Below are 57,671 nucleotides of genomic sequence, written 5' to 3'. Positions count from 1 at the left end.
TGGCGAGCGTTTCGAAGCCGGGGCTCGTTCCGGAGTGCGAGACGGTTCCGTTGTCCGAGTCCACGAACCAGCCCAGGCCGTAGAAGGGCGATGCTGCGCTGGCCTGCCGCATCATGGCCGACTTGCCTTCTGCGCTCAGCACGTCGTCGTGGCCGTTCATCATCGTCTGCAGGTAGCGGACCAGGTCGTTGGCGCTCGCGACGATCCCCCCTTGCGGGGCCGTGCCTCGGTACGTCCTGTTCTCAGCGAACGGCCTCTTGGTCCCGAACCATGGTCTGTGGCCGGTCGCCATGGAGGGATGGACCTCGCCGTCGGCGACGAAGCTGTTCCTCATGCCGATCGGTTCGAGGATGTGCTCGGCGACGTAGGACTGGTAGTCCTGCCCGCTCACGACCTCGACCACGCGGCCCAGGATCTGGTAGTTCGTGTTGGAGTACTCCCACTCTCCGACTGCGTGAGCAGGAGCCGCCGATGCGAGCTGGTCGACGCGCCGGGCGAGCTCATCCGTCCCGCCGGACCTGTCGGTGTGGGACACGTTCCCCTGGAGCGTGGAGTAGCCGCTGGTGTGGCTGAGCAGCTGACGGACGGTGATGTCCTGCGCGGCACCGGACGAGAAGTCGCCGAGATGCTGGGAGAACGGGTCGTCCGGGTGGATCTCGCCCGCCTCGACCAGCTGCATGACGGACAGTGCCGTGAAGCTCTTGGAGATCGAGCCCGTCAGGAACGGCGTCTCCGGCGTGACGGCGGTCTCGCCGCCGAGCCTGACCACCCCCCGCGCGCCGACCGACGTGATCTCCCCGTCGACCACCGCGGCATAGGCGAGCCCGGGTACGCCGGACGAAGACATCTCCCGGTCGATCACGTCGTCGATCGCACCGCTGGGCACGCTCATCGGCACGGCACTGCTCAGCCCGAGCGCGACCATCACCGCGAGGGTCTTCGCCAAGATCATCGGGTCGCGGACCGACTCTGTGTCCAGTCGGTCGTCCGCTCGACGGGTGCCCCCGGTGCTGCCCGGCGGCCGGTGGCCAGGAGCAGCAGCCAGACTGCGAAGCTCATCTCACCGATCACCGACGGAATGCCCACCACAGCGAGGAACAGATCGGCGGAGGCCTCGTAGTCGGCCAGGAGCAGGTGCGCGACGGTGTCGAGGACGTAGGCCGCTCCGGCAACCAGCAGCAACCACGCGATCCACCGAGGGCCACGCGCCTTGAGCATGAGCACGCCCAGCACGACGAGGTGGACGCCGAAGGCGGCCAGGCCGGCTACCCAGGTGAAGTCGAAGGTCTGCAGCGCCAGCAGGACGGCGTCATCGTTGGCCTCGCCGAGGGCACCGGGGGCAGAGGTCAGCCAGAGCGCGGCGTACAGGAAGCCGAGCGCGGCCCCCAGCACGACGGTGTAGGCCAAGCGGAACCAGGCCGCGAGCAGTGACAGGTCGCGGTGGACCGGGCGGAACAGCACCCAGAGCGCCCAGGCGACGACGACGTCGATGATGAAGATGCCGAGGAAGGCCACGGCACCGAGGCGGAACGAGGTCTCGGACTCCTGCAGCGAGGCAGCGGTGGCGGCGGCGTCGCCCGGCTGGAGCACCGGGCTGAGCGCGAGGAAGTTGGCGAAGATGGCGAGCACGAAGATGGCCACGTAGCCACCCGCTGCCCAGACGGCGGCGGTGCGAGAAGCAGTGTTGGTGGTGCTGGTGCTGGTGGTGGGGGTGACAGTCATGGGGGTGACTCCTCCTGTCGGGGTCGGGGGTCGGGGGTCGGGTCAGGGCGTGAGAGCGACCTTGCCCCGGGCGTGTCCGCTCGCGACATGGTCGATCGCCTTGGCTGCCTCGTGCAGCGCATAGGTGCGTTCGAGGGCCGGCCGCACGGCACCGTCGTCGACCAGCCGGCCCAAGACGTCGAGGTCGTCGCCCTTCTCCTTGCTCAGCAGTGCGGTGAGGCGCTGGCTCACGAACCGTGAGAGCGCCAGTGCGGCGAGCTGGCGGTGGGTGCCACCCAGCCAGCGGTCACCGCCCTCGCCGCCGACGATGACGAGGGTGCCGGTCTCGGTCAGGAGTCGGCGCAGCTGACGGATCGGACGGAGGCCCGCGATGTCGAGCACGGCGTCGTAGCGGGTGCCGTCGTCGAGGTCTTCGCGGGTGTAGTCGATGACGCGGGTGGCGCCGAGGGCAAGGACCAGGTCGGCCTTGGGGCCGCTGGCCACGCCGGTGACCTCGGCGCCGTACGCCTTCGCGATCTGGACTGCGTAGGACCCGACGCCGCCGGAGGCGCCGATGACCAGGACCCGGTCCCCGGGGCCGATCCGGGCGGCGTCTCGGACCGCCTGGAGGGCGGTGAGCCCGGAGACGGGCAGGGTGGCGGCCTCCTCGAAGGAGAGGCCGGCTGGCTTGCGTGCCATGCGGCTCTCCGGCACCACGGCCAGCTCGGCGAAGGAGCCGTCGGCGGTGCCGATCACCTCCTCTCCGACGGCCACGGTGGTGACCAGGGACCCGACCTCGGCGACGACGCCGGACACGTCGCGGCCCGGAACGGGGTGCTTGGGGCGGCGCAGTCCGAAGGCGAGACGGACGGCGTAGGGGTGTCCGGCCATCAGGTGCCAGGTGCCGCGGTCCACGCCGGCTGCGCGGACGCGGACCACGACGTCGTTGGGACCGGGGGTCGGGTCCGGTACTTCGGTGAGGGACAGCTGCTCGCTGCCGCCGTATCGGTGCTGGTGGATGGCTCGCATGCCGGAATCCTTTGTGTACGGTGTAGGTTATTGAGACCACCGTAAAAGTACGGTGTATGTTTTGTCAACAAGCCGGCGCGTGCTGGCCTCGGAAGGAAACGCGAATGACAGGCAGACCACGCTCGGGCGCGGAGCGGCTCACCCGTGGGGGAATCGTTGCGGCGGCGGTCGAGCTGGCCGACACTGAGGGGCTCGGGGCGCTCTCCATGCGTTCGGTGGCACAGCAGCTCAGCGTGACGCCGATGTCGCTGTACAACCACGTCGCGAACAAGGAGGAACTGCTCGATGGAATGGTCGACGCGGTGTTCGCCGAGTTCTACGCCCCCGCGCCCGGAGCCGAGTGGCACAGCGAGCTGCGGCGACGCGCACTAACCGCCCGCGAAGCCCTCAAGCGCCACCCGTGGGCCGTGGGACTGATGGACTCGCGACGCAACGCCGGCTACGAAACGCTGCTGCACCACGACGCCGTGATCGGCTGCCTGCGCGAGGCAGGGTTCTCGCTGGCCCTGACCGGGCACGCCTTCGCCGTCCTCGACGCGCACCTGTACGGCTTTCTGATCCAGGAAGTGAGCATGCCCTTCGAACCCGGCCAGGACCTCGCCGAGCTCGGCCACCAGATCATGGCTGCACTGCCGGAAGGTCAGTTGCCGTACTTCCGTGAGTTCACCCTCGAGCACGCGCTCCAGCCCGGCTACGACTTCGGCGACGAGTTCGAGGTCGGACTCGAACTCATCCTCGACGGCCTCGCCCAACGACTGGCTTCAACCGACCGCGAACGTGCGTCCTGATCGGCGCAAGTCGAAGGAGACCCGAACCTGACGTCGGAGTCCACAGCAAACTGACCGGGAAGCACCTCGGGAATCACGCGTCCTGTACCCGGATGACCTGGAGTCGCATCGGCTCGTCGTGTCACCGCCACCAGAGCCGGCGGGCGTTGTCACTCTCCACGAGCGCACTCGCAGCAGGCGTCAGGCGGTCGGTGAGCGCCGACCAGCGTTCGAGCGACGCATGGTGCCCCGCGAGATCGCCGAACGCGTCACTGCCGATCATGAAGCGATCGGGATGGCGCGCCACGAGCTCGACCCAACCGGGATGCGCCATACCTGCCTCCACCACCTCGTCGAACAGCACCCAGGAGAGGTCGATGTGCAGGTTGGTGTGCTTCTCGACCAGCTGGGTCACGAGATCCACGTGGTCATCGGGACGCACCCGGCGCGAACACCCGGCGTGTGCCCAGACCTGCGGCACGTGCGGGTGAGAGGCGAGCATGCGGGTCATCTCGTCGACGTACTCGCGGCCGCCGCTGCGACCCGCCGAACTCGCGTCCTGGTGGAAGGTGAACGCCCACCCCTGGGCCGCGCCGATGTCGAGCACCGGGTGGAGCGCGAGGTGGCCAGCCCTAAGCGTTTTCCCCATGGTGGAGTCGGGGCCGTGATCGCTTGGATCGAGGGGTCCCACTCCCGAGCATGAACGAGTGTCCCCATGAAGTCTCGAACCGCAGCCCTGATCGGCGCTGCCCTTCCCCTGACCACGCTGGCCTTCGTCGCCCCGAGCGCCCAGGCAGCAGTCCCCTGGACCGTCCTGCCGACCGGCACCACCGATCTGATCACGGCCGTCGACTACAAGGGCGACACCGTCGCCTTCGGCACCGTCACCGGAGACGTGTACGTCGGCACCGCGACCGGAGGATTCGCCCCCGCGATCAACGTGCCCGGCGAGGTCGTCAGCGACATCTCGCTGAGTCCTGACGGGACGAAGGGGGTGGCCCTCGCGGGCAACGACGCCTACGTGTACGACGGCGCGTCCTGGACCGCGGCCGACTGGACCGACGTCACCTATGACCTCGCCGCTCCCGGCGCCACCTATCCCAACGGGTTCTGCCCCAGCACGCCCGGATCCCCTGGCGACTTCCCGGCAGCGAGCCTCGACCCGACCGTCGACCTCGCCGACGTCGAGTGGCTCGACAACCAGACCGCACTGATCTCCGTCGACGACGTCGAGTCGAGCGTGCTCAAGACCACCGACGGCGGCGCCACCTGGGCCGAGAGTGCGCGCGACAGCGCGGGCAGCTGCCTCCTCGAGGACATCAAGGGCCCCGACCTCACCGTGACGGGCCCGACGGTCTGGGTGATGAGTCGGACCGCCATCATGCGCAGCCTCGACGCCTTCGCCACGGTGCAGCCCTTCGGGGTGGGCGCCGACCACGAGAAGCTCGCCGTGGACCCGTCGAACCCCTTGCGCCAGCTCCAGTCGAAGGACTCGGCCCACTACACGCACCTGGCCCTCACCGAGAATGCTTGGGAGGACTACGCCTGGATCAGGAGCTCGGACGACACCAAGAAGGTCAACGACATCGTCTCCGCGCCCGGACGCTTCTACGCCGTCGGCTCCGGCGGGCTCCTCGAGCGGGTCGGTGGGTCGGGACTCGCCGAGCAGCTCACCGTGCCCGGTCACGCCTCGACCGAGTGGCGAGCCGCAGCGCTCAACAGCCCCACCGAGCTGATCGTGGCCGGCGCCGGCGGGACCCTGGCCCTGGCCACCAACCCGAAGGCCCCCACCGGCGGTGGAGGCGGTGGAGGCGACAACGCCCTCCCGCCGACCAGCAACCCTCCCGTCGCCGGCGGCACGGCGTCCGTCAAGGGCGGCAAGGTCAGGTTCAAGGTGCGCGGCAAGCTGGCCCGACCGGACGGCACCTCCAAGGCGCAGGCCTGCCAGGGCAAGATCAAAGTGACCGTCAAGGCGAGTCCCAAGAAGAAGTCCACACCCAGGACGGTCAAGAAGACCAAGGTCAAGGTCAAGAAGAGCTGCAAGTACGTGAAGAAGATCGCGATCAAGCGCTCCAAGATCGGCAAGGCCAAGAAGCTGCGGCTGATCCTGCGCTTCACCGGCAACGATGTCATCGGCAAGTCCACCGGGAAGTACGCCGTGCGCGTCAGGCGCTGACCGGCCTCCGGGCCACCCGGGGCCCGCTGGACGGCCCCCGGCCGCGGCCGCCGATCCGGATAGCCTGGATCGGTGGCCGTGGCATCCCGATCCGCGCTGCTGTCCGCCCTGCACGAGGTGATCGACGCGTCGCGCACGGACGGCGGACGGGTCGTGCTCCTGGTGGGCGAGGCCGGGATCGGCAAGACCACGCTGCTGGGTGGACTCCTCGCCGAACGAGAGGAGCGGGTCCTCCGAGGCACGTGCGAGCCCCTCGCGACCGCGCGTCCGCTGCTCCCGCTCCACGACTGGTCGCGCCACCTCGACGTCTCGCCGGCGTGGACCGACGATGCCCGCCGCCACGAGTTCTTCGAGGCCTGGCTGGACGTCGTGACCGCCGAGCCGACCGTGGCCGTCGTCGACGACCTGCAGTGGGCCGACGACGCCACCGCCGACCTGCTGACCTTCCTGGCCCGGCGGCTGGCCGACTCCCCCACCACCCTGGTGCTCGCCGGCCGACGACCGAGCGGGCGGATCGGCGAGGTCGTCGCACACCTGGGCCGGATGCCCATCACGACGTCGTACGACGTGCCGCCGCTGGCCATCGAGGAGATCGCACCACTGACGGCCGGCACCGACTACTCCCCCTCCGACGTGCTCGCCCTGACCGGTGGCAACGCCTTCTACGCGACCGAGCTGCTCAGGTCGGGCACCGGCGCGACGGTCTCGTCGTCGTTGAGCTCGGTGGTCCTCGAGCGGCTTCACCTGATGACCGACGCTGCGGTGGCCGTGGTGGAGATGGTCTCGGTCGTCCCTGGCCGGACCGAGCTCTCCCTGCTGCTCGCACACCACGACGCCGCCGCCGTCGACGCGGCCGTGGCGTCGGACTTCCTCCAGGTGAGCGACGAGACCGTCGCCTTCGGGCACGAGCTCGCTCGTGGGGCCGTGGCCGACACGTTGGGGCCGGGCCGCGCCCGGGCGCTGCACCGGCAGGTCCTCGCCGCCCTGGTGGCTCAGCCGACGCAGGACACCGCCGCCATCGCCTTTCACGCCGATGCTGCGGGAGACCACGACCGCGCGGTCACGTTCGGCGTGCGCGCGGCTGCCGCCGCCACCCGGGCGGGTGCGCACGGCGATGCCGCAAGCCAGCTGGAGCGCGTGCTCACGCACCGCCGGCACGTGCCTCCGGCCCGATCAGCCGAAACGTTGATCCAGGGCGCCGACGCCCTTGCCCGTGTCGGCCGCGGCGAGGACGCCCTCGCTCTCCAGATCGAGGCAGTCGACCTGCTCACCGACCTGGGGAATCACGACCTGCTCGCCGAGACCCTTGCGAACCAACACCGCAGTCTCCTCACGGCCGCCCGGCACGAGGAGGCCGAGGCGGTCCTCGTGCAGGCGGAGCGTACGGCGTCACGCGCGCCGGGCGGCATGGGCGAGCTGCACGCGAAGGTCCGCCGCGCCTACCTCGAGATGCTGTCGGGGCACGACGCCGCTGCCCGCGAACGAGGCCGCGAGGCCATCGCCGCGGCCGACCGCCTCGACTGCCCCGAGCTGGGCGCGGTCGCGCACAACGTCGTCGGCAGCTCCTCGTGGACCTCCGACCCCGCTGAGGCCGAGCGCTTGCTGCGCGCCGGGCTGCAGCTGGCCATGTCGATCGGCGACGACACCCATGCGGCGACGATCATGGTCAACCTCGGCTCCGGTGCCGCCTCGATCCGATCGCACAGCCTGGCGCGGCACTGGCTGGAGCGCTGCCTGCGCTGGTGCGAGGAGCGAGACATCCCCTCCACCGACCACTACGCGATGGCCTGGCTCGCTCGGGTGGACCTTCAGGCCGGCGACTGGCGCTCGGCCACGACCCGTGCCCAACGGTGTCGCGACAGCTCGTTCGCTGCCGCCAGCGCTGTGGCCGGCGGCGTCCTCGCCACGCTGGCCGTACGCCGTGGCGACGCCGACGCCGGTGCGCTGGTCACCGACTCCTGGTCGCGAGCCGTCCTCACCGGCCAGCTGCAGCACACCTGGCCTGCCATGGCCACCTGGCTGGAGCACGCCCACGCCACCGGCGCCGCCGTGCCGGAGGAGGCGGTCGCGGTCTTCGCCGAGGCCGTGGCCTGCGACCAGCCCTGGGCGGCCGGCGAGCTCGCCTGGCGTCTGCGCCGGGCCGGAGCCCTCTCCCCCGAAGACTCTCGCCTCGTCGCCATCGACGTCGCCGGGCCGTGGGCAGCGATGCTCGCCGGCGACTGGTCGAGCGCCGGACGCCAGTGGAACCAGATCGGGTGTCCCCTCGAGGCCGCACTGGCGCGCGCTGCCAGCGAGGACCTCGATGCTGTTCGAGCAGCGGTCAGCAGCCTCGACGACCTCGGCGCGGCCCCGGAGGCCGAGGCAGCGGCGGAGAAGTTCGTCCGGCTGGGAGGCCGCGGACTGGCGCGTGTCACCACGTCGCCGCTCGCAGCACTCACCGCACGCGAGCACGAGACACTCGACCTGCTCCGCGGTGGCCGCAGCAACCGTCAGATCGCTCGCGCCCTCGGGATCAGCGAGAAGACCGCCTCGGTGCACGTCTCCAACGTGATCCGCAAGCTCGGCGTCTCCTCACGCACCGAGGCCGCGCTCCTCGTCGATGGCGGCGACCGCGGCTGACGCCGGCCGGTGACCGTCGTCGCGGCGTCGGTCGAGGTGGACCCCCGCGATCATGCAACGCACCGAGCCGCCCGCCAGCTCGATGGTGGGGATGTCGACGTCGATGATCTCGCAGGACTCCTCGATCACCGCGACCTGGTCGTCGCGAAGGCTGCGCCGGGCCCGCGACGACATGGCCATGACGTAGCGGCGCCGGCCGTTCGACGTACGGCCGCAGAGCTCGACCGCGTTGCCGGCGAACTCCCGCACCTGCATCTCGGTGAGCTCGACGACCCGGCGTCCGTTGACGGTGAGCCGCTCGCGGACCGCTGCCCGCCGGGCGTGGTCCGGGATCATGTCCAGCGCCACCAGGGCCACGTCCGTGCCGATGCAGGCCATCACGTTGGTGTGGTAGACGGGCACCCCGGAGGAGTCGACGGCGTCGAAGGCCATCGGCTCGTAGCCGAAGTCGGTGCAGAAGCGCTCCAGCACGTGGGTGTCGGCACGGTAGCTCACGGCCGCGTAGGCGACGCGCGAGACGTGGTCGAGCACCATGGCACCGGTGCCCTCGAGGAAGATGCCGTCCGGCTCGAGGCCGGAGTAGTCGATGATCGTCTGCACCCGGTAGGACGACTTGAGCATCTCCAGGACGTCGGCGCGCCGCTCGTGGCGTCGGTTGGAGGCGTACATCGGGTAGACCGCGACGCTGCCCCCTGCGTGGGTCGAGAGCCAGTTGTTCGGGAAGACGCTGTCGGGACGGGTGTGGTCGGAGTCCGCGAACACGTGCACGCGTACGCCGGCCTCGCGCAACGCACGCGCGACGGCATCCATCTCGGCCAGCGCCAGGGCCGAGATCTCCTCGTCGGAGCGGCCGGCCGGAGGCGCTGCCTGGAAGGCGTTGTCGGCAGCCGTCGCCTGGTTCGGCACGAAGCGCTCGGCACGGACCAGGACGACGGAGGAAGGGGCTTGGGCACTCACGATTCGGACCCTAGACGACGACCGAGGGACTAGCCGTTCCGGGCGGTCGCCGGAGCGTTCAGCCGTCTCGGGTGTGACTGAGGGGGAGGCGAACGGTGAATGTGCTGCCCTCGCCAGGTGCAGAGGTGACCCGGATCGACCCGCCGTGCCGTTGCACGATGCGGCGAACGATGCTGAGACCGAGCCCCGTGCCCGGCAAGGCCAGCGCGGACGGGTTCGTGGAGCGGAAGAATTCCCCGAAGAGCTCCTCCTGGTCGTCGGCGCTGATCCCCATACCCGAGTCAGCGACCACCAAGCGGACGAATCGGGCACTGCGCTCCAGGGCCACCTCGACGAGGCCTCCGGCCGGGGTGTACTTGATGGCGTTGTCGACGAGATTGAGCACGACACGTTCGAGCTCGCCACCATTGCCCGTGATGAGAACCGGCCCTCCGTGAGGGGCGAGTCGGAGCGAGACACCTTGTGCCTTCGCCTGTGGTTGGAGCGAGGACACGACGTCGCGGGCGACGAGCCGCAGGTCGAGGATTCCGGGCTCCGAGCCCACCGCCGCATCGATCCGCTTGAGCATCAGGAGCTCATCGGTGAGCCTCAGGACTCGCTGAAGGTTGCGGTGCACCACCTCGAAGGCGTCGCTGCCCACCACGGCACCAGCCGTCATCGCATCCTCGATCAGCTCGAGGTGGCCGACCACGGAGGTGAGCGGCGTTCGCAGCTCGTGGGACACCGTGGAGACCAGGTCGTTCTTGTACCCGTCCAGCGCCTTCAGCTGCTGCACCAGCACCCGCTCCCGCTCCAGAAGGCGTACCGACAGCACCGCCTGTCCGAGGTGCCGGCCCAGCCGAGCCGCGGCCTCGAGCTCCTCGGCGGACCAGCCCGACTCGTTGTCGCGACAGGCCACGAAGTATCCGAAGCAGTCGGGACCCACCCCGACCGGACACATCAGCAGCCTGCTCACCCCGATCGACTCGAGGAACTCGGTCAGATCCGTTTGCTCGTCCGCAACCGGGTTCGACTCGCTGGTGGAACGTCGCACCCAGCCCGCACGCCCTTCGACGACCCGGATCCGTTCTTGGGTCTCGTTCCACGGCGACGTGCTGGAGACCCAGCGCCCGTGGCGGAGGAACGCCGTGGCCACCACCCCGGCGTCCCAGGCCGCACGGGCATCGGCGGCCGCGTGGGCCAGGATCTCTGCAGTCGCAGCCGGCACTGTGCCCGTCGGCACGCCCGCCATCTCGCCCGGGTGCCCGGGATTCTGCTGGTCGATGATGCGGACCCAGAACGTGCTGGCCTGCAGCACCGAGGAGAACGACGGTGCACAGGCAGCGACAAGACTCCCCAGATCGTGGTCGGCCTCGGTGCTGAGAAGGGCTGCCTGAACAGCGCTGGAGAGCCGGACCCGCTCCTCCAGTGCGGTCGCGCGGCGCGCCTGGTTGAGCGCGAGTCCGGCCAAGTCGGCGTACATCTCCAAGAGCTCGCGCCGAGGAGCCGCGGGCCGCATGCCGTCGTCGGGAAGATCGACGGAGAGCACGCCCAGCAACTCGCCCTCCGGCGAGCTGAGCAGGCACCTCAGCGTGTCCTCGCCCTCCCACTGCCCCGGCCCTCGTGTGACGTCCGACAGATCTGGGATCCACCCTCCCACGCCCTCTCCCAGGCGACCGGCTGGGAGGAAGAAGAGGGAGCCTGACTGGTCGGAGGCCGCGAGCTCGACCTCCATCTCGGCCAGGCTCACGCGCGTCCCCATGAGCTCGGCCCGGGCGTCCTCGCGGCCGGCCACCGAGACGATCTCGAAGTCCAGTGCGTCGGTGAGCCAGCTGATCGCCGCCACCTGGAAGCCCACGACATCCACCACGCCCTGGGTGAGGACGCCAAGTGCCGTGTGCACGTCGACGCCCAGGTTGATCCGACGGATGATCTGGTACATCGGCCGAAAGAGGTCCGCATCATGCCGAACCGGGGCCATGTCGCCTCCCGAACGCTCTGGATGCTCAGCGTAGCGACTCCTGGCTCGCTCGGTCAGCGGGGATGAGCCGACGAGCCAGGTAGGGCGCCGTGACGCTGTCCGACGACCCCGCCACGTCGTGGGGCGTCCCGGTGGCGACCACCTGGCCTCCCGAGTCTCCGCCTCCGGGCCCGAGGTCGATCACCCAGTCAGCCGTCGCGACGACGTCCAGGTCGTGCTCAACGAGGACCACGGTGTTGCCGGCCTCCACGAGGCGATGGAGCTGGCGCAGCAGGAGCGCGACGTCGGCGGGGTGCAGCCCCGCCGTCGGCTCGTCGAGCAGGTAGAGCGCGTGGCCGCGGCGGGCTCGCTGCAGCTCGGTGGCGAGCTTGATCCGCTGTGCCTCTCCCCCGCTGAGCTCGGTGGCAGGCTGACCCAGGCGCAGGTAGCCGAGGCCGACCTCGCGCAGGGTCTCGAGGCTGCGCGAGGCAGCCGGCACGTCGGCGAGGAACTCGGCCGCGTCGTCGACGGTCAGTCCCAGCACCTCGGCGACGTTCTTGCCCCGGTAGGTCACCTCCAGCGTCTCGGCGTTGTAGCGCGCGCCGTGACACGTGGGGCAGGGCGCGTAGGTGCCGGGCAGGAAGAGCAGCTCGACCGAGACGAAGCCCTCGCCCTGGCACGAGGCGCAGCGCCCCTCGGCGACGTTGAAGGAGAAGCGTCCCACTCCGTAGCCCCGCGCGCGGGACTCGTCGGTGGCGGCGAAGAGCTTGCGTACGGCGTCGAAGAGCCCCGTGTACGTCGCCAGGTTGGAGCGAGGGGTGCGGCCGATCGGCCGCTGGTCGACCAGCACCAGGCGGTCGAAGGCCTCCAGACCGGACGCGCTGTCCACGTCGACCTCGAGTCCGCTCGCGTGAGAGGCGTCGGCTGCGGGATCGGCGTCGGGGTCCGGAGCTAGACCCAGGTGGACCCGCACCAGCTCGGCGAGCACCTGCGTGACCAAGGTCGACTTGCCGGAGCCCGAGACCCCCGTCACGGCCGTGAGCACGCACAGTGGGACGTCGACCGACACGTCGTCGAGATTGTGCCGCGAGATGCCGCGCAGGTGGAGCCAGCCGTGCGGCTCACGAGGCGCGTGGACCAGCCGCTCGGCGCGCCCGAACAGGTGGTTGCTCGTGGCCGACTCCGCGACGTCCTCCAGGCCGGCGACCGGTCCGCTGTAGAGCACGCGCCCGCCGGCATCCCCGGCGCCGGGACCGATGTCGACGACCCAGTCGGCACGCCGTACGACGTCCATGTCGTGCTCGACGACGAATAACGAGTTGCCCGAGGCCTTCAGTCGGTCCAGGACGTCGAGCAACGGCTCCGCGTCGGCGGGGTGCAGACCCGCCGACGGCTCGTCCAGCACGTAGACCACCCCGAAGAGCCCCGAGCGCAGTTGGGTGGCGATCCTCAGCCGCTGGGTCTCCCCGGGCGAGAGCGTCGTGGAGCTGCGACCCAGGGCGAGGTAGCCCAGACCCAGGTCGAGCAGCACCTCGATCCGGGCCACCAGGTCCGCGCAGATCCGCCGGGCGACCTCGTTGCTCTCGCTCTCGGCCGCGAAGGGCCGCAGCACCGCGACCAGGTCCTGGAAGCTCGAGTCGTTGACCTCGGCGATGGACTGCCCGGCGAAGGTCACCGCCAGCGCCTCGACGATGAGTCCGCTGCCCCCGCAGTCGGGGCACGCGCTGCTGGCCATGAAGCGCAGCGCCTTGGTGCGCATCGCCTCGCTCTTCGAGTCCGAGAGCACGTGGAGCACGTGCTTGCGGGCGCTCCAGAACGTGCCGTGGTACGGCCGTCCACTCCCTCCGTCGTCGCGGTGCTGGGTCTCGATGAGGACCGACGGCTGCTCGTCGGTGTAGAGGATCCAGTCGCGGTCGCTCCGGTCCAGCTCCTGCCACGGCCGGTCGACGTCGATGCCGAGGCTGCGCACGATCCGGCGCAGGTTATGGCCCTGCCACGCTCCCGGCCAGGAGGCCACGGCACCGTCGCGGATGCTGAGGGACGGGTCCGGGACCAGCAGCGACTCGCTCACCTCGTGCGCCACTCCGAGCCCGTGACAGCGCGGGCAGGCACCGGCGGCGGTGTTCGGGGAGAACGCCTCGGCGGCCAGGTGCCCGGCACCCTGCGGGTAGTGACCGGCACGCGAGTACAGGATGCGGAGCAGGTTGGACAGGGTCGTGAGCGTGCCCACCGTCGAGCGTGAGCTGGCCGCCCCACGCCGCTGCTGGAGGGCCACCGCGGGCGGCAGCCCGGTGATCTCCTGGACCTGGGGAGCACCCACCTGCTGCAGCAGCCTGCGGGCGTACGGCGCGACCGACTCGAAGTAGCGGCGCTGCGCCTCGGCGTACAGGGTCCCGAAGGCCAGGGACGACTTGCCCGAGCCCGACACCCCGGTGAAGGCGACCATGGCGTTGCGTGGAAGGTCCACGTCGACGTGCTTGAGATTGTGCTCACTGGCCCCGCGCACGTGCACGTACTGGTCGTGGGGGTCGAAGTCCCCGTCACCGACGGGCACTGGTGCTCGGTAATCAGGAGAGCTCACGCTGCCACCATGCCCGACCTGGCCCTGAGGATGCTCAACGGCGTCACACTCCGCCGAGCCTGACGAGCTGCGGAGTCCTGGGTAGGCTGCCTCACCGACATGTCCGTTGACCGTATGCCGCCCGCCGCCCGGTCCCGCCTCCTCCTCTGCATCGACGCCCCGTCGCTGCTGCACCGCAACCACCACGCACGGGTCGGCACCGACCTGCGGGATCAGGGCGGCCGGCCGGCCTGGGCCTTGCACGGGATGGTGCGCCAGATCGTCGAGGCCGTCGAGGCGTTCGCGCCCGATGCGGTCGTGTTCGGTCTCGACGACAAGGCCTTCTCGGTCCGCGCGCAGGCCTATCCCGCCTACAAGGCCGGGCGTGCCGAGAAGGACCCCGCGCTGGTCGAGCAGCTCGGGCGAGCCGGAGCCCTGCTCGACGCGCTCGGGCTCCTGACCCTCACCCCCCCGGGGCTCGAGGCCGACGACGTCAGCGCCTCGGCGGCCGCGTGGGCACGCAGGTCGGGCTGGCGGTGCGTGATCATCACCTCGGACCGCGACGCCTTCGCCCACATCAGCGAGACCACCGAGGTGCTGCGCCTCATCGACGGCGGCATCCACGGCTCGCCGCTGCTCAACCCGGCCCGACTGCTGGCGATGTACGGCGTGGCCGCCGAGCACTACCTCGAGTACGCCGCGCTGCGCGGTGACGCCAGCGACAACCTTCCCGGAGTCACCGGGATCGGCGAGAAGGGCGCCGCGGCGCTGCTCGCCCAGGTCGCTTCTATGCGCGAGGTGTGGGCTGATCTCGAGCACACCGACGGCGCCACGATCGCCGCGGCCCTCGACGCTGACGCCGCGGAGTCGGGCCAGCGTCGGATCAGCGTCGGCCTGCTCAACCGGTTGCGCGACCCCACAGCCCGGCAGCTGTTCGAGTTCAACCTCGAGGTCATGGCCGGCCATGACGACCTCGACCTCGGGCTCACCCCCGACGTACCGGGCTCGCCCGGTCTGCTCCCCCTCGAGGAGGCTCGCGTGCGCCACGTCGTGTCCCACCTCGGCGTCGAGGGGACGACCGAGCACGCGGTGCGGGTGCTCAGCCGCCGGACGCACCCGGAGCGGGTGCCGGACCCAGGTCCAGGTCGACCATGAGCTCGTCGGCGAGCCGTTCGAGGTCCGCTCGTACGTCGCCCAGGGACGTCGAGCGCGGGATCGAGAGTCGCGCTTCGACCTCGAAGAGGGTGCCTCCCGCCATCGGCGCCTCGCGGACGTCGGTGGACAGCTCGTCGATGCCCACGCCTCGCGCCGCCAGGGCGGCCGAGATCTCCGCGACGATCCCTGCCCGGTCCTGACCGAGCAGGTGCAGGTGCAGGGGGACGACGTCCCGTTCGGCGTCCGCGTGCTCGATCCGTTCCACCCGGACGTCCAGCCCCGCCAGCTCGCCCAGTGACTGCTCCAGGGCAGCGATCGCGGTCTCGGGAACCTCCACGAGGGCGATGCCCGCGAACTTGCCGCTCAACCGCGCCATCTGGCTGCGCTGCCAGCTCCCACCGCGCTCCTCCACCTGCCGCGAGACCGCGGACACCAGTCCGGGACGGTCGTCTCCGATGACGGTCAGCACGAGAGAGGCCACGGCCGCAGGATAGGCCCCGCCGGCCACGGCGCCGCCGGTGACGCCCCGGTGAACTCTGTCCGACGTCTGTCCATCGCCCGGCACCTCGGCGCCGCTCCGACGTTGACCCGGGTGTGAAGCCACTCATCCCGCGCCGGACCGTCCTGGCCGCCTCCGCCGGCGTGGCGGGAAGCGCCACTGTGCTCCCCACGTTCGACCCAGCAGCCGGGGCGGCGGCGGCCCCGCCGCGCGGGCGGCACCCGGTCTTCCCGCACGGCGTAGCGTCGGGCGACCCGGGCCCCACCGCGGTGGTGCTGTGGACTCGGGTGACGCCGACCCCTCGAAGCAGCCCGGGGTCGGGGCACGGCCCGCGGGTCACGGTGCGCTGGGAGGTCGCCCAGGACCCCCGCATGCGACACGTCGTCCGTCGTGGCCGATCGGCGACCGGCCCCGGGCGCGACCACACCGTCAAGCTCACCGTGACCGGCCTGGCGCCGAGCACCTGGTACTACTACCGCTTCACCTACGAGGGCCATCGCAGTCGCGTCGGACGCACCCGTACGACGCCCGCCGCCGACGAGGAGACCGAGCACCTGCGCCTCGGCTTCGTCTCGTGCGCGAACCTGCAGGCCGGCTGGTTCAGCGCGTATCGCCACCTCGCGGCGCGCAACGACCTGCACGCGGTCGTGCACCTGGGCGACTACCTCTACGAGTACGGCTCGGACGGGCACGGGATGGGCGCCGACGACGTCGTGGTGCGTCCCCACGAGCCGGCCCACGAGATCCTCGGGCTCGCCGACTACCGTCGGCGGCACGCGCAGTACAAGCGCGACCGGGACCTGCAGGACCTCCACGCGGCGTACCCGATGATCGCCACCTGGGACGACCACGAGTCGGCCAACGACGCCTGGCGCGGTGGCGCCGCCAACCACTCCCCCGCGGAGGAGGGCGGCTGGAGGCGTCGCCGGGCCCGTGCGCATCGCGCCTACGACGAGTGGATGCCGGCGCGCCTGAACGGCTCGGTACGACTACGCGACGGCACTAGACTCTTCCGCACGCTGCGGTTCGGCACGCTGGCCGACCTGTCGATGCTGGACCTGCGCACCTACCGTGACGAGCAGGTGGCCGATCTCACCGACACCAGCGTCGACGACCCCGACCGCACGATCACAGGATCCGCGCAGCTGGGGTGGCTCAAGGACTCGCTGAGCACCAGCAGGTCACGGTGGAAGCTCGTGGGCAACCCGGTCCTGATCGCGCCGCTGTCCCTCGGTGGCCTGCCCCCCGAGGCCGCAGCAGCCCTCAACCGGCTGCTGGAGGGAGCCGTCTCGGCCGACGGCGTCCCGCTGAACACCGATGCGTGGGACGGCTACACCCACGATCGTCGCGACCTCTTCGACCACATCGCCGCCGAGCGGATCGACGACGTCGTCTTCCTGACCGGCGACATCCACACGGGCCTGGCTGCCGAGCTCCCGCTCGCGAAGGGGACCTACCCCCTGGGCGGCAACGTGGGCGTGGAGTTCGTGTGCGCCTCGGTGACGTCGAACAACTTCAAGGACGACACCGACACACCCCCGCACACGACCAGTGACGTGATCGCGGCGGCGCTCCGGGCGAGCAACCCGCACTACCGCTACGCCAACCTCGACGACCACGGGTACTGCGTCCTCGACGTGACCCCGGAGCGGGTCCAGTGCGACTGGTGGGTGATCGGCGACCGGGCGCAGCGACGCTCGGGGATCCGGCACCACGCCTCGTACGCCGTCCACGCCGGGTCTGCGCAACTCAGCTCGGTGCGTGACCCGGTCACCTAGACTGGTGCTGCTCCCTCCACCTCCACAGAGCAGGACCCTCCGTGCACCATCGCGTCATCGATCATGAGCACGACGCTGCCCGGATGGCCGAGCTGGAGCGCTACCAGGTCCTGTCCGCGGAGCCCCGGCCCGAGCTGACCGCCCTGGCCGAGCTCGCCGCCCGCGTGTGCGGCGTCTCGTCCGCCTTCATCTCGGTGATCACCGACGACGAGCTGCTCCAACTCGCCAGCGTCGGCTTCGAGGGCTTCACCGTGCCGCGCGCACTGTCGATGTGCGACGCGGTCCTCCACGAGGACGAGCCGCTGATCTCCTCGGACCTGCGCGTGGACCCCCGCTTCCGCGACAACCCCTACGTGCAGCAGGGCCGCACGGTCTTCTACGCCAGCTACCAGCTGACCAGCCCTGCTGGTGTCCCGTTCGGGTCGCTGTGCGTCTTCGACGACACCGAGCGCGAGATCGACGCCGCGCAACGGCGCGCCCTGCGCGACCTGTCCGACCGCGTCGTCGACGTCCTCGAGCTCGAGCTGCGCAACCGTCAGCTGGCCAAGGCCATCCACGAGCTCGAGCGGAGCAACCAGCAGCTGGCTGCCTTCGCCGGCCAGGTCAGCCACGACCTGCGCAACCCCCTCGCCGCCGTCACCGGCAACCTCGAGCTGCTCGAGGACCTCGTCGTGGCCGCCGAGCCGGACGTCGCGACGATGCGCGGCCTGATCTCGCGTGCCCACCGCAGCACCGAGCGGATGGGACGACTGGTCGACGAGGTGCTCACCTTCGCGGTGCTCGGCGGTCGGCTGGACCGGCACCGCGTGGACGTCGACGCCCTCATGCGCGAGGTGCGCGAGGACCTGTCCTCGCAGCTTGCCGGAGCTGCGATCGAGGTCGGGGAGCTGCCCGCGGTGCAGGCCGACCCGGTGCAGCTGCGGATCGTGCTGCAGAACCTCGTCTCCAACGCGGCCAAGTACACCCGCCCCGGCACCACCGCGAGCATCTCGGTGCACGCCGAGGTGTCGGGCACGACGTGGCGCCTGGAGGTGGTCGACCACGGGCTCGGGGTGCCCCCCGCCGATCGGGACCGGGTCTTCGAGCCCTTCGTGCGCGTCGCGGAGGGTCTGCGCGTCGATGGCACCGGTATGGGCCTGCCCACGTGCCAGCGGATCGTCCAGGCGCACGGCGGGCGCATCGGTCTCGACGAGACCCCCGGTGGCGGAGCCACCGCCTGGGTCGAGCTGCCGGCGGCACCTGACGCCTGACCGGGATCCAGGACCGTTGCCGGCCCGCGGCTGCGACGGTCCTGGTCCCGGCTCGAACGGCTCAGAGGATGTAGAGCATCTCCTGGTACGTCGGCAGCGGCCAGAGGTCGTCGGCCACCAGGCCCTCGAGCTCGTCGGCGGCCTCGCGGACCGCGGTCATGGCGGGCAGCACCGAGTCGCGGGTGAAGGTGGCCGCCTCCAGCGGGTCCTCGGCGTGCTCATGGGCGATCGCGTCGCTCAGCGTGGCCAGGCCCTTCTTGAGCGCGGCGATCGGGGCGCTGACCGCCTCGAGCGTGGAGAGGTCCGCCTCGACGCCGGCGGCCTTGAGTGCGGCGACGTTCGAGGCGAGCTCGGTCTGGTAGCGAAGGGCCGCCGGCAGCACCGTCGTGGAGCCGATCTCCAGGGTGAGGTTGGCCTCGACCGCGACGGTGAGGATGTACTGCTCGCAGCCCACCTCGTAGCGGCTGTGGGCCTCGCCCTCGTTGAACACGCCGTACTTGGTGAACAGCTCGATCGCCTCGGGGGTGATCAGCTCGGGCAGCGCGTCGACCGTCGTGCGCAGGTTCTTCAGCCCGCGCTGCTCGGCCTCGATCGGCCACTCGTCGGAGTAGCCGTTGCCGTTGAAGATCACGGTGCCGTGCTCGGACACGATGTCGGAGAGCAGCGTCTGCACGGCCTCGTTGAAGTCCGTGCCGCCGGCCACCGCGGTCTCGAGTGCCGAGGCGCAGTAGTCGAGGGCCTCGGCCATGATCGTGTTGATCATGACCATCGGACCGGCGACGGTCTGCAGCGAGCCCGGCGCCCGGAACTCGAAGCGGTTGCCGGTGAAGGCGAACGGCGAGGTGCGGTTGCGGTCGCCCGGGTCCTTGGAGAGGTTCGGCAGGGTGTCGACGCCGATGGTGAGCGTGCCCTTCTCCTTGGAGCGGGTCGCGCCGCCCTTGGCGATCTGGTCGAAGACGTCGGCCAGCTGGTCGCCGAGGAAGATCGAGATGATCGCCGGCGGCGCCTCGTTGGCTCCGAGACGGTGGTCGTTGGACGCCGAGGCGACCGAGGCGCGCAGCAGCCCGCCGTACTTGTGCACCGAGCGGATGACCGCCGCACAGAAGACCAGGAACTGGGCGTTGTCGTGCGGGGTGTCGCCGGGCACGAGCAGGCTGCCGAGCTCGGAGTTCCCGAGCGAGAAGTTGACGTGCTTGCCGGACCCGTTGACGCCGGCGAACGGCTTCTCGTGGAAGAGGCACTCCATGCCGTGCTTCTTCGCCACGGCCTTGAAGGTCGTCATCAGCAGCTGCTGGTGGTCGGAGGCCTCGTTGGCGCGCTCGAACATCGGCGCGACCTCGAACTGGCCCGGAGCGACCTCGTTGTGGCGGGTCTTGGCCGGGATGCCGAGCTTGAACAGCTCCCGCTCGGTGTCCATCATGAAGCCGAGCACCCGCTCGGGGATCGCGCCGAAGTAGTGGTCGTCGAACTCCTGGCCCTTGGGCGGCTTGGCGCCGAAGAGCGTGCGGCCGGCGTTCAGCAGGTCGGGGCGGGAGAGGAAGAAGTGGCTGTCGACCAGGAAGTACTCCTGCTCGGGGCCGCAGTAGGCCACGACGTTCTCGGGGTCGTCGTGCCCGAAGAGCTCGAGCACCCGCTTGGCGTGCACGGCCATCGCCTGCTGCGAGCGCAGCACCGGCGTCTTGTGGTCCAGTGCCTCACCGGTCATCGAGATGAAGATGGTCGGGATGCACAGGGTGTTGCCGTTGGGGTTCTCCAGCACGTACGCCGGGCTCATCACGTCCCAGCCGGTGTAGCCGCGTGCCTCGAAGGTGTTGCGCAGCCCACCGTTGGGGAAGCTCGACGCGTCGGGCTCGCCCTGGATCAGCGTCTTGCCGGAGAACGAGGCGAAGGCCGTGCCGTCACCGACCGGGTCGAGGAAGCTGTCGTGCTTCTCCGCGGTCAGGCCGGTCAGCGGGTAGAACACGTGGGCGTAGTGCGTGGCGCCCTTCTCCAGGGCCCAGTCCTTCATCGCCGAGGCGATGGAGTCGGCCACGTCCGGGTCCAGCGGCGTGGACCGCTCGATCGTCGACAGCACCGACTTGTAGACGGCCTTGGGCAGCCGCTTCTGCATCACGGTGAGGCTGAAGACGTTCTCCCCGAAGATCTCGCCCGGCTCCTCCCCTGGGTCGAAGCTGATCGGCGGCGGGGTGAAGGCCTCGACCGACGTGATGGCCTGGAGACGAACGGGATTGGCGGTCATGCAGATAACTCCCTCGGGCGTGGAACCGGCCTCGGGAGCCGGCGTTGCCGCGAACCTAGGACTGTCCGGTGTCGCGGACGTTTCGTAGGTGTGACGCTGGACCGCGGATCGCGCGACGCGCCGTTCCACCGAGGAAGAGGGGTGACTCTGGCAGACTCACCGGCGTGTCACATGAGTCACAGCCCGATCGTCGTGCGTTGGTCGTCGAGGACGACGAGGACGTGCGCTCGCTCATCGAGTTCACTCTCAGCACCCAGGGCTTCGAGGTCCGTGCGGTCGACACCGGACTGGCTGCGATCGAGACCGTGCGCACGTTCGACCCCGATCTGGTCACCCTCGACGTCGGACTGCCCGGCATCGACGGCATCGAGACGTGTCGGCGGATCCGTGAGTTCGCCGACGCCTACGTCATCATGATCACCGCCCGCGACGACGAGATCGACCGACTGCTCGGGCTCGAGACCGGCGCCGACGACTACCTGTCGAAGCCGTTCAGCGTCCGCGAGCTCAAGGCCCGGGTCAACGCGCTCTTCCGCCGCCCCCGACGTGGGTTCTCGGCCTCGCAGCAGGCAGCGCCCGTGCCCGACCACGAGATGCTCGAGCACGGCGACCTGCGCGTCGACGTCGACGGACGCCGCGCGTTCAACGGCGCCGTGGAGCTGTCCCTGACGCGGACCGAGTTCGACCTGCTCACCGAGCTGATGCGCACGCCGGCGCGTGTGTGGACGCGCGAGGCGCTGCTGCGCTCGGTGTGGGGCACCGACTGGGCGAGCGACACCCACCTGGTCGAGGTCCACGTGGGCAACCTGCGCCGCAAGCTCGACGAGGGACACCCCGGGACGCGCTACATCAAGACGGTGCGCGGAGTGGGCTACCGGATGGAGTCGGTCGACTCCTGAGCCACCGGCTCGGACTCACGATCGGGCGGGCCGAAGTAGACGTCCAGCGCCGCGCGGGCACGCAACGCGGCCCCGGGGAGCAGCAGGGCCTGGGACCGCGCCGACGGAAGGTCGTTGTTGCGCAGGTCGTCGACCACGAACGTCGCGATCTCGGCCAGCTCGGTGGCACCGGTCATGATCGAGGATACTTTCAGGCTCAGCGCGGCATCGAGCGCCTGCTCGGCGTCGGAGGCCAGGACTGCGTCGACGAGCCGGTCGACCCGCGGCGCGAGCATCCGCTGGTAGGTGCCGACGAGCGTGCGGACGAACGGCTCGCTCTGCGTGTCGGCCTCGAGCCGGTGCACAGCAGAAGGATCGAAGACGGTCGTCACAGTCGGGGCCCCCATGGTTCGTTGGTGCTAGGTCCCCAGCCTTACCCAGAAGTCTCTGGTCCATGTATCGCCAACCTCAAGAAATCCTCAAGGTCCTGGGACGTCGCTCGTGCTCGTCACCAGAAGACGCGGTCGACCACCAGCCGCGCCCGTCTGGTGGTGCGCAGGTAGTCGTTGACCATCTCGTCGGTGCAGCCCGACGGGTAGCCGAGGATGCTGGCCACCGCAGCGCGCTCCTGGGCCTCGCGCGGCAGCTGGTCGGTGGGCTTTCCACGTGCCAGGGTCGCGGCGTTGCGCACCCGGCTCACTGTGCGCCAAGCCTCGCTCAGCACGCGCGCGTCGTCGGCGTCGAGCAGCCCGGCCTCCACCGCCGCCGACGCCGCAGCCAGCGTGCGCGGCGTACGCAGTCCGGCGACCTCCGCGGCGTGGCGCATCTGGAGGAGCTGGATGGTCCACTCGATGTCGGCCAGGCCTCCCCGGCCGAGCTTGAGGTGCAGCTGCGGGTCGGCGCCCTTGGGCAGCCGCTCGGTGTCGACCCGGGCCTTGATCCGCCGTACCTCGATGACGTCGTCCTGCGACAGGCCACCCTCGGGATAGCGCAGCGGGTCGATCAGCTCCCGAAAACGTCGGCGCACGTCGGCGTCGCCGACGACGGGGTCGGCACGGAGCAGCGCTTGGGCCTCCCAGACCTTCGACCAGCGCGCGTAGTAGGCGGCGTAGGAGTCGAGGGTGCGCACCAGCGCTCCCTGCTTGCCCTCGGGGCGCAGGTCGGCATCGACGACCAGCGACGGGTCCGGCCCGGCCTGGGCGAGCAGGTTGCGCACCTCGTTGGCGACCGCCGTGGCGTAGGTGCTGGCGACGTGGGCGTCGGCGCCCTCCTCGGGCTGGTGGACGAACAGGACGTCGGCGTCGCTGCCGTAGGACAGCTCGAAGCCGCCGTAGCGGCCCATCGCGACGATGGCGATGCGCGTCGGCGGCTCCTCCATGTCCTTCTGGCGCCGCACGCGTCGACCGGCGACCTCGAGGGTGGCCTCCAGCGTGGCGTCGGTGATCCGCGACAACGCCGCTCCCACGTCGGCGACGTCGGTCAGGCCCAGCACGTCGCCCGCACCGACGCGCAGCAGCTCGCGGCGCCGGACGGCGCGGATCGAGCGCACGGCCTTGTCCAGGTCGGGCTGCCGGGCCGCGTTGGAGCGCATCTCCTCACCGATTGCGCGTGCGGTGAGCGGGGTGATGTCCTCGGCCAGCATCCGTACGCCGGCAGGCTCGACCTCCAGGAGCCCGGTGACGTAGCGCGAGGTGGAGAGCAGGTGGGCGAGGCGCTCGGCGACCTCGCCCTCGTCGCGCAGGGTCTTGAGGTACCACGGCGTCGTGCCGAGGCGCTCGCTGATCCGCCGGAAGCCGAAGAGCCCGGCGTCGGGGTCGACGCCCTCGGCGAACCAGCTCAGCATCGCCGGGAGCAGGGTGCGCTGGATCGCCGCCCGACGGGTCACTCCGCTCGTCAGCGCCTCCAGGTTGCGCAGCGCAGCCTGCGGGTCGCCGTACCCGAGCGCGGCCAGGCGGGCGCCCGCCGCCTCCGAGGACAGCCTGACCTCGTCGGTGTGCACCCGCGCCACGGCCGCCAGCAGCGGGCGGTAGAAGAGCTTCTCGTGCAGGCGTCGCACCTCGCGACGGTGGTGCTGCCAGACCTTGGCGAGGGTCTCCTCGGGCTCGGTCCGGTAGCCGAGGCTGCGCCCGAGGCGCCGCAGCGAGGCGGAGTCCTCGGGGACGACGTGGGTGCGGCGCAGCGCGAAGAGCTGCATCCGGTGCTCGAGGGAGCGCAGGAAGCTGTAGGCCTCGTGCAGTGACTCGCCGTCCTGGCGGCCCACGTAGCCGTGCACCGCCAGGGCGTGCAGGGCGCTGAGGGTGGTGGGCTCGCGGATCCGGTCGTCCCCGAACCCGTGCACGAGCTGGAGCAGCTGGACGGCGAACTCGACGTCGCGCAGGCCACCCGGCCCGAGCTTGATCTGCCGGTCGACCTCCTTGGCAGGGATGTGCTCGATCACGCGGCGCCGCATCGCCTGGGTGTCGGTGACGAAGCCCTCACGCTGGGCTGCGGTCCACACCATGGGAGCGGTCATGTCCACGAACGCCTGCCCCAGGGCGAGGTCGCCGGCGACGGCACGCGCCTTGAGCAGTGCCTGGAACTCCCACGGCTTGGCCCAGCGTTCGTAGTAGCCCTCGTGACTCTCGAGGGTGCGGGTCAGCGGTCCGGCCTTGCCCTCGGGTCGCAGCGCCGCGTCGACGGGCCAGATCGTGCCCTCGCCGGTGTAGTCGGAGCAGATCTGGATCAGGTGCGTCGCCAGGCGCGTGGCGGTGCGCAGCACCGACGGGTCGTCCTGGCGCTCGGGATCGGTGGCGGCGTGCAGGAAGATCACGTCCACGTCCGAGACGTAGTTGAGCTCGTGACCGCCGCACTTGCCCATCGCCACGACTCCCAGGCGGGCCTCTGCGGCGGCCTCCCCGAGTCGGGCGCGGGCGATGGCCAGGGCGGCCTCCAGGGTGCCCGCCGCCAGGTCGGAGAGCTCGGCCGCGGCGTCGTCGACGCCGAGGTCGTGGGCGAGGTCGCGTGCGGCGAGGCGCAGCAGCACCCGGCGGTACTCCACGCGCAGGGCGTCGACGGCAGCAGCGTCCTCGACCGTCGCCACGGGCACGGCATCGCTCGGCTCTGCCCCGACCGCGAGCAGGAGCCCGGCCCGCACGGCGTACGCCGCCGGCCGCGTGGAGCCCATCGTCGGGTCGCGCAGCTCGCGCCACTGCTCGGGGTGGCGCGTGAGGTGGTGCGCCAGCGCCTCGCTGGCGCCGAGGACGCAGAGCAGACGCATGGCGGTGCCCTCGTCGTGGACCAGCGCCGCGAGGAGCTCCTCGCGACCACCGGCCCCGTCCTGGTCCTCCTGCTGGTCGTCCACCGCGTCGAGGAGTCGCAGGAGGCAGCCGAGGGCTTCGTCGGGATCGGCCGTCCGGCCGAGCAGAGCCACCAGGGGGTCGGCGGACTCACCCAGGGTCGCGAGGTCGACGAGCGCCGCCTTGGCGTCGACGAATCCCAGGCGCGCCAGGTCTCCGGAGGTGGCCTTCACGGTCGTGCCACGACCCCGGTGACGATCGCCGCGAAGGCGGTGGCCAGTGGCCTCCAGGTGTCTGCCAGCTCGGACTCCGCGTCGCTCACCGCGGCGACCGTGTGCGTGGCCTCGGCCGCGGCGACGTCGGGGGCCGAGTCGTCGGCCCACCACTGCGCCACGGCTCCGTCCGCCTCGGGATGCGCCTGGATCCCCCAGGCTCTGTCGGCGAAGCGGACCACCTGGGGCTCTCCCTGGGGCGAGGCAGCGAGCAGGACGGCACCGGCGGGCATCACGGTGACGACGTCCTGGTTCCACTGCAGGCACCGGGTCGTGCCGTCGGCCCGAGCGAGACCACCGAGCAGCGGATCTGCGTCGGCGGCCGAAGTCCAGCCGATCGGCAGCACGCCGATCGCTCGGCCACGTGGGTTGCGAGCCACGGTCCCGCCGCAGGCGCGCGCGATGAGCTGGTGGCCGAGGCACACGCCGAGGGTCGGGGTGTCTTGCTCGATCGTGAGGCGCAGCAACGTCACGGTGTCGCGCAGCCAGGGGTGGCCGTCCTCGTCGAAGGCGTCCATCGATCCTCCGAGCACCAGCACGGCGTCGTACGGCGCCAGGTCAGCGCGCTCGGTGGGCAGCGGCTCGCCCAGGTCGGGACGGCGTACCTCGAGCATCAGTCCGGCCTCCTCCAGCCAGCCCCCGAGGAGGGCGGGCGGGCAGGTGGCCTGATGCTGCACCACGAGGATGCGCGGGCTCACGGGCGAGTTCACCGGGTGGGGCTCAGAGCACCGGCAGCATCTGGTCGCGCTCGAAGGCCGAGACCTGGCCGCGGTACTCGTCCCACTCGGCCCGCTTGTTGCGCAGGAAGAAGTCGAAGACGCTCTCCCCCAACGTGTCGGCGAGGAGCTCGGAATTCTCGGCGATCTCGATGGCCTCGTTGAGGCTCTTGGGCAGCGGATCGATGCCGAGGCTCTTGCGCTCGCGCTCGGACAGCGCCCAGACGTCGTCCTCGGCCTCGCGGGGCAGCTCGTAGCCCTCCTCGATGCCCTTCATGCCGGCCGCGAGCACCGCGGCGAAGGCGAGGTAGGGGTTGCAGGCCGCGTCGATGGTGCGCAGCTCGACGCGCGTCGAGGCGCCCTTGAGCGGCTTGTACATCGGCACCCGGACCATCGCGGAGCGGTTGTTGTGTCCCCAGCAGACGTACGACGGCGCCTCGCCGCCGAACATCATCCGCTTGTAGCTGTTGACCCACTGGTTGGTCACCACGCTGAGCTCGGGGGCGTGGTGCAGGACGCCGGCGATGAAGCGGCGACCGGTCTCGGAGAGCTGGTACTCCGCGCCGGCCTCGTAGAAGGCGTTCTGGTCGCCCTCGAAGAGCGAGACGTGGGTGTGCATGCCCGAGCCCGGGTGGGTGGTGAAGGGCTTGGGCATGAAGCTGGCCCAGATGTCCTGGCTCAGCGCGACCTCACGGATGACGGTGCGGAAGGTCATGATGTTGTCGGCCGTCGACAGGGCGTCGGCGTAGCGCAGGTCGATCTCCTGCTGACCGGGACCGGCCTCGTGGTGGCTGAACTCGACCGAGATGCCCATCGACTCCAGCATCGTGATGGCTTCACGACGGAAGTCGGCACCCATCGACTGCGCGGTGTGGTCGAAGTAGCCGCTGCGATCGACGGGGATCGGGTCGACGCCGGGCTGCGGGGTGTCCTTGAAGAGGTAGAACTCGATCTCGGGGTGGGTGTAGAAGGTGAAGCCCTTCTCCGCCGCCCGGCCGAGGGTGCGCTTGAGGACGTTGCGCGGATCGGCGTACGACGGGGAGCCGTCGGGCATCACGATGTCGCAGAACATCCGCGCCGTCGCCGGGCCGTCCTGGCGCCAGGGCAGGATCTGGAACGTCGACGGGTCGGGCATCGCGAGCATGTCGGACTCGTAGATCCGGGCGAAGCCCTCGATCGCGGAGCCGTCGAAGCCGATCCCCTCGTCGAAGGCGCCCTCGAGCTCGGCAGGGGCGACCGCCACGGACTTGAGGAAGCCCAGCACGTCGGTGAACCACAACCGCACGAAGCGGACGTCGCGCTCCTCGAGAGCGCGGAGTACGAAGTCTTCCTGCTTGCCCATGCGCTCACCCTAGGGGCTGGCGGCGAATGACGGCGCAGCGTGTCGGTCGTGGCGCCGGAATCCCCCCACGCAGCGCGTCAGGCGACTGGTTGGGGTAGACCGGCGCCGTGCCCATCGTCCTGCCGGGACGGCCGCTGATCCCGTGCCGCGCCGGTGTCAGTCGACCGGCACGCGCTCCAGCTCGGCCAACCACGCGGCGGGACTCGCATCGGACGGCATCCGCCAGTCGCCGCGCGGCGACATCGTCCCGCCGGGGCTGACCTTCGGTCCGTTGGGCAGCGCCGAGCGCTTGAACTGGCTGGCGAAGAAGCGTCGGATGAAGACGTCGAGCCAGTGCCGGATCGTGGGCAGGTCGTGCGCGACGCGTCGTACGTCGGCCATGCCGGTCGGCCACTCGCCGGCATCGGCGTCGTGCCAGGCGTGCCAGGCGAGGAAGGCGATCTTGCTCGGCCGGTGCCCGCGACGCAGCACGTGGTAGAGCGTGAAGTCCTGCAGCGAGTAGGGACCGACGGAGTCCTCGGTGCGCTGCGGGAGCTGGTCCTCGCGCGTCGGGATCAGCTCCGGGGTGATCTCGGCCCCGAGGATCTCGCCGAGCACCTCGTCGGTCTCGGCGTCGAACTCGTCGGCGGAGATCGCCCAGCGGATCAGGTGCTGGATCAGCGTCTTCGGCACCCCGGCGTTGACGGCGTAGTGCGACATCTGGTCGCCGACGCCGTAGGTGCACCACCCCAGGGCCAGCTCGGACAGGTCGCCGGTGCCGAGCACGATGCCGCCGCGATGGTTGGCCAGGCGGAAGAGATAGTCGGTGCGCAGGCCGGCCTGGACGTTCTCGAAGGTGACGTCGAAGACGTCGCGACCCTCGGAGTAGGGGTGGTTGAGGTCCTCGAGCAGCTGCTCGGAGGCCGCGGTGATGTCGATGGTCTCGAAGGTGACGCCCAGGCTGTTGGACAGTCGCGTGGCGTAGCCCTTCGTCTCCTCCCCCGTGGCGAAGCCGGGCATCGTGAAGGCGTGGATGTCGGTGCGCGGTCTCCCGAGCCGGTCCATCGCCTTCGCCGCGACGATCAGGGCATGGGTGGAGTCGAGGCCGCCGCTGACGCCGATGATGATCTTCGGCTGCCACGAGCCACCGCTGGACTCGCTCATCGCCCGCAGCCGCTGCTCGAGCCCGGAGACCTGGATGTTGTAGGCCTCGTAGCAGTCCTGCGCCAGGCGCTCCGCGTCGTCGGGCACGAACGGGAAGCGGCCCACCCGGCGGCGCAGCCCGATGTCGCCGGTCGGCGGGTCGAGGGTGAAGTCGACGGTGCGGAAGCCGGTGACGCCCGACGCGCGCCGGTTGTCGTCGAAGGTCCCCATCCGCAGCCGCTCCTGGCGGATCCGGTCGAGGTCGATGTCGGCGATCGTGCGCACGGGCCCGGTCGGGAACCGCTCGCCCTCCCCGTGCAGCTCGCCGCACTCGTAGATCATCGTCTGGCCGTCCCAGCTGAGGTCGGTCGTCGACTCGCCCTGGCCGGCCGCCGCGTAGACGTACGCCGCCTGACACCGCGCGCTCGCGCTCCGCGCCAGCAGCTGCCGGTCCTCGGCGCGGGCGATGGTGATCGGGCTGCCGGACAGGTTGCACAGCACCGACGCTCCCGCCAGCGCAGCCTCGGCACTCGGCGGCACCGGCACCCACATGTCCTCGCAGACCTCCACGTGGATCTTGAGGTCGGGCAGGTCGCTCGCGGCGAAGATCAGGTCCGGCCCGAACGGCGCCTGTCGCCCGCCGACGGTGATGACCGAGCCGGCCGTGTCGTCGCCGGGGGCGAACCAACGGCGCTCGTAGAACTCGCGGTAGGTCGGCAGGTAGGACTTCGGTGCCACCCCGAGGACCTGGCCGGCGTGGATGACGAGCGCACAGTTGTAGAGCCGGTTGTCGTGGTGCAGCGGCGCCCCCACGACCAGGACCGGCCGCAGGTCCCGGCTCGCCTCGACGATCGCGGCGAGGCCGTCCTCGACCGCCTCCAGCAGCGTGTCCTGCAAGAAGAGGTCGTCGACGGCGTACCCGCTCAGGCCGAGCTCGGGGAAGACCGCGACCGCGACACCCTCGTCGTGGCAGGCGCGGGCCTGCTCGATCGTGCGGGCGGCGTTGGTCGCGGGGTCGGCGATCGCCACCGGCAGCGTGCAGGCAGCGAGGCGGGTGAATCCGTGCGCGTAGGCGGAGTAGAAGTCCACCCGGTCAGTGTCTCAGAGCGGGACCAGCGCAAACGCGATCCGGGTCGTGTAGTCGAACCGCAGCCGCGCGAGGGCGGCTGCGTTCTGGCTCTTGACGGTGGCGATCGAGACGCCGAGCACCTCCGCGGGTTCCCGCTCAGCGAGGTCGTCGAAGTGACGCATCACCAGGACGGCGCGGTGCAGGTCCCCGGTGAGCAGGTACGCCGAGCGCACGAGCTGCCGCTCGCACCCAGCCGCCCACGCGGTGAACTCCTGCTCGTCCACGTCTCAACCCCGTGTCACCCGGTAGAACGCCGGGGAGTGCAGAGAAGGTTGGCATGACTTCCGCCGAGAACGATGAGTTCACCTCGCGGTCCTGGTCTTCATCACATCCACGACGAGAGGATCAGCCCGTGACCAGCATCAGCCCGTGCCTGTGGTTCGACGACCAGCTCGAGGAGGCAGCGGCGTTCTACACCTCGATCTTCCCGAACTCCTCGGTCGGCCACCTCGCCCGCTACCCCGACGTCGGGCCCGGCGAGCCGGGGACGGTGATGGCCGGCGAGTTCACGCTCGACGGGACGACGTTCCGCGCGATCAACGGCGGCCCGATGTTCACCTTCTCCGAGGCGGTCTCGTTCAGCATCAGCTGCCGCGACCAGGCCGAGGTCGACCACTACTGGGACGCGCTCGTCGCCGGCGGGCAGGAGTCGCAGTGCGGCTGGCTCAAGGACCGCTTCGGGCTGTCCTGGCAGATCGTCCCCACCCGCCTGCACGAGCTCCTCTCCGATCCCGACCCGACCCGCGCCAACGCCGCCCAGCAGGCCATGCTCGGCATGCAGCGCATCGTCATCGCCGACCTCGAGGCCGCCGCCGACGCAGCCGCCGCAGCCTGACCCACCTCCCGATCACCACCATCCACTCACACAGGAGCACCCGATGGCCGTCCGCCTCAACCCCTACCTCTCCTTCGCCGGCGAGGCCCGCGCCGCCATGGAGTTCTACTCCTCCGTCTTCGGCGGTGAGCTCAGTGTGATGACGTTCGCCGACATGGGCGGCATGGGCATGCCCACCGACCAGCACCACCTGGTCATGCACTCCCAGCTCGCGATCACCGACACCGTGACGCTGATGGCCGCAGACATGGGCGAGCACGTCCACGCCAACGGCTCGGTGAGCATCAGCGGCGACGAGGACGACGTCCACCTGCGGGGCTGGTTCGACGCCCTCGCCGACGGCGGACAGGTCAAGGAGCCACTCATGGAGGCGCCCTGGGGCGACTCCTTCGGCCAGCTCACCGACAGGTTCGGCATCGACTGGATGTTCAACATCGCCGGAGCCGGCGACGCCGGGTGACGGGAGACACACCCTCCGCGTGTCGCACGACCTCTAGCCTGGACGGCGTCCGTGGACCGCACCAGGCGGCCGCGAGACCGACCCACCAGCAGGTGAGAGGAGCTCGACGATGAGCACACCCGAGGAGACCGCGCCCTACGGCTCCGGCCCGAGCGCCCAGGCCGACACGGCGAAGCCGGTCAAGAAGATCCGCACCCACCACCTGCGGGAGATGAAGGAGCGCGGCGAGCGCTTCTCGATGCTCACCGCCTACGAGCAGTACGCCGCCGCCACGTTCGACGAGGCCGGGATCGAGGTGCTGCTCGTCGGCGACAGCGCCAGCAACAACGTCTACGGCAACGAGACCTCCCTGCCGGTGACCGTCGACGAGCTGATCCCCCTGACCCGTGCGGTGAGCCGCTCGGTGAGCCGGGCCCTCGTCGTGGGCGACCTGCCCTTCGGCAGCTACCAGGCCTCGGCGGAGCAGGCCTACCTGACCGCCGCCCGCTTCATGAAGGAGGGCGGCGCGCACTGCGTCAAGCTCGAGGGCGGGGTGGAGATGGCCCCGCAGATCCAGAAGCTCGCCCAGGGCGGGATCCCCGTGATGGCCCACATCGGCTTCACCCCGCAGTCGGAGCACGCCCTCGGCGGCTACCGGGTGCAGGGGCGCGGCGAGACCGGCGACCGGGTGCTGGAGGACGCCCTCGCGATCCAAGAGGCCGGCGCCTTCGCCGTCGTGATGGAGATGGTGCCCGGTGAGACCGCCGCGCGGATCACCTCCGAGCTGGTGATCCCCACGATCGGCATCGGCGCCGGGCCGGGCTGCGACGGGCAGGTGCTCGTCTGGCAGGACGCCTTCGGTCTGCGTCAGGGCCGGATGGCGCGCTTCGTCAAGCAGTACGCCGACGTGCACGAGGTGATGCTCCAGGCCGCGCGCGCCTACGACGCCGACGTGAAGGCCGGGACGTTCCCCGGCCCGGAGCACACGTTCTGACCCGGCGTACCGGTCAGCCGACGGAGACGATCGTGGCGCTGAGCGAGACTCCGCGCCGCGGCGCGTAGGTGACCGTCGTGCCCACGGCGGCACCCAGGATCGCCTGACCGAGGGGGCTCGTCGGAGTCACGGCCTCGATCCCCGCGGCCACCTGCTCGACCGAGCCCACGACGAAGGCCTCGGGACCGTCGCCGAGGTCCAGGACCACCGGGTCCCCCAGGGTGACGACGCCGTCGACGTGCTCGACGCGGCGGGCCTCGTCGATCTCGCGCTCGAGGGCAGCGATGCGGTCGTCGAGGCTGCCGAGGCGGATGCTGGCCTCCACGTTGGTGGCCCGGTCGACGATGTCGCCGACGGCCTCCTGGCGGGTCTCGGTGAGGGCGGCGTCGCGCTCGGCGCGCAGGTCGCCCAGCCGGGCCTGCAGAAGATCGGTGTGGGAAGCGGCGGTCGCAGTCATGCCGGTGGGTCCTTCGGGTTCGGGCGCGGGAGTCGAGGCGCGGGTGCGTGAGCAATAGGTATCGCCAAAGCGGTCCTGCGGGAACCACCCGCACGGTCTCGATATGCCCTTCTTGGCAACTTTTCAGACAACGCTCCCTCTGGGCGTCAAGCCGCGCGACTGACCCGGCACGGCGTCACTGCGGACAATCGTTCGACGCGCGCCCCAAACCGTAACCTCCCGCGCCATGAAGAGGCCTCTTACCGCTACACGGGAGACATAGAACTTGCTCGTCCCTATCGACGAGCAAGAGAGTCCCCCATGCCACTCGTTCCTCCCCGGCGCCTGATCGCCGGGTCCATCGTCGCCTCCCTGAGCGCGGCCGCCTGCCTGAGCACGGTCGCGATGGCCCCCGCCCGGGCCATCACCACCGTCTCTACCGATCTCGGCGCATCGATCAACATCAATGACGCCCGTCGACCCGGTCTCGACACCGGCTCGATCCGCAACATCAGCAACTCGCGGATGGAGGGGTTCGGCAACGTCTTCGTCCATCTCGACGGGTCCGAGGGTGTCGACGACCCACGCATGAACGACCAGATGGTGCGCGGCTACGGTCTCACCGCCGGAAGCGAGGGCAGCTTCCGCTCCACGCGGTCCGTGCGGCTCGGTGACGTGCTGATGTCACGCAAGGTCGACGTCGACACCGCGTCGGGCACCACGAGCTTCTTCGACACCTTCACCAACACCGGGACGACGTCGGCCACCTTGGACGTCTCCTTCGGAGGCTCGCTCGGCTACGGACTGGCCGAGAACACGGCAGGTGCGGTCATCGACTCCTCCAGCGGTGACGCCACGATCGACGTGACGGACAGCTGGGTCGCCACGGCCACCGGTGGCAACTACCGTCCCTCCGGCGTCGTGGTCGGCGACGGCGTCCAGGCCCTCGGCAACCAGCAGGCCAACCCTTTCGAGGTCGACTACTCGACCTCAGGTAGCCAGGCCAACGACATCGGCTTCATCCACGACCTTGCGGTCGAGCCCGGCGCAACGGTCTCGCTGATGCACTTCGTGCTGACGGGCGAACGAGGAGACTCGTCACAGATCGTCGCCACCACGTCGGCGCTAGCCGCCGCACCCGACTTCTCCACCCTGACCCCCGACGAGATCTGCACCCTGCAGAACTGGGACCTGACCGACTACGCCGCCACGTGTGCCGGGACCGACCCCCTCGACCTGCCGGCAGCGGCCCTGGAGACACCCGGTTCGACCGACGTCGCCTACGACGTCACGGGCAAGACGATCGCGGAGCTGCAGGCAGACCTGAGCGCCGGCACCGTGACCTCGGTGCAGGTCACCCGGGCCTACCTCGACAGGATCGCCGCCTACGACGGTGGCTCGTACGGCTTCCACTCGTTCATCACGGTGGCCGACACCGCGCTGGCTCAGGCCCGCGCCGCAGATGACGCGCGTGCGGCCGGCGCTACCGGAGACCTCCTGGGCATCCCGATGGGCGTTAAGGACATCTACGACACCGCAGACATGCCCACCACCGGCGGCACGCGCGCCCTCGAGACGTGGGAGCCCGGTGCGGACGCCTGGCAGGTCGCCAAGCTCCGCGAGGCCGGCGCCGTCATCATCGGCAAGACCAACCTGTCGGAGTTCGCGAACTCCGGGTCGTTCAGCGAGAGCGGCTACATGCAGACGTGGAACGGCCTCTACCCGTCCAAGACATCCTTCGGATCCAGCGGCGGGTCGGCGACGGCAGTGGCGACCGACCTCGCTGCGGCTGCCATGGGCACCCAGACCGGCGTCTCCCTCTACGCGCCCTCGACGGGGGCGGGCCTGACCACCTTCCGCGGCACCGACGGGCTGACCAGCACTGACGGGGTCATGCCGCTCACCTGGGCCACCGACTACGCGGGTCCGATGGCCAAGAGCGTGACCGACGTCGCCTCGATCCTGGACGCGACCGCCACGCGGTCCACCGGCAACAACCCCGCCGACCTCCTGACCAGCCGGGTCGACAACGACCTGCGCCCCGCCGAGTGGCACAGCGCCCTGGACGCGGGCGCCTTGAGCGGCAAGGTCATCGGCTACCGGCCGGAATCCTTCCAGTCGAGCCAGGTCGCCGACGACGATGCCGGCCCGACGGTGCTCGCCCAGGTGACCGCCGCCTTCGAGGCTGCGGGCGCGACGCTGGTGCCGATCACGGGCGCACCGACGAACCCGCCCTCCAGCGACTTCCCGACCAGCGGCTCCGCCGGCGCCGAAGGCTGGGAGCTGTACCAGGCCGTCGAGCGACCCGGCACCTTCCCCTACACGACCGAGGAGCTCTTCGAGAACCCCCTCAACCTGCCCTACAACGTGTCGGGCAATTACACCGCCCAGCCGATGGACGACGCCAGTGTCGAGAACCTGCTGGCCCGTCGCGACCAGTACAAGGTGAACGCTGCGGAGTGGATGGATACCGCAGCGGAGTCGCCCGTCGACGCCGTGATCTACCCCGGGTTCTTGTCCTCGATGGGCAACAACGACGCTTCCTCGGCGATCTTCAGCGCCGACCGCAGCTCGGGGGTCATCACCCAGAGCGTCGGTCTGCCGACGGTCATCCTCCCCGTGGGGCTGAACACCGAGGGGCAGACCAACAACATCCAGATCGTCGGTCGCGCCTGGGCCGACACCGAGGTCCTCGGGATGGGCTACGCGCTCGAGCAGCTCGTCGACGCCCACGTCCGCACCGAGTACGCCCCGGCCCTCGACTGGACCGGCCCGGCCGAGTCGATGACCTCGCTCGAGCTCGACCAGTCCACCACGGGGTATCGCGACCAGGTGACGGCCACCGTGACGGTTGCCGCCGACCCGACGGCCACCGGTCAGGTCGAGGTCGAGGTCGCGGGCACCACGGTGCTGGGCACGCTGAGCAACGGCAGCGTCACGGTGACGCTGCCCAGACGCACGCCTGTGGGCACCCACCTCGTGACGGCGTCGTACGGCGGGTCCGACACGGTCGCCGGCAGTGCGGCCACCGCGTCGCTGCGCGTCTCGCCCGCTGCTCCGACGATCGACGCCCGCCTCGCCTCGTCCAAGGTCAAGGTCGGCACGAAGGCGAAGCTGCGCGTCACCCTGGACAGCGGGGTCAAGGGGCGGGTTCCCGTCCTCCTCTACGACGGGTCCTCTGTCGTGAAGACCCTGAAGATCGGGCACCGGGCCGGCAAGCGCGTCACCGTGCCCAAGCTCGCCAAGGGCCGCCACGTCCTCACCCTGTACGTGGTGCCCTCGGCGGAGAACGAGGCGGCCACCAGCGACAAGCTCGTGCTGCGGGTCCGCCGCTAGTCACCCACCGCAGGTAGCCACGGCGTCGCCGGTCCTCGGACCTGCGACGCCGTGGCTCAGGCGCTCCAGCCGAGGAAGGCCGCCCCGGCGAACAACGTCACGAACCACAGCACCATCGCCGCGATGGCCAGCACCGTGATCCGCTGAGGATGAGGCGTCCACCACGAGCACGCCTTGACGAACATCAGCAGCCACACGAACAGCAGGAGCGCCACAGCCCACCACGGAGCCACGAGCGCGCTGGCGCCGTACAGGAAGAAGGCGGCCGCCATCAGGCACATGCCGCCGTACGGCCAGAACGAGACCGCCTTCGGCGGCCGGGCGACGCGCCGGCGCTCGAGCACGCTCAGTCCTCGAGCTCGTCGTCGTTCCACCGCGGGTCGTGGTCCCAGGCCTCGGTGCGCTCCGCGGCGGTCTCGAGGGCCCGCGACGCCTCGGCCTCGGTGTCGTAGGGGCCGAGCCGGTCCTTGTTGGGGCAACCGTCGTGGCCCTCCACACGGGAGTGCTTGATGCAGTACCAGTACTCGGGTGCCTCGGGATCAGTGGGCATGGGGCCGAAACTACACTCTGGGCGTGACCTCCCCCGCACCTTCCACGTCGAGCCGGATCGTTGCCGGCACCGTCTCACCGCGACGTCCGGTGCCCGCCTCGATCCCGCGCCCGGAGTACGTCGACCGACCTTCCCCGACGCCGGACGGCCTCCCGGAGGTCAAGGACGCCGGGACGATCGAGAAGATGCGGGTCGCCGGGCGACTGGCCGCGCAGGCCCGCGAGCTGGTCGGCTCGCACGTCGCGCCGGGGATCACGACCGACGAGCTCGACCGGATCGGCCACGAGTTCCTCTGCGACCACGGCGCCTACCCGTCCACGCTCGGCTACCGGGCCTTCCCGAAGGCGCTGTGCTCGAGCGTCAACGAGGTCATCTGTCACGGAATCCCGGACAGCCGGGTCGTCGAGGACGGCGACATCGTCAACATCGACATCACCGCCTACCTCGACGGCGTCCACGGCGACACGAACGCGACCTTCCTCGCCGGCGACGTCGACGAGGAGTCGCGCCTCCTGGTCGAGCGCACCCGCGAGGCCCTCCAGCGCGGCATCAACGCCGTCAAGCCGGGTCGTCGCATCAACATCATCGGGCGCGTGATCGAGGCCTACGCCAAGCGGCACGGCTACGGCGTGGTCCAGGAGTTCACCGGCCACGGCATCGGGACGTCGTTCCACTCCGGTCTCATCGTGCCCCACTACGACGACCCCTACCACGACGACCTGATCGAGGTCGGGATGACGTTCACCATCGAGCCGATGCTCAACCTCGGCACCCGGGAGTGGGAGATGTGGGACGACGACTGGACCGTCGTGACCGCCGACGGACGGCGCTCGGCGCAGTTCGAGCACACACTCCTGGTCACCCGCGACGGCGCGGAGATCCTCACCAACCCCTGATGAGATACCCCACCACCCCTGCCGGGCTCGGGCCGGACCACTAGGGTCTGGTCATGGCGATGTTCCAAGGCTACGGCGGCACAGGACCTGCATACGACGAGATGTTCGACGGCGACACCCTGAGGCCGCCCTACCTGCGTCTGCGTGACTCTCTGGAGCAGATGACCACGCCCGAGCTGGTGAGTCGCGTCGAGGCACTGCAGGCCAGCTACCTCGACCAGGGCGTCACCTTCGACATCGGCGGCGAGGAGCGGGCGTTCCCGCTCGACATCCTGCCGCGCGTCATCGAGCAGGACACCTGGTCGACGATGGAGGCCGGGGTCCAGCAGCGGGTCAAGACGCTGGAGCTGTTCCTGGCCGACGTGTACGACGCCGGGCGCGTCTTCGACGACGGGGTGATCCCGCGGCGGGTCATCACCACGTCCTCGCACTACCACCGCGCCTCGGCCAACGTGCGCCCGCCCAACGGCGTACGCGTCCACGTCTCGGGCATCGACCTGATCCGCGACAACGCCGGGGAGTTCCGGGTGCTCGAGGACAACGTCCGCGTGCCGTCCGGGGTCTCCTACGTGATGACCAACCGACGTGCGATCAGCGCGGCACTGCCCGAGACGATCGCCGAGCACCGCATCCGGCCGGTCGCGGGCTACCCACAGCGCCTCCTGGCCGCGCTGCGTGCCGCGGCTCCGGCCGGTGTCACCGACCCGAACATCGTCGTCCTCACACCGGGTGTCTACAACGGCGCCTACTTCGAGCACGCCCTGCTGGCGCGGACGATGGGCGTGGAGCTCGTCGAGGGTCGTGACCTCGAGTGTCGCCGCGGACGCGTGATGATGCGTACGACGCAGGGCCTCGCGCCGGTGCACGTGATCTACCGACGCATCGACGACGAGTTCCTCGACCCGGTGCACTTCCGCGCCGACTCCATCCTCGGGTGCCCGGGGATGATCGACGCGGCCCGGGCCGGCAACGTCACGCTCGCCAACGCGGTCGGCAACGGGGTGGCCGACGACAAGCTCGTCTACACCTACATGCCCGACATCATCCGCTACTACCTCAACGAGGAGCCGATCCTCAAGAACGTCGACACGTGGCGCGTGGGCGACGCCGAAGCGCGCGAGGAGGTCCTCGACCGCCTCGACGAGCTGGTCCTCAAGCCCGTCGACGGCTCGGGCGGCAAGGGCATCGTGATCGGGCCTCGCGCCAGCAAGGCCGAGCTCGACGAGCTGCGGGTCAAGGTGCTCGAGGATCCGCGGTCGTGGATCGCGCAGCCGGTGGTCCAGCTCTCCACCGTGCCGACGTTCGTCGACGGTGAGCTCGGCCCGCGTCACGTGGACCTGCGCCCCTTCGCCGTCAACGACGGCAACCGGGTGTGGGTGCTGCCCGGTGGTCTGACCCGGGTCGCGCTCGCCAAGGGCGAGCTCATCGTGAACTCCTCCCGCGGGGGCGGGTCGAAGGACACCTGGGTGCTGGCCGGCCCCGTCACGCCGCCGGAGCCGATCGAGGCCGCCGCGCGCGAGCCCGAGCCGGAGGTCCTCGAGGACCTGGTCGAGCCCGAACCCGTCGAGCCCGACCCCGTCGAGCCCGCACCACCGAGCACACCTGCTCCCGCAGCGCCGGCAGGCCCCGCGATCACCTCGATGCACGAGCAGGCCGAGCAGCAGCAGCAGGCCCGGGCCCGACGTACGGGCCGTGAGGACGTCACGGGAGGCACCCCATGCTGAGCCGCATCGCCGAGTCGATGTTCTGGATCGGCCGGTACGTCGAGCGCGCCGAGGACACCGCGCGGATCCTCGACGTCCAGACCCAGATGATCCTCGAGGACGCCACGCTCGACCAGGACGAGATCTGCCACGGCCTGCTGTCGATCATGGGCGTCGAGGACACTCCCGAGCACGTCGACCTGTCCTACGTCCTCAACACGCTGGCCTACGACCCCACCTCGCCGGTCTCGGTCGCGGCCGCGATCGGTGCCGCCCGCGAGAGTGCTCGACGCGCCCGCGAGACGCTCTCGGTGCCCCTGTGGGAGGTCATCAACACCGCCAACCGCGACATCGTCTCCGGTCAGTTCGGTGCCCGGCGCGCTCCGGGCGTCTTCCAGTGGGTGCGCGAGCGCGCCGCGCTGATCAACGGCACCGCCGATGCGACGATGACGCGCGACGAGGGCTGGCAGTTCCTGATGCTCGGCCGCTGCGTCGAGCGGGCCGACATGACCTCGCGGCTCGTCGCGACCGCCTCGATCACCTCCAGCACCACGGCTCAGTGGACCAACACCCTGCGAGCCTGCGGCGCCTACGAGGCCTTCCTGCGCACCTACCGCGGACAGGAGACCGAGCGCGCTGCCGCGGAGTTCCTCCTCCTCGACCGGCTCTTCCCGCGCTCGGTCGTCTTCTCTCTCAACCGCGCCGAGGTCTGCCTCGACAACCTCGAGTCCTCGGGCCAGCGAGCCGGCTTCCAGAACGACGCCCAGCGGCTGCTCGGCCGCACGCGTGCCGAGCTGGAGTACCGATCGCTGTCCGACGTCGTGGCCGACCTCCCCAGCGAGATGGAGCGCCTGCAGCGCACCTGCGCGCTGGCGACCGAGGCCGTCACCCGGCGCTTCTTCGCCGGCTCCGAGGCGCAGTCCTGGCTCGGCATGGGAAGCAACTGATGAGCACCCGAAAGGTGGCACACCGATGAGCATGCAGCTGCGCGTCGACCACACCACGACCTACGACTACGACGGCAAGGCCGTGGCCTCCTACAACCAGGCCCGCCTCACGCCCGTCACGACGGTCGACCAGATCGTGGTGCACAGCCGCGTCGAGGTCAGTCCCAAGCCGTGGACCTTCGAGTACCGCGACTACTTCGGCACCCACGTCACCGCCTTCGAGGTCGTGGACCCGCACGAGGCGATGACGGTCAGCGCCACCTCGACGGTGCAGACCAACCGCACGCCCGCTCCCCCGGCGTCGCTCACGTGGGAGGCCCTCGCCGAGCGCGAGGTCGCGGACCGCTGGACCGAGTTCCTCGGCACGCCGCCCATGGTGGCCGCCCCGGCCGACTTCGAGCAGCGCGCCAAGCAAGTCGCCGCCGATCACGAGCTGCCCGGCGACGCCGCCCGCGACCTGTGTGCGCTCGTGCACGACGAGGTCGAGTTCGTGCCCGGCATCACGCTGGTCGGCGGCCTGGCCGCGACCGCCTGGCAGCAGCGCGCCGGGGTGTGCCAGGACATGGTGCACCTCGTCGTCGGGGGCCTGCGCTCGGTCGGGATCCCGGCCCGCTACGTCTCCGGCTACTTCCACCCCGACACCGAGCCCGTCATCGGGGAGACCGTGCACGGCTACTCCCACGCGTGGGTGGAGTGGTGGGACGACGGTTGGCACGGCTTCGACCCCTGCAACAACGTCGAGCCCGACGACCGCTACATCAGCGTCGCCTTCGGTCGTGACTACCTCGACGTGAAGCCGATCAGCGGCATCTACTCCGGCGTCGGCACCTCGCGCCTGGACGCCGACGTCGCCATCGTGCGACTGGCCTGAGCAGCACCGCGTGGCGGGTTCGCACGCGCACCGCTCAGGTCAGCACGGGGCACACGGGGCACACGGGGGCGCATCGGTTCCCGTCGAGCGCGGTCCCCGCACCATCCTGCTCGCACTCCTGGCCGTGGCCGGTCTCCTCACGATCATCGGGGTCCTCGCCCTGTGGCCGGACGGCGAGAAGGTGGACTCCCTCTCGGAGGAGGTGAGCTTCGCCGCGCCGGGGGTGACGTTCCCCCGCGCCGACGTGCTCGCCGTACAAGCCGCGTGCGAGGACCTGACCGACGACGACGCGTGCGGCCGGGTCAGCGTGCAGGTCACCGAGGGCGTGGGCATCGAGAGCCGTCTCGAGGTCAACGTCCCACCCGACGTGCTCGATGCGGGGCTGGCCGAGGGCGACACCGTCAAGCTGATCAGAACACCCGCCCAGGCCGGCGAGGAGCCGACGTACAACTACTTCGGCACCGTGCGCAGCGCTCCCGTCGCCCTGCTGTTCGCGATGTTCGTGGTCGTGGTCCTCGCGGTCGCTCGACTCCGGGGCCTCCTGGCGCTGGTCGGGCTGGCGTTCAGCGCTGCGGTGATCCTGACGTTCATGCTCCCGGCGCTGCTCGCCGGAGAGAACGGGCCGCTCGTCGGTGTGGTCGGGTCCTCGGCGATCATGTTCGTCGTCCTCTACACCACCCATGGCTTCTCGCTACGCACCAGCGCGGCGCTCGGCGGGACCCTCGTCGGCATCGTGCTCACCGCAGGCCTCAGCGTCCTCGCCGTGGGTGGGTCCCGATTGACGGGCGTGGTCGACGACGGCGACCGGATCCTCAGCACCCTGGCCGGGGACCTGTCGTTCCAGGGACTGCTGACGTGCGCCATCATCATCGCCGGACTCGGGGTCCTCAACGACGTCACCATCACCCAGGCATCGGCGGTGTGGGAGATCCGCGGGGCCGCCCCGACGGTCTCGAGGCGACGCGTCTTCGTCAGTGGGATGCGGATCGGACGCGACCACATCGCCTCGACGATCTACACCATCGTCTTCGCCTACGCCGGCACCGCACTGACGATCCTGCTCGTGCTCTCCCTCTACGACCGCCCGTTCCTCGACCTGCTCGCCACCGAGGAGATCGGACAGGAGGTCGTGCGCACGTTGGCCACCAGCATCGGCCTGGTGCTCGCCGTACCACTGACCACGCTGATCGCAGTCGCGACACTGCCGCCGGCGACGAAGGACACCCTGTCCGGATGAACCGCTATCCTGCTCGAGCGGATGGGCTGGCCGGGCGACCGCGTTGTGCCGAGTGATCGGCGCACCGAGGAAGGTCCGGGCTCCACAGAGCAGGGTGGTGGGTAACACCCACCCGGGGTGACCCGCGGGACAGTGCCACAGAGAACAGACCGCCACTCCGGTCTCACGACAGGAGCGGTAAGGGTGAAACGGTGGAGTAAGAGACCACCAGCACGCCGGGTGACCGGCGTGGCTCGGCAAACCCCGCCCGGAGCAAGATCAGACAGTGCACGACGGTCTCGACCGAGAGGGCTGCTCGCCCGAGTGCACGGGTAGATCGCTGGAGGCGGCCGGCAACGGTCGTCGTAGATGGATGGTCGCCCTCGCTCCTCACGGAGCGGGACAGAACCCGGCCTACAGGCCAGCCCGTCCGCACCGGGGCCCTTCGCCCGCCCGCGCGCCCGGATGACACGCCGGCGGCTGTCGTGCGACGGTGTGATTCCCTCTGTCTGAGCGGAGCACGCATGACCACGAACGAGCAGCCTCGGGAGTTCCTCGACGCCGACCTGCGCGGGGCCCGCTTCGAGCGGTGCGACCTGTCGGGTGCGGTGATGCGCTCCGTCGACCTGCAGGCCGCCGACATCGATGCCCCGTGGCTCATGGAGGAGGGTGGCTCGCTGCTGGTCAACGGCATCGACGTGGCACCCCTGGTGCAGGCCGAGCTGGACCGGCGGTTTCCCGGACGCAGCGAGCGCCGCGCCGCCGACCCGGCCGGCCTCCGGTCGGCGTACGCCGCGGTCGAGGACGCGTGGGCCGCGGCGCTCGACCGCGTCGCAGGCATGCCGCCAGGCACGGTCGACGTCCGTGTGGACGACGAGTGGAGCTTCGCCCAGACGCTGCGCCACCTCGTCCTGGCCACCGACATCTGGCTTCGTGGTGCCGTGCACGGGATCGAGGACCCGATGCATCCGATCGGCCAGCCCCACGCGGAGTACGCCAGCGACGGCTACGACGTGTCCATCTTCTCGGCCACCCATCCGTCGTACGCCGAGGTGCTGGCCGTGAGGGCCGAGCGACAGGCCATGGTGCGCGACTACCTGGCCTCAGCCACGCCCGAGGGCCTGGCGACCGAGTGCCCGCACCCGTGGGCACCCGAGCGGCGGGTCGCAGCGATCCACTGCCTGCACACGATCATCGGCGAGGAGTGGGAGCACCTCCGCTTCGCGCTGCGCGACCTCGACGCCATCGAGACTCTCGAGGCTTGATCAGGGACCGGCCGGGCCGGTCGGGTGCCTTCCGGACCTCCACCAGGTCGAGGCAGGCGTCAGCAAGGAACCGCTCGACCTCTCGCGCGAGCGGAAGCACAGGACGAGGTGCTGGTCACCTCAGCGCCCATGATCGCGAGCACGAGGTCGCAACGATCGGGATCGAGCGCGTCGTAGAGCCGCGCCAGGCGCGGGTCGACGAAGATCCGGTCGGGCACCCGGCAACTCTCACACCACGGACCCGCACCGTCGATCAGGTCGGCGGCCTCTCGGGAGCGTCGGCACGAACCGCAGGCACCGCCCACACCAGGCGTGTCCCGCCGTTCGGACCGTCCCCGATGGCGAAGGAGCCTCCCAGGCGGAGAGCCCGGTGGCGGATGTTCCTCACTCCGCTCTCGACCACGGCGCCAGGTAGGCCCCTGCCGTCGTCGGTCACGGTGAGCACGACGTCGCGCCCGACCGCCAGGACGATGTCGAGCGTCGAGGCCTCGGCGTGACGACTCGCGTTCGAGATCGCCTCTGCCAGGACGGCCAGCAGGTCGGGAGCGACCTCGGGTGGGACGAGCGTGCGCACCGGCCCCTCGAACGTGAGACTGGGTCGAAACTTCAGTGTCTCCCGGGCGCGCTCGACCATCCGGGTGACCTCGGACTGCAGGTCCGTCGAGTCACCCACGGTGCCGAGCGCGAAGATCGTGCGTCTGATGTCCTTGATCGTCGCGTCGAGGTCGTCCACTGCGGTGGCCAAGCGCTCGGCGGTCGCCGGGTCGGCCGAACGCCGCGCCGTGCTCTCGAGTCCCAGCCCCACGGCGAAGAGGCGCTGGATGACCAGGTCGTGAAGGTCTCGCCCGATCCGGTCCCGGTCCTCGAGAACGGCGAGCCGCTCGTCGGTCTCACGACCCTGGGACACCGCGATCGCCAGGCCCACCTGCTTGCCGAAGCTCTCCGGCAGGGCGGGATCCACCTCATCGAAGGCATCTCGACGCCCCTGCGACCACCCGAGCGCCAGCACCAGGGGTCGACCGAGCCGATCGGCTCCGACGGGAACCGAGAGCCAGGGGCACGGTTCGAGCCCCGTCGCCGGGCTGTCGAGACGGACCGGCAGACCTGACGCCCCGCCCGGCAGGTCGCCGCCGGCACTTGACGAGGCCACGACCTCGCCGGCACCCGGCCCGGAGGAGGAGACGATCCACGTGTGGTCGGACCCCGCCGTGTGTCGAGCCCGGTCGGCAATCGTGTCCAGGGTCTCCTCGTACGTCGACGAGGCGGCGACGAGCGCGGTGACCTCGGCCGTCACCGACGACCAGACCTCTCGGCGCTGCGTCGCCTCGTAGAGGCGAGCGTTCTCGATCACGACACCGACGGCCGCGGCAAGCGCCACCACGATCTCCTCGTCCTGCGCGGTGAAGTCGGTGCCGCCGGCCTTCTCGGTGAGGTACAGGTTGCCGAAGACCCGTCCACGCGTGCGGATGGGGACACCCAGGAACGAGTGCATCCGAGGGTGCTCGGCCGGGAAGCCGTAGGAGCTCGGGTGCTCGGCAATGTCGTGCAACCTCAGCGGCTCGGGACGGTCGATGATCAACCCCAGGAGGCCGTGCCCGGTCGGCAGGTCGCCGATGACGGTGGCCGCCTCGTCGGAGATGCCGTGGTGGATGAACATCCGCAACCGCTTGTCCGCCCCCTCTCCGAGCACGCCGAGCGCCGCGTATCGGGCATCCACCAGAGCACCCGCGATGGTCACGATCCGAGCCAGGACGCCGTCCAGACTGAGGTCCGCGGCCACCGTGACGACAGCGTCGAGGAGCAGCCGAAGACGTTCCTTCTCGTCCAGCACTCCCTCGACCCGCGCCAGCACCTCGCGCAACAGGGCGTCCAGCGCGGTGTCACGCAGCGATGAGTGCTCGTTCGTCGTGCCGCCGTCCACCCTGACCTCCTCTCGGCCCCGCGCCGTTGACCCAGGTCCCGCGATGACAGGACCTCTGCCCCCTGCGCCGTCGAGCGGGCCTACCCAGACTAGGGGGACGACCCGCCACGAGGAGGCGATCATGCACCAGGACCGGTCCGCCGAACGCCAGCTCCAGGAGCTGAGTGAGCACGACTGCTGGAACCTCGTCTCGTCCGCGGTCGTCGGCCGGATGGCCTGGCAGGGAAGCGGCGGCATCACGATCGTGCCGGTCAACTTCGTCCTGGACGGACGCGAGGTGCTCGTCCGTACTGCTGCCTACTCGGCGATGGCCCGCGAGTGTGACGACGCTGCGGTGGCATTCGAGGTCGACCGACACGACCCGATGGCGCGATCGGGGTGGAGTGTCCTGATCCGTGGTCGCGCCCACGTCGAGTTCCGTGCCCATAGCGACGAGCCGGGCGTCGACGTGTGGCCCTCGGGTGCTCGACCGCTGCACCTGCGCCTCGACCCGACCTCCGTCAGCGGTCGACGACTTCGGCCATCCAGCTGAGTCGTCGCCGCTGCGGCTAGGTGTCGCTCTGGTGCTTGGCGACGAAGAGCGCAGCCTGCGTGCGACTGTTCAAGCCGAGCTTGGCGAGGAGCGCCGACACGTAGTTCTTCACCGTCTTCTCCGCGAGGAACATCTCCTCCGCGATCTGGCGGTTCGTCATTCCCTGCCCGATCAGACCGAGGATGCGCTGCTCCTGCGCGGTCAGCTGGGCGAGCCTAGGGTCGACGGCGGGCCCGTTGCGTACCCGCTCCAGGACCTGCGCAGTCACCTGCGGATCGAGCATCGACTGTCCTGCCGCTACCCGGCGCACCGTGTCGACCAGGTCACTGCCGCGCACCTGCTTCAGGACGTAGCCCGCCGCCCCCGCCATGATGGCCGCGATCACGGCCTCGTCATCGTCGTACGACGTCAGGATCAGCGCCTTCGTGGCCGGCTCACGCGAGCGGATCTCGCGGCACACGTCGATCCCGGTCCCGTCCGGAAGGCGACCGTCGAGGATGGCGACGTCGGGTCGCACAGCGGGGATGCGACGAGCAGCCTCCTGAGCCAGCCCCGACTCCCCGACCACCTCGATGTCTTCCTCTCCCTCGAGCAGCTCGCGAATCCCCCGACGCACGATCTCGTGGTCATCGAGCAGGAACACCGTGATCGGTCGGGCTCGCCCGTCGGCGTCGTCGCTGGCCGTGGAGGTCGGGGGCGGGTCGCTGCTGGTCACGCCCTCACGCTAGTGGTGGCCTCAGCTGTCGACCAGGGATGCCGGCCTGCGAGGTCGGGACCTTCGTCCCTGACCTCGAGCACGGGGCGAGGTGCACGATGTGGCTCCCTCCTGCGACGATCGGAGCACCTCGCCATGTCACCGGCGTCGACACCACGCGCCGCCACCGGCGTCCACGCCGTGGCCGGGGCCCTGTCCCCGGCCCTGCGGGTGGTCGACCTGGCGCGTCGTGCCCCCAGCATCCGCAACAGCCAACCCTGGGGCTGGAGCGTCGACGGCACCACCATCCACCTCTACGCCGACTGGGACCGGTGGCGGCGGCGGGACGACCCGGCCGGGCGGCACCTGCTGATCAGCTGCGGTCTCGCGCTCCACCACGCCGAGGTGGCCGCGCGGGGCCTCGGCTGGGAAGCGGTCGTGTCACGGTTCCCCCACCGGGACGGGGCTCGTCACGACCTCGTCGCACGCCTGGACCTGGTGCCGTCCTTCTCCTCGCCGGACGGTGCCGCCGAGCTCACGGCGTTGACCCAGCGCCGTACGGACCGTCGTCGCTTCACCTCCTGGCCGGTGCCGGAGGAGCTGGTCCAGGACCTGTGCGCGTCGGCCGGCGACCGCGGCGGGCTCGCCGTGTCCCTCCCCGACGTGGTCGACCGCTTTCGTGTCCAGCACCTCGTCGGTCTCGCCCAGCGCCTCGGAGGCGGCGCACCCGTCGAGAGCGCCGGGGGCCCGCGGTGGCTCGCCGGGACCGGGACCTCGGTGGAGGTTCACGACGGCCTGGTCGTGCTGTGCAGCCAGGCGGACGGCCCCGAGTCCTGGACGACCGTGGGCGAGTCCCTGGGAGCTCTCTGGCTGACGGCCGTACGGCGAGGGCTCGCGGTGGTGCCCCTGAGCCAGGTCATCGAGATCGAGGACACACGTCAGAGCTTGCGCTCCTCGGTCCTCGGGGGTCTGGTCCTGCCCCAGCTGCTGGTCAGGGTCGGCTGGCAGCCGATCGGCCACACCGGACTCCCCCGCACGTCGCGTCGCTCCCTCGAGAGCGTCACCAGGCCCCGACCGACCACCACCGGTCCCGACGGAGCTCGGCCGGGAACGGGCCCGGGACCTTCCGGGCCTTAGGTCCCGCGGGAAGGGGTCGCTCGGCCGTGGGCACCAGCGCCGGGTCCGAGCACGATCAGGACATGACCACACACCTGGAGCTCCACGACCTCCCCCACGGCACGATCGTCGTCGGCGTCGACGGCTCCCAGGGCAGCGATGATGCGCTGGACTGGGCTGCTGACCTCGCCACACGTGCCCGCCGCAGCCTGACGGTCCTGCACACCGAGGCGCCACCGGTGCCTTGGAACGCCGTCGGCTACACCGGCGAGCTCACGTCGCTGCCCGCACTCCGCGAGTCGGTGCTCGCGGCCGGCGCCCACGTCACCGACTCCGCCCTGGAGCGCCTCCGCGCCCGTCGCCCCGAGCTGGAGCTGGCGGCGGTCACCGGCACCGTGGACCCACGCGTGAGCCTGGTGGAGGCCTCGAAGCAGGCGCACCTGCTCGTCCTCGGCTCGCGCGGCCGCGGACCGATCGCCAGCCTCCTGCTGGGATCCGTCAGCCGTGAGGTGACCCGGAGCGCCCACTGCCCCGTGGTGGTCGTGCGGCCCGGCCCCCACGACGCCGGAGACCACGTGCTGGCGCTGATCGATGGCACCCCGGCAGGTCTCGAGGTCATCGAGTTCGCCGTCCGGCACGCGTCGGCGATGGCCCTGCCGCTGCACGTCGAGCACCTGTTGTGGACCGCCTACGAGCTCGAGCCCCAGCTGGTCGAGGGCGCACGCCGGCTCCTGGCCGAGGCCTGCGCGGGCCTGGGCGAGAAGTTCCCCGATGTCGAGGTCACCTCCGAGCTGCGGCACTTCACCAATCCGGAGGAGCTGATCGAGGCGGCCACCGACGCCGCCCTGGTCGTCGTCGGCCACCACCCGGCGAGTCGGATGCACCGCATCCTCTACCGGTCCGTCTCGTCCGAGGTCCTCGAGCACGCGTCCGTACCCGTCGCAGTCGTTCCCACCCCCCAGTCCTGACCCCGCGTCCCACCCATCCATCGAGGAGACACCGCCATGACCGTCCTGCACCCGCACCGCGCCCCCGCCGTCTCGGCCGCATCCACCAGCGGCAGCCGGCCGGCTGCCGAGGAGAGCACCCGCCAGGTCACTCCACGTGCCGCTCAGGCCTTGGCCCTCCTGAGGATCGGCTTCGGCCTGACCTTCCTCTGGGCCTTCTTCGACAAGCTGCTCGCACTCGGGTTCCACACCGGGTACAACCAGGACGGCGTGCTCGACCGCTTCGGGGAGGCTGCCTGGGTCAATGGAGGATCTCCCACTGCGGGCTTCCTCTCGTTCGGCACGGACGGTCCCTTCGCGGACGCCTACCAGTCGATCGCAGGATCGGCATGGGTCGACTGGCTGTTCATGCTGGGGCTGCTGGGCATCGGCACCGCCTTCACGCTGGGCATTGCGATGCGTGCAGCCGCCGCGAGCGGCGCGCTGCTCTACCTGATGATGTGGTCGGCGGCGCTGCCCCCGGAGACCAACCCCGTCATCGACGACCACGTCCTCGGGGCCATCTCGCTGGTCGCCCTGGCCGCCGTCGGTGCCGGGCGCACGTGGGGTCTGGGCCGTGCGTGGGGCCGCATGCCGGTCGTCCGCCGGTACGCCGCGCTCCGCTGAGCAGCCGGTTCGCCCACTGATCCGCGCCCCATCCTGCCGGACACGGCAGGATGGGGCGCGTGCTGCGTGAGCTGATCCCGCTCCCCTACCACCGCTCGGTGGCCGACATCCTCGAGCGGGAGAACCCCCGCGCCTTCGCCTCCCTGCTCCCCCGGGCCGTCGGGACCACCGACGACGACCTGCTCCGCCACACCTACCGCCTCGAGCCCGGATCGCACCCACGTCCCCACGAGGCCCTCCTGCGGGCGGCCAGCGCACTCGGCGTCACCGTGCCGGTGCAGGTCCACGCCGACGAGCAACCCGTCGGACCCAACGCCGAGCTGGTCTTCGTGCCGGAGACGGCCATCATCGTGGTCAGCGGCTCGCTGATGGACCTGCTCGACGACGACGAGTTGACCGCCGTGATGGGCCACGAGCTCGCCCACCACGTCCTGTGGTCCGCTGCGGGCGGCCGCCACCTCGCGGCCACCCGCCTGCTCGAGGCCGCCGAGCACGACGGTCGTACGACGAGCGAGTACCTCGAGACCGCGCGGCGGCTGCGCCTGAGCACCGAGCTGTACGCCGACCGCGGGGCGCTGGTCGCGTGCGGCGTCCTCGAGGCGGCCGTCGGCGGGCTGCTCAAGGTGACCACCGGGATGCGCGACGCCGACCCGGAGGCCTACCTGCGTCAGGCCGGCGAGATCTCGTTCGCCACCTCGGCCAGCGCTCGGCGCACCCACCCCGAGACCGTGCTGCGCGCCTGGGCGCTGCAGCGATGGGTCACCGGCGAGTCCCTCGCAGACCTCGAGGCCGAGGTCGCCGCGGCCATCGGTCCCCGGCTGGACCTGTCGATCCTGGACCTCGTGGGCCAGGACGACCTCGCCTCGATCACCCGTGAGCTGGTCCGCCAAGCCGCCTTCCTCGAGCAGCTGCGCACCCCCGAGGGGCTCGCCCTCGTGGAGCGGTACGACGTGACGGCGCCTCCGGGCCCCTCGCCCCTGTCCGAGGTCGGTCGCGAGACCCTCGGCGACCTGCCACTGGAGACGCGCCGCTACCTGTGCGCCGTCCTGACGGACCTCGCCACGGCCGGCAGCGACGACCTCACCGGCTCGCTGGCCTCCGCGCTGGCCTTCGCGCAACGCAAGGACCTCGGCGACGACCTGCTGGGCTTCGTCACCGAGGAGCTCGGCCTCTCCGAGCGCCAGCGCACCCGGCTCGTCGCCGACGCCGAGGCTCTGCGGGCGGTGCAGGCCTGATGCAGGACGCCGTACGCCGACTGGTCGCCGACGCCGGGTCTCGTGGTGGGTTGCCGCTGGACGACGTCCTGGCCCTGACCCTCCCGCTCCTGGAGGCCGTCGCCGAGATCCACGACCGCGGACTCGTGGCGCCGCTGCGGGGACTCGACGCGCTCGACGTCCTCGACCATCGCCTCGTGCTCCACCACGACCACGGCCACGCCCGACGACCTCGGCTGCATCCGCGTGCCGTGGCCGACGCCGAGCGCGAGCTGCGCGCCGCCGCTCTCGACGTCACCCGCGCCGCGGACCGCCACCACGACCTGCGCTCCGGTCGCCCCGAGACCACCTCGGTCGTCGACGTCGACCCCGCCTCGCCCGCGGGTCTGCGCATCGTGGCCGGCTGGCAGCGCTGGGAGCACCTGCTCGACCACCACGACGAGCTCACCGACATCGGGAGCCTCGGGGAGCTGGCCGTCGCCCTGCTCGCCGGCCTCGACCTGGCCACCCACCAGGACGCAGCCGACCTCGCGACCCATCGCAGCAACCTGTTCGCCCTGGTCCCGCGGCTCGATCCGGTGGTCGCGGCCATCCTGACCGCGATGATCCAGCCCGACCGCCGCCGGCGCCCCGCGGACCTTCCCGACCTGGTCACCCGGCTGCGGACCTACCGAGACCAGCCCGAGGACTTCGACCTCGACCGCGTCCTGGCCGGCGACGCGAGCGGCCCACCGCGCGAGCGCCGTGAGCTGGTCCTCTCCCACCTGCGCGAGCGGCTCTTCGACCTCAGCCGGCGCAACCCGCTGCTGCACTTCCGACCCTCCGCACGCACCCTCGACCTCACTCAGGCATCCGTGCCACTCGTGCTCGACGTCCGCTCCATCCGCCCCGAGTCGCTCTTCACCTGGGGCGGCCCGACCTCGCGCCGCCTGGGCGCGGGAGGGACCGTCGACGTCGGGTCGGTGGTGCGCTGGGAGGAGGCGCCGTACGCCGAGTCGAGCCTCGACACGATCGCGGCCACCGCACGGCGCGACCGCTCGGAGTTCGGTCAGGACCAGCTGCGGCTCGTGGTGGCCTTCCTGCGCTGGCACGACGTGCACGACGACCCCGCCACCACCATCACCTCACCCCTGGTGCTGGCGCGCGCCGAGATCACGAAGCGCCGCGGCGTGCGCCACTCCCACCGCCTGCGGCTGCGCGACGCCGCCGCAGCCGAGGTGAACCCGGTCCTGCGCCACCAGCTCCGCGAGCTGTACGGCTTCGTCCTGCCGGAGACCGTCGACCTGAGCGACCCGACCGCGATCGAGGCGCTGCGCGAGGACGTCGAGCGACAGGGACGCGCCACCCAGGCGGGGCTGAGCATCGCGCTGGTCGAACACCCGAGGATCGAGCTGATCCGCTCCCGGGCAGAGACGGCGCTCACCTCCTACCGACGGCGACGTCAGGGCACGCGCCCGGTCATCGGTCGCCGGCACTACCCCTACTCCTACACACGTCCGGACTGGGCGCCGCTCGGCGTGCAGATCTATGCCGACCGGGTACGCCGTCAGCCTCTCGAGGTCGCGGTGGAGCTCGGAGACGCTCCTCACCCGCGTGCCACGGCGGCCCCCGACCCCGGTGCCACCGATACCGACCTGTTCACCGTCGGATCGACGGCGACCGACAATCCTTTCGCCTGGGAGGTCGACCTCTGCTCGGTCACGCTGGCCAACTTCAGCTACCGGACCTTGAGCCTCGTGCGCGACTACGACGCGCTGCTCGCCGAGCCCCGTCCGCACCCGGCGTTCGACGAGCTGTTCTCCGCGGCGCCCCGGGAGTCACCCGCGACCGGGACGCCGTACCGGCTGGAGGACCGCTACCTCGTCGTGCCCGCCGACGACTCCCAGATGGCCGCGATCGCCCAGGCACGCGCGGCCGACAACTTCGTCATCCAGGGGCCTCCCGGCACGGGCAAGTCGCAGACCATCACCAACCTGATCGCCGACTACCTGGCGCGGGACAAGCGGGTGCTGTTCGTGTGCGCCAAGCGAGCCGCCCTGGACGTCGTGCACGCCCGGTTGCGTTCTCGGGGACTCGACGAGGTCTGCACCCTGGTCCACGACAGCCAGCAGGACAAGAAGACCTTCGTGCACGGGATGCGCGACACCTACGAGTCCTGGTCGAACCCCACGTCGGGCGACAGCCTGGCCGAGGTCGAGGCACGCCGTCGGCGCCTGGTCGACGAGCTGACCGCGATCACCGACGAGCTCGGCGCCCTCGACGACGCCCTGCTGTCCGGAGACCCGCGCACCCTCGAGGTCCTCGACGCGCTCGTGGACCTGCGTGACCACAGGTGGGGCACGGACCTCGCCCCCGACGAGGTCCTCCTGTTGCCGAGCCTCCGCACCTGGGCGGCGGCCCGCGCGGAGGTCGACCGCCTGATGGACGGCCTGCCCGGCCCGCTGGCCACCACCCCGCTCGCGCTGGTCGCCGTCGAGGCGCTCGGCCGGCCCCGCCCCGACGCCGAGGTCGCCGCTGTCGCGGGGCGTGTCGCGACCGCGCTCGAGAGCCTCGTCCGGTCCTTGCACGAGTCCGGAGGACCCGGCCTCGACGAGAGCGTCGCCCGCCTGACACTCACCGACGTCGAGGCCGTGGCGCGCCTGCACGCGCTGCTGGACCCGCTGGCCCGACGTGGCCGCCTGGGCGCACTGCAGAGCCGCTCTGCCACCGCCACCGACCTCGCAGCCGCGAGCGAGGCGCAGGCCCGTCTCGTGGCCGCTTCTACGGCAGCAACCGAGGCGGCCGGGGCCTGGTCCGAGCGTCCCGTGCCCGACGAGGCACGCCACGCCCTCGACGTGGCACGCGCCAAGGAGAGCGCCCCGTTCCGGTTCTTCAGCGGCGAGTGGCGGCGGGTGCGTCGCCTCGTCGAGGAGTCCTACGTCGTCCCCGCGGCCACATCGATGCCCGCCGCGTCCGCGGCCCTCTCGCTGCTGGTGGCCGCGGACGACGCTGATCGGGCGCTCGCCGAGAGCCGTGAACGTGCGCGCACCGAGTGGGGGCACGGTGACCTCGTCACCCTGGTCGTCGCCCTCGACGACCTGCGCGGTCGCACCGACCACCTGGCTGGGTGGCGGGATCGACTCGCGGCGGACGACGACGCACCTCGGGCTGCGTTGGACCACCTGGCAGCCGACCTGCACGACCTGCGCTCCGCGGGGCGCGGCGTACTGCTCCTCGACGGCCACGACCTGAGCGACCTGACGACGTGGACGACCGCCCTCGGCTCCGACGCGGGCGCTGCGCTCGTGAGGTCGGGGGCGCCGCGCATGGTCGAGCTCGGAGCCAGCCAGGCACAGGTCCTCGACGCCCTGCGTCGGCTGAACGCCACTCCCGACCAGATCTCCTACGCGGTGCTGGCGGCCGAGCTCGCCACGGCCCGGGCAGGGGCGCCCGCCCTCGGCAGGGTGGACGGGCCACGCATCGCCGCGCTGCTCGACCGAGTCGCCGCCGTCGAGCCCGACCTCCACGCGGTCAACGCCGAGGTGGTCGTCGCGCGCCTGCGCGACCGCTTCCGCGCCCGCTCCGCAGCCGCAGCACGGCAGGCGACGTGGAGCGAGGGGCAACGCGTCCTCGAGCACGAGTTCGGCAAGGTGCGCGCCTACAAGTCCATCCGGCAGCTCGCTGAGGGCTCTCCCGGCGAGGTCACCGCGGCGCTGCGGCCGGTCTGGCTGATGAGCCCGGCGTCCCTGTCCGACACCCTGCCGCTCACGTCCTCCTTCGATGTCGTCATCTACGACGAGGCCAGCCAGGTGCCGGTCGAGGAGGCCGTCCCCGCACTGCACCGGGCGGCTCAGGTCATCGTGGTCGGCGACCGGATGCAGCTGCCACCGACGCGCTACTTCACCGCCGGACCGGCGAACGGCGATGACAGCGGCGGTCCCGACGAGCTCGACGACGAGGCCGAGGCCCGGCTGGGGGTCGTCCTCGATGCCGACAGCTTCCTCGCGGTCAGCTCGACCCGGCTCCCCTCGACGATGCTGCTGTGGCACTACCGCAGCCGCTTCGAGGCGCTGATCCAGTTCTCCAACACCGTCTTCTACGACGGTCGACTCGCCACGGTGCCCGACCGCACGCCCGCGCTGCGCGATCGGCGTGCCCTGCTGGTCGGCGGAGGGGCCCCCGACCCGGAGGTCGCGAGCGCGGTGACCGACGAGGTGCTGACGCGCAGCATCAGCGTGGTGCGCGTGCAGGACGGGGTCTACGACCGCCGTACCAACGCCCGGGAGGCGGCCTGGACCGCCGCCCTGGTGCGTGACCTGGTGCTGCGCCGCAGCGGCCTGACGATCGGTGTCGTCGCCTTCTCCGAGGCTCAGCAGAGCGAGATCGAGCGCGCCCTCGAGCGCCTGACCGAGCAGGACCGGGAGTTCGCCCGGGCGTACGACGACGAGGTCGCTCGCGAGGAGGACGGTCAGGGCGTCGGGCTCTTCGTCAAGAACCTCGAGAACGTCCAGGGCGACGAGCGCGACGTCATGGTGATGAGCGTCTGCTACGCGGCGGCCCCCGACGGCCGGATGCGGATGAACTTCGGCCCGATCAACACCGCAGGTGGAGAGAAGCGCCTCAACGTCATCTTCAGCCGCGCGCGACGGCACATGGTGCTGACCTCCAGCATCGATCCGTCGGCCATCACCAACGTGTACAACCCGGGTGCGCGCACGCTGCGTGACTTCCTCGCCTACGCCGAGGCGATCTCGGTCGGTGACGACGCCGGCGCCGCCCGCACCCTCGCTGCGTGGCGCACCGACGGTCTCGGGGTCGTGCGCGACCCCGCTCCGATCGTGACGCAGATGGCCGAGGTGCTGGCGGCCCGCGGCCTCGACGTCGTCACCTCGCTCGGAGGCTCGGACTTCCGCTGCGACCTGGCGGTGCGTGCGCCCGGGGCCGAGCGCTGGACGCTGGGCGTCCTGGTGGACCACGCGCGAAGGCTTCGTACCGGGTCGACGGAGCAGCGCCGTGTCGTCCAACCCGGCGTGCTGCGGGCATCGGGGTGGCGGGTCGAACAGGTCACTGTTGCGGAGTGGCTCGCCGGGCCCGATGCCGTGGTCGAGAGACTGGCCGCGCGGGTGCACGTCGCCTGAATGATCCGCACGACCTCGCCTCTCCTACCATGAGCCCATGAATCGTGGCCCGCTCGTCACCTCCGCAGCCCTGGCTGCCACCGCTGTGCTGCTGGCCGTGGGGTGCTCGCCGCAGACCAAGAGCGACACGAGCCGGGATCTCGACAGCCTTCCCGCGGCGAGCACGGCATCGACGAGCCCCTCCGAGATCGCCCCCTCCGCGGCTCCCCAGCCCACCGGCGACGCGACGATCATCCCGCCCGACTCGGCCTCGGAGCCGCCGACGACCGAGCCCGACGGTGCCGCTGAGCCGAGCACGCCGGCGTCTCCCGACGCCTCGCGCTCCCCTGTCGGTACGGCGAGGGGGTCGGTCCAGGTGGTCGACACCGTCGCCACCGACATCCCCATCCCCTGGGGCATGGCCGAGCTGCCCGACGGCACCGTCCTGGTCACCAGCCGTGACGAGCACCACCTCTACCGGGTCGCGCCGAAGGCGGGCAAGGTCGTCGACCTCGGCGAGATCCCGGGGGTCGTGAGCGACGGCGGCGAGGGCGGTCTGCTCGGGGTCGCGGTGTCGTCGTACTACCCCGGCACCAAACGCATCTTCCTCTACTACTCCACTGCGACGGACAACCGGATCGCGACGGTGACCCTGCAGCCCGGCTCGCCGGCGACGCTCTCGGACCCGGAGGTGGTCTTCAGCGGGATCCCGCGGGGCTTCCGGCACAACGGAGGTCGGATCGCGTTCGGTCCCGACGACATGCTCTACGTCGGCACCGGAGAGACCGAGGTGCCGTCGCTGGCCCAGGACACCTCCTCGCTGGGAGGCAAGATCCTGCGGATGACACCGCAGGGCAAGCCCGCGCCGGGCAACCCGTTCGAGAACTCCGTGGTCTACAGCTACGGGCACCGCAACGTGCAGGGACTGACCTTCAACGAGCAGGGCCGCCTGTTCGCCTCCGAGTTCGGCGACAAGACCGCCGACGAGCTCAACTGGATCCGCCCCGGCCGCAACTACGGCTGGCCGGCGAGCCAGGGCACGACCGACCTCGAGGGCATCACCAGCCCGATCGCCGAGTTCGGCACCGACGAGGACTCCCCCAGTGGCGTCGCGATGGCCGGCGGCTCGGTCTACATGGCCGCACTGCGGGGCGAGCGACTGTGGCGGATCCCGCTCGACGGCACCAAGCTGGTCGCCCGGCCGCGCGCGTTCCTGATCGGGGAGCTCGGGCGGCTGCGCACCGTGCTCGCCCTGAGCGAGACCCAGCTGCTCATCTCGACGAGCAACACCGACGGGCGGATCTCGCCGCGTCCCGGCGACGACCGGCTGCTCCTGCTCGACGTCAACTGATTTGCCGCTCGCGCCGGCACCGGAGTCGCCCCCACGGGTGATGATCGTCCCGGCGCGGTCGGGCCATGATGGGGTCTACCGAAGTCCTCGACGTCATGGAGCTCCCGCACGATGCCGGCACCGCGACGTCTGGGCTCCCGCTACGAGGTCGGCGACCCCATCGGGCACGGCGGGATGGCCGACGTCTACCGCGGCCACGACCCGGTCCTCGGTCGCGACGTCGCGCTCAAGGTGCTGCGTGACACCGGGTCCGTCGATGCCCGACGCTTCGGCGACGAGGCGCGTCTGCTCGCCACCCTGAGCCATCCCGGCATCGTCACCCTGCTCGACGCCGGCGTCACCGACGAGACCCCGTGGTTGGCGCTCGAGCTCGTCGAGGGTGAAGGGCTCGACCTCGAGATGGGCCGCGGCCCGATGGCCGAGGCGCGCGTGCGACGGATCGGCGCCGCCGTGGCCGCGGGCCTGGACCACGCGCACTCCCGTGGGATCGTGCACCGCGACGTCAAGCCCAGCAACGTGCTCCTCACGCCCGACGGGAGCGCCAAGCTCACCGACTTCGGGATCGCCCGCCTCGCTGACTCCAGCGCCGGGCTCACCCGTACCGGCCACACCGTCGGGACGGCTGCCTACCTCTCACCGGAGCAGGTCCGAGGCGACACCGTCATCCCTGCCGGAGACGTCTACTCGCTGGGGCTCCTCCTGCTCGAGGCGCTCACCGCAGTCCGTGCCTATCCGGGGCCGCCCGTCGAGGCAGCGCTCGCCCGACTGCACCGGGCGCCGCTCATCCCGGCCTCGCTCCCGCCGGGCTGGGCGTCCCTGCTCACGACGATGACTGCCTCCGACGCCTCGTTGCGGCCGAGCGCGGGCGAGGTCGCCCGGCGCCTGGCCTCGCCGGGAGCCCCGGTGCCGGCTCACGACACCGGGTCGGCGACCACGGGGACGCACACCACCGCCGTCGCCCTGGCGCCCACGCGGCGGTCGCGGAGACCCGCCGTCGCGGTGCTGACGGCAGCAGTCCTGGTCGTGGCCGCCCTGGTACTGCTCAGGCTCCCCGGCGGTGAGGCGCCGGCCTCCGCCGAGGTCGTGGATGCGACGCCGACCGCCTCCGCAGGTCCCGCAGGCGACGAGCCCACGTCGCGAGAGCGTCGAGCAACACCGTCCGCGAGCACCACCTCGGCCGCGGTGACGCCGGTGGAGACAGGCGCCCAGGCGGAGACGAACATGAAGGCCGAACAGAAGGCCG

The 57,671-nt window shown here is 71.0% G+C and carries 45 protein-coding genes and 1 other RNA gene (1 of these 46 only partly in view); 26 read left to right on the top strand and 20 right to left on the bottom strand.

Annotated features, from left to right (window positions below):
- The 3 genes in view from Q1K33_RS01305 to Q1K33_RS01295 are tightly spaced (at most 42 nt apart) and all read right to left on the bottom strand, a layout consistent with a single transcriptional unit that may run on beyond the window.
- A protein-coding gene (locus Q1K33_RS01305; protein ID WP_300399874.1) for a serine hydrolase domain-containing protein crosses the window boundary here: on the bottom strand, window positions 1-952 show its 5' portion. 506 nt of this gene lie to the left of the window's left edge; the window shows 952 of its 1,458 coding nt (coding positions 1-952); it begins with the start codon at window positions 950-952; its stop codon lies off the left edge, out of view.
- Entirely contained in the window at window positions 949-1,722 is a 774-nt protein-coding gene (locus Q1K33_RS01300; protein WP_300399873.1) for a DUF4386 domain-containing protein, read from the bottom strand. The genes Q1K33_RS01305 and Q1K33_RS01300 overlap by 4 nt, the downstream gene beginning before the upstream one ends.
- 42 nt (window positions 1,723-1,764) lie before the next feature.
- Window positions 1,765-2,730, bottom strand: a complete 966-nt coding sequence (locus Q1K33_RS01295) for an NAD(P)-dependent alcohol dehydrogenase (protein WP_300399872.1) — start codon at window positions 2,728-2,730, stop codon at window positions 1,765-1,767.
- A 56-nt stretch (window positions 2,731-2,786) separates the two neighbouring features.
- On the opposite strand from Q1K33_RS01295, the gene Q1K33_RS01290 reads away from it, so the two are divergent.
- On the top strand, window positions 2,787-3,518 hold the full coding sequence (locus tag Q1K33_RS01290) for a TetR/AcrR family transcriptional regulator C-terminal domain-containing protein (RefSeq protein ID WP_300399871.1): 732 nt from the start codon (window positions 2,787-2,789) through the stop codon (window positions 3,516-3,518).
- A gap of 121 nt (window positions 3,519-3,639) precedes the next feature.
- Here Q1K33_RS01290 and Q1K33_RS01285 read toward each other — a convergent pair whose 3' ends face one another.
- Entirely contained in the window at window positions 3,640-4,104 is a 465-nt protein-coding gene (locus tag Q1K33_RS01285) for an amidohydrolase family protein (RefSeq protein WP_363319611.1), read from the bottom strand.
- A gap of 108 nt (window positions 4,105-4,212) precedes the next feature.
- On the opposite strand from Q1K33_RS01285, the gene Q1K33_RS01280 reads away from it, so the two are divergent.
- Window positions 4,213-5,673 carry a hypothetical protein gene (locus tag Q1K33_RS01280; protein ID WP_300399870.1) on the top strand — a complete coding sequence of 487 codons (1,461 nt, stop codon included), beginning with the start codon at window positions 4,213-4,215 and terminating at the stop codon, window positions 5,671-5,673.
- Between the two features lie 72 nt (window positions 5,674-5,745).
- Entirely contained in the window at window positions 5,746-8,292 is a 2,547-nt protein-coding gene (locus Q1K33_RS01275) for a LuxR family transcriptional regulator (protein WP_300399869.1), read from the top strand.
- Here Q1K33_RS01275 and ctlX read toward each other — a convergent pair.
- The 3 genes from ctlX to uvrA form a co-directional block, all read right to left on the bottom strand.
- Window positions 8,245-9,249: a citrulline utilization hydrolase CtlX gene (ctlX, locus tag Q1K33_RS01270; protein WP_300399868.1), complete on the bottom strand. Its 1,005-nt coding sequence runs from the start codon at window positions 9,247-9,249 to the stop codon at window positions 8,245-8,247. The genes Q1K33_RS01275 and ctlX overlap by 48 nt on opposite strands.
- Window positions 9,250-9,307: 58 nt before the next feature.
- Window positions 9,308-11,170, bottom strand: coding sequence for an ATP-binding protein (locus tag Q1K33_RS01265; RefSeq protein WP_300399867.1), 1,863 nt, complete (start codon window positions 11,168-11,170; stop codon window positions 9,308-9,310).
- 64 nt (window positions 11,171-11,234) lie between these two features.
- Window positions 11,235-13,769 (bottom strand): excinuclease ABC subunit UvrA, encoded by a 2,535-nt coding sequence (uvrA, locus tag Q1K33_RS01260; protein WP_300399866.1) that lies wholly within the window; start codon window positions 13,767-13,769, stop codon window positions 11,235-11,237.
- A 99-nt stretch (window positions 13,770-13,868) separates the two neighbouring features.
- On the opposite strand from uvrA, the gene Q1K33_RS01255 reads away from it, so the two are divergent.
- On the top strand, window positions 13,869-14,903 hold the full coding sequence (locus tag Q1K33_RS01255; protein ID WP_300399865.1) for a 5'-3' exonuclease H3TH domain-containing protein: 1,035 nt from the start codon (window positions 13,869-13,871) through the stop codon (window positions 14,901-14,903).
- Here Q1K33_RS01255 and Q1K33_RS01250 read toward each other — a convergent pair.
- Window positions 14,848-15,384, bottom strand: coding sequence for an ACT domain-containing protein (locus tag Q1K33_RS01250; protein ID WP_300399864.1), 537 nt, complete (start codon window positions 15,382-15,384; stop codon window positions 14,848-14,850). The two genes, Q1K33_RS01255 and Q1K33_RS01250, sit on opposite strands and share 56 nt — an antisense overlap.
- A gap of 113 nt (window positions 15,385-15,497) precedes the next feature.
- Here Q1K33_RS01250 and Q1K33_RS01245 point away from each other — a divergent pair, with 113 nt between their 5' ends.
- Complete coding sequence (locus Q1K33_RS01245) at window positions 15,498-17,180, top strand: alkaline phosphatase D family protein (RefSeq protein ID WP_300399863.1); 1,683 nt, start codon at window positions 15,498-15,500, stop codon at window positions 17,178-17,180.
- A gap of 83 nt (window positions 17,181-17,263) precedes the next feature.
- Complete coding sequence (locus Q1K33_RS01240) at window positions 17,264-18,430, top strand: GAF domain-containing sensor histidine kinase (RefSeq protein WP_300399862.1); 1,167 nt, start codon at window positions 17,264-17,266, stop codon at window positions 18,428-18,430.
- Between the two features lie 61 nt (window positions 18,431-18,491).
- On the opposite strand, the gene Q1K33_RS01235 is transcribed toward Q1K33_RS01240, so the two are convergent.
- Window positions 18,492-20,669 carry a glutamine synthetase III gene (locus Q1K33_RS01235; RefSeq protein WP_300399861.1) on the bottom strand — a complete coding sequence of 726 codons (2,178 nt, stop codon included), beginning with the start codon at window positions 20,667-20,669 and terminating at the stop codon, window positions 18,492-18,494.
- A 164-nt stretch (window positions 20,670-20,833) separates the two neighbouring features.
- Between Q1K33_RS01235 and Q1K33_RS01230 the strand changes: the two genes are divergently transcribed.
- Window positions 20,834-21,568 (top strand): response regulator transcription factor, encoded by a 735-nt coding sequence (locus Q1K33_RS01230; RefSeq protein ID WP_300399860.1) that lies wholly within the window; start codon window positions 20,834-20,836, stop codon window positions 21,566-21,568.
- Here the strand turns inward: Q1K33_RS01230 and Q1K33_RS01225 are convergent.
- The 6 genes from Q1K33_RS01225 to Q1K33_RS01200 form a co-directional block, all read right to left on the bottom strand.
- Window positions 21,541-21,954 carry a hypothetical protein gene (locus Q1K33_RS01225; protein ID WP_300399859.1) on the bottom strand — a complete coding sequence of 138 codons (414 nt, stop codon included), beginning with the start codon at window positions 21,952-21,954 and terminating at the stop codon, window positions 21,541-21,543. The two genes, Q1K33_RS01230 and Q1K33_RS01225, sit on opposite strands and share 28 nt — an antisense overlap.
- 101 nt (window positions 21,955-22,055) lie before the next feature.
- Window positions 22,056-25,055, bottom strand: a complete 3,000-nt coding sequence (locus Q1K33_RS01220) for a bifunctional [glutamine synthetase] adenylyltransferase/[glutamine synthetase]-adenylyl-L-tyrosine phosphorylase (RefSeq protein WP_300399858.1) — start codon at window positions 25,053-25,055, stop codon at window positions 22,056-22,058.
- Window positions 25,052-25,792, bottom strand: coding sequence for a type 1 glutamine amidotransferase (locus tag Q1K33_RS01215; RefSeq protein WP_300399857.1), 741 nt, complete (start codon window positions 25,790-25,792; stop codon window positions 25,052-25,054). The genes Q1K33_RS01220 and Q1K33_RS01215 overlap by 4 nt, the downstream gene beginning before the upstream one ends.
- Before the next feature lie 22 nt (window positions 25,793-25,814).
- Window positions 25,815-27,152 carry a glutamine synthetase family protein gene (locus Q1K33_RS01210; protein WP_300399856.1) on the bottom strand — a complete coding sequence of 446 codons (1,338 nt, stop codon included), beginning with the start codon at window positions 27,150-27,152 and terminating at the stop codon, window positions 25,815-25,817.
- Between the two features lie 156 nt (window positions 27,153-27,308).
- On the bottom strand, window positions 27,309-29,363 hold the full coding sequence (locus Q1K33_RS01205) for an NAD(+) synthase (protein ID WP_300399855.1): 2,055 nt from the start codon (window positions 29,361-29,363) through the stop codon (window positions 27,309-27,311).
- Window positions 29,364-29,375: 12 nt separating this feature from the next.
- Window positions 29,376-29,627 carry a sigma factor-like helix-turn-helix DNA-binding protein gene (locus tag Q1K33_RS01200; RefSeq protein WP_300399854.1) on the bottom strand — a complete coding sequence of 84 codons (252 nt, stop codon included), beginning with the start codon at window positions 29,625-29,627 and terminating at the stop codon, window positions 29,376-29,378.
- 128 nt (window positions 29,628-29,755) lie between these two features.
- Between Q1K33_RS01200 and Q1K33_RS01195 the strand changes: the two genes are divergently transcribed.
- The 3 genes from Q1K33_RS01195 to panB all read left to right on the top strand — a co-directional run bounded on the left by Q1K33_RS01195 (window position 29,756) and on the right by panB (window position 31,671).
- Window positions 29,756-30,238, top strand: a complete 483-nt coding sequence (locus Q1K33_RS01195) for a VOC family protein (RefSeq protein WP_300399853.1) — start codon at window positions 29,756-29,758, stop codon at window positions 30,236-30,238.
- Window positions 30,239-30,281: 43 nt separating this feature from the next.
- On the top strand, window positions 30,282-30,698 hold the full coding sequence (locus Q1K33_RS01190) for a VOC family protein (protein WP_300399852.1): 417 nt from the start codon (window positions 30,282-30,284) through the stop codon (window positions 30,696-30,698).
- A gap of 109 nt (window positions 30,699-30,807) precedes the next feature.
- The gene (gene panB / locus Q1K33_RS01185) at window positions 30,808-31,671 is read left to right on the top strand and encodes a 3-methyl-2-oxobutanoate hydroxymethyltransferase (protein WP_300399851.1); all 864 of its coding nucleotides are present in this window, start codon (window positions 30,808-30,810) and stop codon (window positions 31,669-31,671) included.
- A 13-nt stretch (window positions 31,672-31,684) separates the two neighbouring features.
- Here the strand turns inward: panB and Q1K33_RS01180 are convergent, their stop codons facing one another.
- The gene (locus Q1K33_RS01180; protein ID WP_300399850.1) at window positions 31,685-32,128 is read right to left on the bottom strand and encodes a GreA/GreB family elongation factor; all 444 of its coding nucleotides are present in this window, start codon (window positions 32,126-32,128) and stop codon (window positions 31,685-31,687) included.
- A gap of 300 nt (window positions 32,129-32,428) precedes the next feature.
- Here Q1K33_RS01180 and Q1K33_RS01175 point away from each other — a divergent pair, with 300 nt between their 5' ends.
- Complete coding sequence (locus Q1K33_RS01175; RefSeq protein WP_300399849.1) at window positions 32,429-35,443, top strand: amidase family protein; 3,015 nt, start codon at window positions 32,429-32,431, stop codon at window positions 35,441-35,443.
- Window positions 35,444-35,499: 56 nt separating this feature from the next.
- On the opposite strand, the gene Q1K33_RS01170 is transcribed toward Q1K33_RS01175, so the two are convergent.
- Together Q1K33_RS01170 and Q1K33_RS01165 are read right to left on the bottom strand one after the other, a co-directional pair.
- The gene (locus tag Q1K33_RS01170; protein WP_300399848.1) at window positions 35,500-35,787 is read right to left on the bottom strand and encodes a hypothetical protein; all 288 of its coding nucleotides are present in this window, start codon (window positions 35,785-35,787) and stop codon (window positions 35,500-35,502) included.
- Between the two features lie 2 nt (window positions 35,788-35,789).
- Window positions 35,790-35,993 (bottom strand): hypothetical protein, encoded by a 204-nt coding sequence (locus Q1K33_RS01165; protein WP_300399847.1) that lies wholly within the window; start codon window positions 35,991-35,993, stop codon window positions 35,790-35,792.
- A gap of 23 nt (window positions 35,994-36,016) precedes the next feature.
- Between Q1K33_RS01165 and map the strand changes: the two genes are divergently transcribed.
- The 7 genes from map (at window position 36,017) to Q1K33_RS01130 (ending at window position 42,891) form a co-directional block, all read left to right on the top strand.
- A complete protein-coding gene (map, locus tag Q1K33_RS01160; RefSeq protein ID WP_300399846.1) occupies window positions 36,017-36,889 on the top strand; it encodes a type I methionyl aminopeptidase in 873 nt (290 codons plus the stop codon).
- Window positions 36,890-36,942: 53 nt separating this feature from the next.
- Window positions 36,943-38,613 carry a circularly permuted type 2 ATP-grasp protein gene (locus tag Q1K33_RS01155; RefSeq protein WP_300399845.1) on the top strand — a complete coding sequence of 557 codons (1,671 nt, stop codon included), beginning with the start codon at window positions 36,943-36,945 and terminating at the stop codon, window positions 38,611-38,613.
- Window positions 38,607-39,539, top strand: a complete 933-nt coding sequence (locus Q1K33_RS01150) for an alpha-E domain-containing protein (RefSeq protein ID WP_300399844.1) — start codon at window positions 38,607-38,609, stop codon at window positions 39,537-39,539. The genes Q1K33_RS01155 and Q1K33_RS01150 overlap by 7 nt, the downstream gene beginning before the upstream one ends.
- A gap of 25 nt (window positions 39,540-39,564) precedes the next feature.
- On the top strand, window positions 39,565-40,410 hold the full coding sequence (locus Q1K33_RS01145; protein ID WP_300399843.1) for a transglutaminase family protein: 846 nt from the start codon (window positions 39,565-39,567) through the stop codon (window positions 40,408-40,410).
- A 124-nt stretch (window positions 40,411-40,534) separates the two neighbouring features.
- Entirely contained in the window at window positions 40,535-41,647 is a 1,113-nt protein-coding gene (locus Q1K33_RS01140; protein WP_300399842.1) for a YibE/F family protein, read from the top strand.
- A gap of 22 nt (window positions 41,648-41,669) precedes the next feature.
- Window positions 41,670-42,059, top strand: an RNA gene (gene rnpB, locus Q1K33_RS01135) — RNase P RNA component class A.
- Window positions 42,060-42,150: 91 nt separating this feature from the next.
- Window positions 42,151-42,891 (top strand): DinB family protein, encoded by a 741-nt coding sequence (locus tag Q1K33_RS01130; protein WP_300399841.1) that lies wholly within the window; start codon window positions 42,151-42,153, stop codon window positions 42,889-42,891.
- Window positions 42,892-43,144: 253 nt separating this feature from the next.
- On the opposite strand, the gene Q1K33_RS01125 is transcribed toward Q1K33_RS01130, so the two are convergent.
- On the bottom strand, window positions 43,145-44,812 hold the full coding sequence (locus Q1K33_RS01125; RefSeq protein ID WP_300399840.1) for a GAF domain-containing sensor histidine kinase: 1,668 nt from the start codon (window positions 44,810-44,812) through the stop codon (window positions 43,145-43,147).
- 121 nt (window positions 44,813-44,933) lie between these two features.
- Here Q1K33_RS01125 and Q1K33_RS01120 point away from each other — a divergent pair, with 121 nt between their 5' ends.
- Complete coding sequence (locus Q1K33_RS01120; protein WP_300399839.1) at window positions 44,934-45,344, top strand: pyridoxamine 5'-phosphate oxidase family protein; 411 nt, start codon at window positions 44,934-44,936, stop codon at window positions 45,342-45,344.
- 16 nt (window positions 45,345-45,360) lie between these two features.
- Here the strand turns inward: Q1K33_RS01120 and Q1K33_RS01115 are convergent, their stop codons facing one another.
- Window positions 45,361-45,993: a response regulator transcription factor gene (locus Q1K33_RS01115; RefSeq protein ID WP_300399952.1), complete on the bottom strand. Its 633-nt coding sequence runs from the start codon at window positions 45,991-45,993 to the stop codon at window positions 45,361-45,363.
- Between the two features lie 201 nt (window positions 45,994-46,194).
- On the opposite strand from Q1K33_RS01115, the gene Q1K33_RS01110 reads away from it, so the two are divergent.
- The 7 genes from Q1K33_RS01110 to Q1K33_RS01080 form a co-directional block, all read left to right on the top strand.
- Window positions 46,195-47,175 carry a hypothetical protein gene (locus Q1K33_RS01110; RefSeq protein WP_300399838.1) on the top strand — a complete coding sequence of 327 codons (981 nt, stop codon included), beginning with the start codon at window positions 46,195-46,197 and terminating at the stop codon, window positions 47,173-47,175.
- Window positions 47,176-47,237: 62 nt separating this feature from the next.
- Entirely contained in the window at window positions 47,238-48,122 is an 885-nt protein-coding gene (locus tag Q1K33_RS01105; RefSeq protein ID WP_300399837.1) for a universal stress protein, read from the top strand.
- A gap of 36 nt (window positions 48,123-48,158) precedes the next feature.
- Window positions 48,159-48,767 (top strand): hypothetical protein, encoded by a 609-nt coding sequence (locus Q1K33_RS01100; RefSeq protein WP_300399836.1) that lies wholly within the window; start codon window positions 48,159-48,161, stop codon window positions 48,765-48,767.
- A gap of 59 nt (window positions 48,768-48,826) precedes the next feature.
- On the top strand, window positions 48,827-50,002 hold the full coding sequence (locus tag Q1K33_RS01095; RefSeq protein ID WP_300399835.1) for a M48 family metalloprotease: 1,176 nt from the start codon (window positions 48,827-48,829) through the stop codon (window positions 50,000-50,002).
- Entirely contained in the window at window positions 50,002-55,098 is a 5,097-nt protein-coding gene (locus Q1K33_RS01090) for an AAA domain-containing protein (protein ID WP_300399834.1), read from the top strand. Before Q1K33_RS01095 ends, Q1K33_RS01090 begins: the two co-directional genes overlap by 1 nt.
- A 37-nt stretch (window positions 55,099-55,135) precedes the next feature.
- On the top strand, window positions 55,136-56,428 hold the full coding sequence (locus Q1K33_RS01085; RefSeq protein ID WP_300399833.1) for a PQQ-dependent sugar dehydrogenase: 1,293 nt from the start codon (window positions 55,136-55,138) through the stop codon (window positions 56,426-56,428).
- 111 nt (window positions 56,429-56,539) lie between these two features.
- The coding region (locus Q1K33_RS01080) for a serine/threonine-protein kinase (protein WP_300399832.1) at window positions 56,540-57,671 on the top strand (1,132 nt) is incomplete at its 3' end.

The organism is Nocardioides sp. (genome assembly GCF_029937575.1).
Classification (GTDB): domain Bacteria; phylum Actinomycetota; class Actinomycetes; order Propionibacteriales; family Nocardioidaceae; genus Nocardioides.
The sequence above is the reverse complement of the archived record's forward strand: the minus strand, read 5'-3'. Positions and strand labels throughout refer to the sequence as shown.

Coding starts and splice junctions, on each gene's coding strand:
- Q1K33_RS01300 (WP_300399873.1), bottom strand. CDS start 1,722: ATGACTGTCACCCCCACCACCAGCACCAGCACCACCAACACTGCTTCT.
- Q1K33_RS01295 (WP_300399872.1), bottom strand. CDS start 2,730: ATGCGAGCCATCCACCAGCACCGATACGGCGGCAGCGAGCAGCTGTCC.
- Q1K33_RS01290 (WP_300399871.1), top strand. CDS start 2,787: ATGTTTTGTCAACAAGCCGGCGCGTGCTGGCCTCGGAAGGAAACGCGA.
- Q1K33_RS01280 (WP_300399870.1), top strand. CDS start 4,213: ATGAAGTCTCGAACCGCAGCCCTGATCGGCGCTGCCCTTCCCCTGACC.
- Q1K33_RS01265 (WP_300399867.1), bottom strand. CDS start 11,170: ATGTACCAGATCATCCGTCGGATCAACCTGGGCGTCGACGTGCACACG.
- Q1K33_RS01255 (WP_300399865.1), top strand. CDS start 13,869: ATGTCCGTTGACCGTATGCCGCCCGCCGCCCGGTCCCGCCTCCTCCTC.
- Q1K33_RS01240 (WP_300399862.1), top strand. CDS start 17,264: ATGGCCGAGCTGGAGCGCTACCAGGTCCTGTCCGCGGAGCCCCGGCCC.
- Q1K33_RS01235 (WP_300399861.1), bottom strand. CDS start 20,669: ATGACCGCCAATCCCGTTCGTCTCCAGGCCATCACGTCGGTCGAGGCC.
- Q1K33_RS01225 (WP_300399859.1), bottom strand. CDS start 21,954: ATGGGGGCCCCGACTGTGACGACCGTCTTCGATCCTTCTGCTGTGCAC.
- Q1K33_RS01210 (WP_300399856.1), bottom strand. CDS start 27,152: ATGGGCAAGCAGGAAGACTTCGTACTCCGCGCTCTCGAGGAGCGCGAC.
- Q1K33_RS01190 (WP_300399852.1), top strand. CDS start 30,282: ATGGCCGTCCGCCTCAACCCCTACCTCTCCTTCGCCGGCGAGGCCCGC.
- panB (WP_300399851.1), top strand. CDS start 30,808: ATGAGCACACCCGAGGAGACCGCGCCCTACGGCTCCGGCCCGAGCGCC.
- Q1K33_RS01180 (WP_300399850.1), bottom strand. CDS start 32,128: ATGACTGCGACCGCCGCTTCCCACACCGATCTTCTGCAGGCCCGGCTG.
- Q1K33_RS01175 (WP_300399849.1), top strand. CDS start 32,429: ATGCCACTCGTTCCTCCCCGGCGCCTGATCGCCGGGTCCATCGTCGCC.
- Q1K33_RS01165 (WP_300399847.1), bottom strand. CDS start 35,993: ATGCCCACTGATCCCGAGGCACCCGAGTACTGGTACTGCATCAAGCAC.
- Q1K33_RS01155 (WP_300399845.1), top strand. CDS start 36,943: ATGGCGATGTTCCAAGGCTACGGCGGCACAGGACCTGCATACGACGAG.
- Q1K33_RS01150 (WP_300399844.1), top strand. CDS start 38,607: ATGCTGAGCCGCATCGCCGAGTCGATGTTCTGGATCGGCCGGTACGTC.
- Q1K33_RS01145 (WP_300399843.1), top strand. CDS start 39,565: ATGAGCATGCAGCTGCGCGTCGACCACACCACGACCTACGACTACGAC.
- Q1K33_RS01130 (WP_300399841.1), top strand. CDS start 42,151: ATGACCACGAACGAGCAGCCTCGGGAGTTCCTCGACGCCGACCTGCGC.
- Q1K33_RS01120 (WP_300399839.1), top strand. CDS start 44,934: ATGCACCAGGACCGGTCCGCCGAACGCCAGCTCCAGGAGCTGAGTGAG.
- Q1K33_RS01110 (WP_300399838.1), top strand. CDS start 46,195: ATGTCACCGGCGTCGACACCACGCGCCGCCACCGGCGTCCACGCCGTG.
- Q1K33_RS01105 (WP_300399837.1), top strand. CDS start 47,238: ATGACCACACACCTGGAGCTCCACGACCTCCCCCACGGCACGATCGTC.
- Q1K33_RS01100 (WP_300399836.1), top strand. CDS start 48,159: ATGACCGTCCTGCACCCGCACCGCGCCCCCGCCGTCTCGGCCGCATCC.
- Q1K33_RS01090 (WP_300399834.1), top strand. CDS start 50,002: ATGCAGGACGCCGTACGCCGACTGGTCGCCGACGCCGGGTCTCGTGGT.
- Q1K33_RS01085 (WP_300399833.1), top strand. CDS start 55,136: ATGAATCGTGGCCCGCTCGTCACCTCCGCAGCCCTGGCTGCCACCGCT.